A 55176-nucleotide genomic window follows, 5' to 3' on the forward strand; every position below is an offset into this window, starting at 1 on the left:
CTACGGCAAGGGCTTCCATGCGGAGGACGTGCCGCATGATGACCCGAACTTCCTGGTCGCGCTGGTTGCCTTCATGCACCGCCGCTACCGCGCGCGGGCCTCGGGCATCAGCGGGCAGCTTGATGGCCACGGCGTCAAGGTCGGCGAACAGTTCGTGGTCGTCACGCTCGGCGCGGAAGGCGAGCATGTGCACACGCCGGTCTCTGTCACCGATTTCCACGGCAAGACCGGCTCCAGCGCAGTGCAGGTGGGCGACACCATCTACCGGATCTGCAGCCCCGCGCACCTCGGCAGCGTGCGCGTGGAAGGCACGGTCAACGACAAGCCGTTCACCGCCCAGGTCGAGCGCGGCGCTGGCAAGAATCCGCTTGCGCTGCGCGTGTCGCATGACGGTACGCAGATCGAGGCGATGGTGCTGTCGCCGCTCGGTGCGCGGCTGCAGAAGCTCATGCCCTACAAGGCGCCGCCGGACCTGAGCAAGTACCTGATGTCGCCGATGCCGGGCCTGCTGGTCGAAGTGGCCGTGAAGCCGGGCCAGAAGGTGCAGGCGGGCGAGAAGCTCGCGGTGATCGAGGCGATGAAGATGGAGAACGTGCTGTTTGCCTCGCACGATGGCGTGGTCGGTACGATCTCGGCGGACAAGGGCGAGTCGCTCGCGGTGGACCAGGTGATCCTGGAGTTCGCATGAACACGAACACGAGCACGAACCAAGGCGCGAGCAGCCCGCTCGTGGGGGCAACGCTCCTGCGCCCCTTCAAGGTGCTGGGCATCCAGCAGATCGCGATCGGCGGCCCGGACAAGCTGCGCCTGCAGAAGCTCTGGGTCGAGATGCTCGGCCTCGAGGTCACCGGCACCTTCCGCAGCGAACGCGAGAACGTCGATGAAGACATCTGCGCCATCGGCAGCGGCCCGTTCAAGGTCGAGGTCGACCTGATGCAGCCGCTCGACCCCGACAAGAAGCCGGCGGTGCACACCACGCCGCTCAATCACATCGGCCTTTGGATCGACGACCTGCCCGTGGCCGTCGGATGGCTGAGCGCCAAGGGCGTGCGCTTCGCCCCCGGGGGCATCCGCAAGGGGGCCGCCGGCTTCGACATCTGCTTCCTCCACCCGAAGGCGAACGACGAATTCCCGATCGCCGGGGAGGGCGTCCTGATCGAACTCGTCCAGGCGCCGCCCGAGGTGGTCGCGGCCTTCGGCGCGTTGCAATCAGCACCGGCAGCCTGAACCGTTTTCCAGAAACACCACGGAACCGGCTTTGCCGGGCCGTCGGTATTGCCCCCGCGCCGATTTCAGGCATTCGTCACTTTCCGGATCGGTGGCTTCACATCCGAGCGCTGCGGCGGCAGCATCGGTTGATGCTCGCGCGCCGGATTCAGGATGATCGAGGTCGCGGTCTCGGTCAGCAGGCAGAACTTCGTGACCACCGCATCGAGGTGCGCAACGTCGATCACCGCGATCTCCAGCACCCAGCTGTCGTCGCCCGTCACGTTGTAGGCATTGATGCATTCGGGGGTCTGCTGCACCAGCTTGACGACGCGCGCGTACTCCGCGCGCCCGACGCGGATGATGGCGCGAATGCCATAGCCGAGCTTCGATAGATCCACCGTCGTGCGATAGCCGCTGATCACGCCGCAGGCTTCGAGCTTGCGCACGCGTTCGGTGACCGCCGGCTGGCTCAGGTGGACGCGGCGGCCGAGTTCGGCCATGGTGAGGCGCGCATCGGCCTGCAGTTCGGCGAGGATGCGGGTGTCGTAGGCGTCCATTGCGGGGTTCAAGGTCACGTCCATGAATCTCCTTTGAATTCACGGCATTCTGAATGAAGGACCGTGAGTCGCACATGGTTTTGCGCACCCGGCCTTCATAGCATTGGAGGCCTATGCTGCCTGCAAGGAATTGAACCGGATGCCTGCCTTGGATTCACTCACGCCCGCCGACGAGCGGGCGCCCATTGCCGCGCGCCCCGGCCTGCCGCCGCTGCTGGTGCTTTGCCTTGCCGCCACGTGGCTGGTCTGGGGCTCGACCTACCTGGCCATCAAGTACGCGTTGCTGAGCTTTGCGCCCTTCCTGCAAATGGGCACGCGATTCCTGGTCGCGGGCGCCTTGCTGGCCGCCTGGATGCGTTGGCGTGGCGCCGCATGGCCGACGCGCAAGCAGTGGCGCAACGCGCTGGTCATCGGCGGCCTGATGCTGGGCGGCGGCATGGGCGGCACGGCCTTCGCCGAGGTATCGGTGGGCTCCGGGCTGGTCGTGGCCTTCATTGCCGTCGTGCCGCTGATGATCGCGCTGCTGAACCTGTTCTGGGGCGTGGTGCCGCGCAAGCTCGAAGCGGTCGGGATCGCTTTGGGTCTGGCCGGCGTCTTGCTGCTCACGCAGGGCAGCGGATTCCAGGCCTCTCCTGCCGGCCTGGCGGCCATCGCCACGGCCTGCATCTGCTGGTCCGTCGGCAGCGTATTGAGCCAGCGAACCCTGCCGTTGGCCGACGGCGCGATGGGCTTCGCCAGCGAGATGATCTGCGGCGGCGCCGTGCTGATGCTGCTGTCTGCATTGCACGGCGAATCCTTCGATTGGCCGCCGCAACCGCTGGCCGTGGCGGCCTGGGCCTACCTCGTGGTGTTCGGCTCGCTGGTCGCGTTCAATGCGTACATGGTCCTGCTGGCCCGCGCACCCGCTGCGCTCGCGTCGAGTTACACCTTCGTCAACCCTGTCATCGCGATGCTGCTCGGTGTGCTGATCGCAGGCGAGACGGTCACGCCGTTCGAATGGGGCGCCGTCACGGTTGTGCTGTCGGGCGTGCTCCTGCTGCTGTGGAAGCCGCGCGCCTGAAGGCCCCCGCGTTCAGACGCCAGGCCGGCGCCAGAACGCGAGCATCGCGGCCAGCGCCCACATCCCCGCCGCGCAGCCGCGGTTGAGCCGCTGCAGGCTGCGCCTGGACAGCCAGCGCATGGCCTGCGTTCCGGCGCCTGCATAGGCCAGCATCACGCAGGTGTCGAGCGACACGAAGATCGCGCCGAGCACCATGTACTGGTGGACCTGCGGCTGCGCGGTATCGATGAACTGCGGCAGGAAGGCCGCGAAGAACAACACGGACTTGGGGTTCGACAAGGCCACCGCAAGGCTGCGCAGCAGGGCGCGTCCGCCTTGCGGCGACTGGCCTTGTTCGGCCAGCGCGGCATGCACGTCTGGCGGCGGTGTGCGCCAGAGCTTCACGCCCAGCCACACGAGATAGATCACCCCCGCCACCCGCAGCGCGTTGAACAGCAACTCCGACGCCGCCATCAACGAACCCAGGCCCAGCGCCACGGCGGTGATCACCGTCGCGCTGCCCATCGAAGCACCCGCGATGCCCCAGCCTGCGCGCCGCATGCCACCCGAGATGCCGTTCGACAGCGCCAGCAGCATGGTCGGCCCCGGCGTGATCGCCAGCAGCAAGGAGGTGAAGAAGAAGAGCAGCAGGGTGTCGAGGGTCATGGTCTTTTCGCGGCGGTCGCACGCGCGCGCGCCAGGGCCGCTTCGACGATGGCGCGCTTGCGGTCCACGGCGGGCTCGGGCGCCTCGTCTGGTTCAGTCAATTCTTGCTGTCCACGCGCTGGTCGATGAGCGGCATGGAGGGCATAGCGCTTCAGCGCGTCCTCGGCCTGGCGTTGCGACCAGGCCTGCCAGCCGCTGCGCCCCGGCGTCACGTCCTCGAGCGAGATGCAGTCGACCGGGCATGCCGGAATGCACAATTCGCAGCCAGTGCAATGCGGCTCGATCACGGTGTGCATGCGCTTGTGGATGCCCAGGATGGCATCGGTGGGGCAGGCATCCAGGCACAAGGTGCAACCGATGCACCAGGCCTCATCGATCACGGCCATGCGCCGCGGCCCTTCGACGCCGAACTCCGCACCGAGCGGGCGAACCGGCTGGCCCGTGATCGCGGCCAGTCGCTCGATGCCTTCGGCGCCGCCCGGCGGGCATTGGTGGATGCCGGCTTCGCCGCTGGCGACGGCCTCGGCATAACCGGCGCAATCGGGGTAGCCGCAGCGGGTGCACTGCGTCTGCGGCAGTGCGGCGTGGATGCGCACTGCCAGCGGCGTCATGTCAACCGGCAGCCGAAAGGAATCAGCGCGCGGCGCGGCGCGTCTTCGCTGGCGCCGCAGCGCTCTTGCGCACAGCCTTCGTCGCCGCTTGCGCCACGCGCTTCTGCGGCGCGCGAATGGTGTCTTCGGCGGTGATGGGCGTGGTCGAGCCGGCGCGCTTCTGCGGCTGGTCATGCGCCGCGATGAACGCCGCGGCCTTCGGATACACCATGTCGCGCCAGCGGCGACCACTGAAGATGCCGTAGTGGCCCGCGCCCTTGGCTTCGTAGTGCTCTTGTTGGGCCGACGGGATGCCGGTGCAGAGCGCATGCGCCGCCTTGGTCTGGCCCGAGCCGGAGATGTCGTCCAGTTCGCCTTCGACGGTCAGGAGCGCGGTGGTGCGGATGTCCTGCGGCCGCACACGTTCCACCTGTCCTTGCGGGTTCTTCACGTCCCAGGTGCCGTTGACCAGGCCGAACTCCTGGAACACCGTGCGGATGGTTTCGAGGTAGTAGTCCGCGTCCATGTCCAGCACGGCGTTGTACTCGTCGTAGAAATTGCGATGCGCCTCGGCGCTGGCGTCGTCGCCCTTGATCAGGTCCTTGAAGTAGTCATAGTGGCTGCTGGCGTGGCGGTCGGGGTTCATCGCCACGAAGCCGGTGTGCTGCAGGAAGCCGGGATACACGCGCCGGCCTTCGCCCGGGAAGCCCTGCGGCACACGGTAGATCACGTTGTTCTCGAACCATTCGAAGCTCTTGTTGGTCGCGAGGTTGTTGACGGCGGTCGGTGACTTGCGCGCGTCGATGGGGCCGCCCATCATCGTCATCGTGAGCGGGGTCTGTTCGCCGCGGCTGGCCATCAGCGAGACCGCAGCGAGGACCGGCACCGTCGGCTGGCACACGCTCACCACGTGGCAGTTGCCGTACTCGCCTTGGAGCAGGCGGATGAACTCCTGCACATAGTTGACGTAGTCGTCGAGGTGGAATTCACCCTCGGACATCGGCACGATGCGCGCGTTCTTCCAATCGGTGATGTAGACCTTGTGGCCCTGCAGCAGGGTGCGCACGGTGTCGCGCAGAAGGGTCGAGTAGTGACCCGACAGCGGCGCCACCACCAGCACCACAGGCTGCGCCTTCAGCGTCTGGAGGGTTTGCGGGTCGTCGGTGAAGCGCTTGAAGCGGCGCAGCTGGCAGAAGGGCTTGTCGAGTTCGATGACCTCCTGAATCACGACGTCGTCGCCTTCGACCTTCACGCCCTTGATGTTGAACTCGGGCTTTTCGTAATCCTTGCCGAGGCGATAGAGCAGGTCATAGCCCGCCGCCATGCGTTGCGCCATCGGCAACTGGCCCCAGATGGCGCCGGGGGCATAAAGCTTGGAGGCGGCTTGCGCGAAGTCCGAGAAGGGCTCCATCAAGGAGCGCTGCGCTTCGTAGAACTGATAAAGCATCGGGGGCACCCTGTTATGTAAATGTTGCAGTGCAATGTATCAGCGTGCGCCGCGATGCGTGTAGGGTGAATCCTACAAAAAGTGATTGTTTAGATCACCTCGGCGACACATCTACACACATATTCGATGTTCTTGCTGTTCAGCGCAGCAACGCACATGCGGCCAGTGTCCGTGCCGTAGACGCCGAATTCATTGCGCAGACGCACCATCTGGTCCTTGCTGAGCCCAGAGTAGCTGAACATGCCGATCTGCGTCGTGATGAAGCTCATGTCCTGTTGCACGCCGGCGGCCTTGAGGCCGTCGACGAACTTCTGGCGCATGGCCTTGATGCGGACGCGCATTTCCGCCAGTTCGGCTTCCCAGACCGCGCGGCGGGCCGGGTCGTTGAGCACGGCCGCAACCACGGCGCCGCCGTGGATCGGCGGATTGCTGTAGTTCGTGCGGATCGCGATCTTGAGTTGCGACAGCACGCGGGCGGCTTCTTCCTTGCTCTCGCACAGGACCGACAGGGCGCCGACGCGCTCGCCGTACAGGCTGAAGCTCTTGGAGAACGAGGTCGAGACGAAGAAGGTCAGGCCGGCCTCGACGAACTTGCCGATCACCGCGCCGTCTTCGGCGATGCCGTTGCCGAAGCCCTGGTAGGCCATGTCGAGGAAGGGCGTGAGATTGCGCTCCTTCACGGCGGCGATGACCTGGTCCCACTGCGCCGCGGTGATGTCATAGCCGGTCGGGTTGTGGCAGCAGGCGTGCAGCACGACGATGGTGCCCGGGGCCGCGGCGTTGAGCGCAGCCAGCATGCCGTAGAAGTCGATGCCGCGCGTGGCTGCGTCGTAGTAGGGGTAGCTTTCCACCGGGAAGCCGGCGTTGGTGAACAGCGCGCGGTGGTTTTCCCAGCTGGGATCGCTGATCAGCACGGTGGCGTCCGGGCTCAGCTTCTTCAGGAAGTCCGCGCCCACCTTGAGGCCGCCGGTGCCGCCGATGGCCTGGATGGTGGCCACGCGACCGGACTTCACCGGCTCGCTGTCGGCGCCGAACACCAGGCCCTTGACCGCGTTGTCATAGGCCACGATGCCATCGATGGGAAGGTAGCCGCGCGCTGTCTGCGCCTTCATCATGTCGGCTTCCGCGTCTTTCACGCAGTTCAGCAGGGGAAGCTTGCCGTTGTCGTCGTAATAGACGCCGACGCCCAGGTTGACCTTGTTGGGATTGCTGTCGGCGGCAAATTGTTCGTTGAGGCCCAGGATCGGGTCGCGCGGCGCCATTTCGACGGCGGTGAACAGAGACATGGAGAAAAGTCCTTCGGATGAAATTCGATGCAGCCGGGGTGTCGCCCGGCTTGCGCAGGTGCTCGGGGCCAGTACACCGGCACGGATCCCGGCGTACTCGGTTAGCCTAACGAGTTCGCTTGAATTTTACCGACCGGGCCGCATTTCTCCCGAACCCCATGCCTGAAATCACCGAAGTCATCCCTGAACGGCAACACGCCGAGCCTGTCGGCCCTGTGAAAGAGGGCGAGTTCGTCAAGTTTCCCGGGTCCCCCTTCGAGCTGTTCCAGCCTTACCCACCGGCCGGCGACCAGCCCACGGCCATCGAAGGCCTCGTCACCGGCGTGGAGGACGGCGAGGTGTTCCAGACGCTGCTCGGCGTCACGGGTTCGGGCAAGACTTTCACGATGGCCAACGTGATCGCCCGGTTGGGTCGCCCGGCGATCGTGTTCGCGCCCAACAAGACGCTGGCCGCCCAGCTTTACAGCGAGTTCCGCGAGTTCTTCCCGCACAACGCGATCGAGTATTTCGTCAGCTACTACGACTACTACCAGCCCGAGGCCTACGTGCCGCAGCGCGACCTGTTCATCGAGAAGGACTCGTCCATCAACGAGCACATCGAGCAGATGCGACTGTCGGCCACCAAGAGCGTGCTGGAGCGTCGCGACACGGTGATCGTGGCCACGGTGAGCGCCATCTACGGCATCGGCACGCCAGAGGACTACACGCAGATGCGATTCATCATGCGCGTGGGGGACAAGATCGGCCAGCGCGACGTGATCGGCCGACTGATTCGCATGCAGTACACGCGCAATGAGCAGGATTTTTCGCGCGGCACCTTCCGCGTGCGTGGCGACACCATCGACGTGTTCCCGGCCGAGCACAGCGAGCTTGCGATCCGCATCGAACTCTTCGATGACGAGATCGAGACCCTCCAACTGTTCGACCCGCTCACCGGGCGCATCCGCCAGAAGATCCCGCGCTTCACCGTCTACCCGTCGAGCCACTACGTGACGCCACGCGACAAGGTGATGACCGCCGTCGAGACGATCAAGATCGAACTCGCCGGCCGGCTCAAGGAACTGGTCGGCGCAGGCAAGCTGGTCGAGGCGCAGCGTCTGGAACAGCGCACCAGATTCGACCTCGAAATGCTCGCCGAGATCGGCCACTGCAAGGGCATCGAGAACTACTCGCGCCATCTCTCGGGTGCGGCACCCGGCGACCCGCCCGCCACGCTGACCGATTACCTGCCGAAGGACGCACTGATGTTCCTCGACGAGAGTCACCAGATGATCGGCCAGCTCGGCGGCATGTACAACGGCGACCGCGCGCGCAAGACCACGCTGGTCGAATACGGCTTCCGCCTGCCGTCGGCGCTGGACAACCGGCCGCTCAAGTTCGACGAGTTCGAAACGCGCATGCGGCAGGCCATCTTTGTTTCGGCCACGCCTGCGCAGTACGAGAAGGACCATGCCGGCAACGTGGTCGAGCAGTTGGTGCGACCGACCGGCCTGATCGATCCCGAGGTCGAAGTGCGCCCGGCCACGCACCAGGTCGACGACGTGCTCGGCGAGATCCGGCTGCGCGTCGAGAAGAACGAACGCGTTCTGATCACCACGCTGACCAAGCGCATGGCCGAGCAGCTTACCGACTACCTGAGCGACAACGGCGTGAAGGTGCGCTACCTGCACAGCGACATCGACACGGTGGAGCGCGTGGAAATCCTGCGCGACCTGCGCCTGGGCTCGTTCGACGTGCTGGTCGGCATCAACCTGCTGCGGGAAGGGCTGGACATCCCCGAGGTGTCGCTGGTGGCCATCCTCGATGCCGACAAGGAAGGCTTCCTGCGCGCGGAGCGCTCGCTGATCCAGACCATCGGCCGGGCCGCGCGCAACCTGAACGGCAAGGCGATCCTCTATGCCGACAAGATGACCGACTCGATGAGGAAGGCCATCGACGAGACCGAGCGCCGTCGCGCCCGGCAGGTCGCCCACAACGAGGCGAACGGCATCACGCCGCGCAGCATCGTCAAGCAGGTGCGCGACCTGATCGATGGCGTCTACAGCGAGAAGACCGGCAAGGAAATGGCCAAGCAGGAACTGGAGCGCGCCAGGGTCGAGGACATGAGCGAGAAGGACGTTTCCCGCGAAATCAAGCGGCTCGAGAAGCTCATGCTCGAGCACGCACGCAACCTCGAATTCGAGAAGGCGGCCCGTGTGCGCGACCAGTTGGCGCTGCTGCGCGAGCAGGCTTTCGGCGCGCGCGGCGGCGACAACATCGCCGTGCTGACGCCCGGCGAATCGCGCGCCTGAATCTTCCCCGCGGCCGATCGGGGTTTACCCGAGCAAGCCGGAGGGCTTTCTGGTATACTTGACCGAAATAGTCAACAACAACCGAACTCCCGATGAAGGGTCGGCTCCAACCGGATGGCAACACCAATGGTTAAGAGCCGGGAAGGGCGGAGACGACGCTACCGAGCCTACCCGGCACGGTGTCATTTCAACGGTAAGCACACAAGGAGCTTGCGATGCGCCTCACCACCAAAGGCCGTTTTGCGGTCACTGCGATGATCGACCTGGCACTCCGCCAGAACACGGGTCCGGTCACGCTGGCCGCGATCAGCCAACGGCAGCAGATTTCGCTGTCCTACCTGGAACAGCTGTTCGGCAAGCTGCGTCGCCACGAACTGGTCGAATCGACCCGCGGCCCCGGCGGCGGCTACTCGCTCGGCCGCAAGGCCTCTGAAATCACCGTGGCCGACATCATCGTGTCGGTCGACGAACCGATCGACGCCACCCAGTGCGGGGGCAAGGAAAACTGCCTCGGCGAAGCCGGTCGCTGCATGACGCACGAACTCTGGGCCTCGCTGAACCAGCGCATGGTCGAGTTCCTGGACTCGGTCACGCTACAGAAGCTCGTCGACGACCAACTCGCCAAGGGCGTGCAGGTCGAGAACAAGCCGGTCGTGAAGCGTGCGATTTCGCCGCAACCGGTGGTCAAGCCGATCCGTGTCAACGCACCCAACTCGGTGTTCGCGCTCGGCAACGTCTTCGCCAAATCCTGACCGGGCCGGCGCCTGCGGGCGCTGTCTCTGACGACATCATCAACCCCATCCTTCGCCAGCCCGAGCCAGCCATGGACGTCACTCCTCATTTCCCGATCTACCTTGATTACGGCGCCACCACGCCGGTGGACCCGCGCGTCGTCGACGCGATGATCCCCTGGCTGCGCGAGCACTTCGGCAATCCGGCGTCCCGCAGCCATGCGTGGGGCTGGGAGGCGGAAGAGGCCGTCGAGAAGGCCCGCGCCGAAGTGGCCGACCTGATCGGCGCCGATCCGCGCGAGATCGTCTGGACATCCGGCGCGACCGAGTCGAACAACCTCGCGCTCAAGGGTGCCGCGCACTTCTACAAGGGCAAGGGCAAGCACCTGATCACGGTGAAGACCGAGCACAAGGCCGTGCTCGACACCATGCGCGAACTGGAGCGCCAGGGCTTCGAGGTCACCTATCTCGACGTCGAGGACAACGGCCTGCTCGACCTGGACAAGTTCAAGGCGGCGATCCGCCCCGACACCATCCTCGCCAGCGTCATGTTCGTGAACAACGAGATCGGCGTGGTGCAGGACATGGTTGCGCTGGGCAACACCTGCCGCGAGAAGGGCGTGATCTTCCACGTCGACGCGGCGCAAGCCACCGGCAAGGTCCACATCGACATGGCCAAGCTGCCGATCGACCTGATGAGTCTGGCCTCGCACAAGACCTATGGCCCCAAGGGCATCGGCGCGCTGTACGTGCGCCGCAAGCCCCGCATCCGCCTCGAAGCGCAGATGCACGGCGGCGGCCATGAACGCGGCATGCGTTCCGGCACGCTGCCCACGCACCAGATCGTCGGCATGGGTGAGGCCTTCCGCATCGCCAAGCTGGAAATGGCGGACGACATCGCCAAGGCTGCCGCGCTGCAGAAGCGCTTGCTCGACGGCCTCAAGGACGTGGAGCAAGTGTTCATCAATGGCGACATGGAACATCGCGTGCCGCACAACCTGAACATGAGCTTCAACTATGTCGAAGGCGAGTCGCTGATCATGGGCATCAAGGGCCTGGCAGTGTCGTCGGGCTCGGCTTGCACCTCGGCCAGCCTGGAGCCCAGCTATGTGCTGCGCGCCCTCGGCCGCAGCGACGAACTGGCCCACAGCAGCCTGCGCATGACCATCGGCCGCTTCACGACCGAGGAAGAGATCGACTATGCGATCTCCACCATCAAGCACAACGTGGCGAAGCTGCGCGAACTCAGCCCCTTGTGGGAGATGTTCAAGGACGGCATCGACATCAGCACCATTCAATGGGCAGCGCATTGATCGCGATGCACTGAACCCGCAGAATCAAAAGAGGTAACCCCATGGCATATTCATCCAAGGTCATCGACCACTATGAGAATCCCCGCAACGTCGGCTCCTTCGAAAAGGGCGACGACACGGTAGGCACCGGCATGGTCGGCGCGCCGGCTTGCGGCGACGTCATGAAGCTGCAGATCAAGGTCAACCCTGAGACCGGCGTGATCGAGGACGCTCGCTTCAAGACCTACGGTTGCGGTTCGGCCATCGCCTCGTCCTCGCTCGTGACGGAGTGGGTCAAGGGCAAGACGCTCGACGAAGCGGCTGCTCTCAAGAACGCGCAGATCGCCGAGGAACTGGCGTTGCCGCCGGTCAAGATCCATTGCTCGATCCTCGCGGAAGACGCCATCAAGGCCGCTGTCAACGACTACAAGGCGAAACACGGCGCGGCCGTTGCCGCGACGGAAGCGACGCACTGAAATGGCCGTTACGCTCACTGAATCAGCCGCGCGCCATGTCACCCGCTATCTCGGTAAACGGGGCAAGGGCGTGGGTGTGCGGCTGGGCGTCAAGACCACGGGCTGCTCTGGCCTGGCCTACAAGCTCGAGTATGTGGACGAATTGGCGCCCGAGGATGTCGTTTTCGAGGACCGCGGCGTGAAGGTCTTGGTGGACCCCAAGAGCCTGGCCTACATCGACGGCACCCAGCTCGATTTCGTGCGTGAAGGATTGAACGAAGGCTTCAAGTTCCTGAACCCGAACGAGCGCGACCGTTGCGGCTGCGGAGAGAGTTTCAGGATCTGATTCACGGCTCCCGGAGCCACGAGCCGCCAACATGTCATGTGCTGGCGGCTTTTTATTGCCATGCAACTCAACGATACCGATTTCCAACTGTTCGACGTGCCCGCCACGTTCGCGCAGGACCGTGCCTGGCTGGACGCGCGCTGGAAGGAGCTCCAGCGCGAGGCGCACCCCGACCGTTTCGCAGCCCAGGGCGCGGCCGCGCAACGCGTGGCCATGCAGTGGTCGGTGCGCATCAACGAGGCCTACCAGCGGCTCAAGGACCCGATCAAGCGTGCGAGCTACCTGTGCGCGCTGAACGGCTCGCCGATCGATGCCGAGAACAACACCGCCATGCCCGCCGACTTCCTGATGCAGCAGATGGAATGGCGCGAGGAACTTGACGAGGTCCATGATGAAGCTGGCGCCGACAAGCTGCGCGACGAGGTGGACGCGAACCGCGCGCGGGCGCTGTCCTCGCTCGATAGGCTCATCGACGAAAAGGCCGACTACCCGGGCGCGGCCAGGCAGGTCAGAGCCCTCATGTTCATCGAGCGCTTCGCCGAAGACATCGATGCCCGGTCGGCACAGTGGGGACAATAGACGCATGTACCGCCCCCACGCTCACTACTTCATGCATTTGCTGCCTCGCAGGCGGGAGGCCTGATGGCACTGCTCCAGATTTCAGAACCGGGCCAGGCGCCTGACCCGCATCAACGACGCATCGCGGTCGGGATCGACCTGGGCACGACGCACTCGCTCGTTGCCGCGATCCGCAACGGCGTGGCCGAGTGCCTTCCTGATACCGAGGGGCGCGTGCTGCTGCCTTCGGCGGTGCGCTACCTCGATCGCGAGCGTCGCCAGATTGGCTACGACGCACTGGCCGCTCGCACCGACGACCCCGGCAACACGATCACCTCCGCCAAGCGCCTGATGGGCCGCGGCATGGCGGACATCGCCAACCGCCATGCCATGTCGTACACCCTGGTGGACGAAGGCGGCATGGTCAAGCTCGACACCATCGCCGGCGTGAAGTCGCCGGTCGAAATCAGCGCCGAGATCCTCGCCACCTTGCGCTATCGCGCCGAGGACAGCTTCGACGACGAGCTCTACGGCGCCGTCATCACCGTGCCGGCCTATTTCGACGAGGGCCAGCGGCAGGCCACCAAGGATGCGGCCGAACTGGCCGGCCTCAACGTGCTGCGCCTCATCAGCGAGCCGACCGCCGCCGCGATCGCCTATGGCCTGGACAACGCCAGCGAAGGCGCCTACGCGGTGTACGACCTCGGCGGCGGCACCTTCGACATATCGATCCTGCGGCTCACCCAAGGCGTGTTCGAAGTGATTGCCACCGGCGGCGACTCCGCACTCGGTGGCGACGACTACGACCACGCGCTGGCCGATCACGTGCTGGCCCAGGCCGGCCTGACGGTCGAAAGCGGCGCCGACAAGGCAGCCTTGCTGATCGCGGCACGTGCGGCCAAGGAGGCGTTGACTGCCGGCGAGTCGGTCAACTTTCATGCGGGCTTGTCGGTCGGGACCATCAACCAGCGCCTGACGCGCGATCAGTTCGACGCGGCAACCCGGCCGCTCACGGACCGCACCGTTGCGGCCGTGCGCAAGACCTTGCGCGACGCGAAGCTCAAGCCGGACGACCTCCAGGGCGTCGTGCTGGTCGGCGGCGCCACCCGCATGCCGCAGGTCCGCCGCGCCATGGCCACGTTCTTCGGTCGCGAGCCGCTCACGAACCTCAATCCGGATGAAGTCGTGGCGCTCGGCGCGGCGATCCAGGCGAACCAGCTGGCGGGCAACGGCGGCTCCGGCGACCTGCTGCTGCTCGACGTCATCCCGCTGTCCCTCGGCATCGAGACCATGGGCGGCCTGGTCGAGCGCATCGTGCCGCGCAACCAGACCATCCCGACCGCGATGGCGCAGGACTTCACCACCTACCAGGACGGCCAGACCGCGCTGGCCCTGCACGTCGTGCAAGGCGAACGCGACCTGGTCGCCGACTGCCGCAGCCTCGCACGCTTCGAACTGCGCGGCATCCCGCCGATGGCCGCTGGCGCCGCGCGCATCCGCGTGACCTTCACCGTCGATGCCGATGGCCTGCTCAGCGTTGGCGCGAAGGAGCAGGGCAGCGGCGTGGAAGCGCATGTCACGGTCAAGCCCTCGTACGGCCTGTCGGACGACCAGATCGCCACGATGCTGCAGGAGAGTTTCTCGACCGCCGCCGCCGACATGCAGGCGCGTGCCCTCGTCGAGGCCCGCGTCGATGCGGATCGCATGTTGCTGGCCACGCAAAGCGCGCTCGATGCCGACGGCGACCTGCTCGATGCCGATGAACGCGCCGCCATCGAAGCGCTGATGAACGCGCTGCGCGACGCACGCGGTGCCGATGAGGCCGCAGTCGTCGAAGCCGCCACCAAGGCGCTCGCGGACGGCACCGAAGCCTTCGCCGCACAGCGCATGAACCAGGGCATCGCACGCGCCCTGTCGGGCCGCAAGCTCGAGTCTCTCTAGAAAAAACGAATGCCCACGATCAAGATCCTTCCCCACGCCGAGTACTGTCCGCAAGGCGCCGAAATCAGCGCACCCGCCGGCACCTCGATCTGCGAGGCTTTGCTCGACCACAAGATCAACATCGAGCATGCCTGCGACATGAGCTGCGCCTGCACCACCTGCCACGTGATCGTGCGCCAGGGCCTCAACTCCCTGAACGAAGCCGATGAAGCCGAGGAAGACCTGCTCGACCGCGCCTGGGGGCTTGAACCCCAATCGCGCCTGAGTTGCCAGGCCATCCTCGCGCAGCAGGACGTGACCGTCGAGATCCCGAAGTATTCGATCAACCACGCCAAGGAAAATCACTGATGAGCGCAGCCGAGCAAGCGCGCAGCCCCTGGGAGCGCGGCCAGGACACACGGCGCCAAGTCGGGAGAGGCCTGTGAGTCGCCAGATCGTCCTAGACACCGAAACGACGGGCCTGTCCGCGGAAAACGGCGACCGCGTGATCGAACTGGGCTGCGTGGAGTTGTACGCGCGCAAGCTCACCGGCAATGACCTCCATCTCTACTTCAATCCCGAGCGCGACAGCCATGAGGACGCCCTCAAGGTGCACGGCCTGACGACGGACTTCCTGCGCGACAAGCCCAAGTTCGGCATTCTTGCGAACGATGTCGTCGAATACCTGCGCGGCGCGGAGTTGATCATTCACAACGCGGCTTTCGACGTCGGCTTCCTCAACAAGGAACTCGAACTCGCCGGCCTGCCGCCGTTGCACACCTTCGTCGGCGAAGTCACCGACACGCTGGCCATGGCCAAGCAGCTGTATCCCGGCAAGCGCAACTCGCTCGACGCGCTGTGCGACCGCTACGGTGTCGACCGCTCCAACCGCACCTTCCACGGTGCGAAGCTCGACGCGCAGTTGCTCGCCGACGTCTACATCAACCTCACGCGCGGCCAGGACGCGCTGCTGATCGACGTGGGTCAGGACGAACCCGAGATCGGCACGGTCGTCGCCATCGACCTGCGCCAGTTCACTCTGCCGGTGTTGATGGCGGGCGAACAGGAACTCGCTGCACACGAGGCCGCGTTGCTTCAACTCGACAAGGCCAGCAACGGCCGCACGCTGTTTCGCCAGAACGCTGAAAATTCTGTGGCATAATCTGAGGCTTCGCATGAACGTGCGAAGCAATACTGACGGTGCCAACAACCCAAGCGGTTGCACAGGTTCCGATCAGGGCGGTTAGCTCAGGGGTAGAGCACAGCATTCACACTGCTGGGGTCGGAGGTTCGAAACCTCCACCGCCCACCATTCGAGAAACAGCGTTTAGCAGATCGATTCGGCGTCTGCCCTGTGTAATCCGCTGTGCAAAATCATGCGAAAGCCTTGTCCAACGCAACGCGCTGCTGTTCAACCTGCATGTGAGCGTAGCGCTGCGTCGTGGTCACTGCCGCGTGCCCGAGGATCGTGCTGACGGGTGTAGAGGCCGCCCCTGCTGGCGATCGGGATCGAGACGCAGGAATGGCGCAGGTCGTGCAAATTCACGTGCTTCATTCAGTCTCGGCGTTCGCGCCGCGCCTCTTCTATCGACCGGCCAGTGATCAGCGTGTGAAGGAAGTTGCCGACGAACGCGATCACTACCAGCGCGATCGCTTTCCAGAGAAGGAAGCCGGTGAAGTCCATCGGCGAATATAGGCATAGGTCCGAAGCGGTCCGCACGCGCCATCACCGCCGGGCGCGTGCCCGTCGCACTCGGTGCCTCGACCGCCGGAGGGGATGGGGCCCTCGTTCAACTACAGCCAGGCAGCGGCGCGCTCGAACTCGGAGGGCGTGCTGCTGGTCCGGAACGACCCCGCGGTCGCGGCGAGCTACCTCGCCGCATTGGAAGAGCCGCTGGGCGCAGGGCGTGGCATCGGCGCGGTAGTCAGGCTCCGGTCAATGCCGCGAGGAGTGCAAGAAGCGCGGGCACTTTGCTCTTTGCCGCTTCGAGCGCGGCCTTGTCGAAGCCCTTCGGATAGACGTCGCGCAGCATGCGCTCATCGTGTGCTTCCATGCCGAAGGCCTTCTTGAATTCGCCCTTGTGCTGCGCCGTCGTTCGCTCTCCCGAGTTGCCTGAGATGTGCAGCAGCACGGCTTCCAGGCAAGGCGTCGCCTCGATCACGATGATGCCGGCCGCCTTTGCCTGTGCCCGGACCGCGGCGGTCCAGGCGGTGTCGGTGTCCAGAAGCGCGATGACGCGGTTGTGGGTGGCGAGCTTGCTGATCGACGCTGTGTAGGCAACGACCCGGGCGGCTCCTTTGCCGGTGGCCGCTTTGATGGTGGCAGTTGTGCCGCAGGCGCGCGGGAGATACAGCGCCTTGACGTGTCGCATGAAGATGTACTCGGCCTGCCCTTCGCCGACCGCGAGCACGGCGTTCGAGGCCCAGCGCCTGGGCTTGGCTTGCTTCGACGCTGCCACTACAGCTGGGGCACCGCGCCGAGAGCGCCGGCCATGTACTTGCCGTGCATGTTGTCTGTGGCGCGCAGGCCGCCGATCTCGTCGCCGCGATAAGCACTGCTCACGCAATCGATCTTCTCGACGAAGGTCACCTGCGGTGGCTTGAGGAGCGCCAGGACCTCGGGGCTCTGCACGGTGAAGATGAGTTGCGCGCCGAGCGGGTTCGTCGCCTCGTCGCTGAACAGGCGCAGCAGCGGCTCCAGCATGTGAGGGTGAAGTGTCGCATCGAACTCGTCGATGAAGGCCGGCGCGCCCGTCTCCAGCGCCTCCAGCAGGAAGCGCAGTAGCACAAAGGCCGACCGTGTGCCCGCCGACTCCATCGAGAACGGCAGCAGGAAGACGTTGCCCGCCGAGGCGTGCTCACCATACGGGAAGTAAGACTGCGGCTCCTCGGCCGGGCTGCCGCCCGCGACCTTCGCTGCCGTCGGCAATGGGCTCAGCGCCTGGAGCTGCAGATCGCTCAAGCCAAGGTCCAGACGCAACAGCAGGTCTCTCGCGCTCTGCAAGGTCGAGGGTGCCGCTTGGAACTGGTTCGAGGCCTCGACGAGTGAGGCAAATTCGCCAGTTGCGCGAGTCCTGTTGCGCAACAGGTTGGTGACTGCGCGGCCCTCAAGAAGGCCTGGTGCGACCTCGACGCCGTACTGGCGCGCCCAACTGATGAATGACGAGTTGCCGCGTACCTTCTTCGCCTCGCTGAGGGGAAGGCCTTCGACGCCGGGCTGCGTGATCACGTAGGCGCTGGTCTTCTCATTCCACTCGCGCGTGAACACCGCGCGCCTGTTGCCTTCGAGCGGGCGGCGCTTGAGCGATTCGCTGATCACCCGCGTGGTGGTGCAGACCAGGTTGTAGTCCCACTGCGTGCCTTCTGAGTCCTCCGTCACGAGTTCGAAGCGCGAGGGCTCTTTGGCATGCGACAGGTGGTTGACGAACGGCAGGCGCGTGTCTGGCTTGGCTTCGAAGGAGTCGCGGATGAACCGCGCCAGGAAGGCGCCGACGTTCAGCATGGTGGTCTTGCCGGAACCGTTAGCACCTAGCGCGGCCATCGCTGTGCTGACGCGTTGTCCAGACTTCGTCGTACGGTCCCAGCCGAGGACCGCGTCGCGACGCGTCAGGCGCAGGGACAGGTCCGTCTGCTCGACGAAGCTGCCGAAGTTGGAGAAGGACATCTTGAGCAACATAGTGGCCAGATTCTTGTCTATTTTTTGAGATTTCGGTATGAGTACACACCCAAACCATCAAAAATACCGGGTCAAACGGCACTCTTTGGCTCCTTGCAGTGCCGTCTGGCGCCCCCGAGTGCGCCAAGGCGGCCCACGGCGGCGCGCGCGGGCCATGATGGCGCTGTGTACTGGACTCGAGATGAGGCGGGCCCGGTTGGCCGGACCGTGATTGCGCGAGAAGGGGGTACCGCGACCAAGTTGGGGGTACAGACGGGGGTACAAATTCAAAGACTCTGCTTGAGAATCAAGCATCCATGCGAGTTGCAGGAGATCTTTCCCCACCGCTTTTGCTTTGGGTGTCCGGAAGGCCTTGCCCCAAGCCCGGCTTCATCTACCGAAGCACCAGCACCGGCAACGTCGAATGCGTCAGCACGTGCTGCGTCTCGCTCCCCAGAAGCAGCCGCTTGATCCCCTTTCGCCCGTGCGAGGCAATGACGATCAGGTCGCACTTGTGCTTCTTCGCCGCGGCAATGACCGATTCGGCCACGAGGTCCGAGCTCATCGCCGCAGTCTTGATGCGGACGCCCGCCGCCTTGGCCAGGCTGCTGACCTGGTCGAGCTGGCCCTGGGCTTTCGCTGCCCATGCGCCCTCGACGCGTGCGATGTCGTCCGGCGTGAAGGCCATCGCGCCTTCGAAATAATTCTTCGGATAGCGGGGCACGACGGTGATGGCGACCAGGTCGGCATCGTTCTGCGCCGCTAGCGAGATGGCGCTGCTCACCGCCTTCTTCGAAAGTGTCGAACCGTCGGTGGCGACGAGGATGCGCTTGAACATGTTCGGATGCTCCAAGTGTTGATGGCTGCCAGCGTAGGCCGTCCGCATCGCGCAGGCTTGATGCAGGTCAAGCTTGAGTCACGTGGATGATCCTAGCCTTGCAGGATGCAAGCTGCTGCGCTCCCGCTCGAACAGGCAGGACCCGATGAATTCCCTGCCGCCCAAGCGGGGGGAGGGCTGGAAGCCGTGTTGGACGACCCTGCCGAATGGTCGGCGTTCAGCCGCCTGCTCGACGGCGATCCGCATGCGGGCCGGTGGGAATCGCACGCCATGGTCGAAGGCATGCATTGCGCCGCGTGCGCGTTCGCCGTCGAGGCGGCGCTCCTCCGGGTGCCCGGCGTCGAGCAGGTCGAGGTGAACGCCGCAAGCCGGCGCGCCCGCCTCACCTGGTCGGCAGCGCAGGTTGCACCGTCCGCCTGGTTCCGGGCCTCCGAGGCAGCGGGTTACCGGCTCGTGCCCGCTGGCGACACCTTCGTGCGCGAACGCCGCCTGCACGAAGAGCGCCTGGCATTGTGGCGATGGCTGGTGGCCGGTCTCTGCATGATGCAGGTGATGATGTACGCGTATCCCGCGTACGTCGCGCTGCCGGGCGACATGTCGGCCGACTCGGCGCAGTTGCTGCGGTGGGCGTCGTGGGTGCTGACGCTGCCGGTGCTGCTCTTCTCGTGCAAGCCCTTCTTCGCTGCCGCGCTGCGCGATGTCGCTGGCTTGCGCATCGGCATGGAGCTGCCTGTCGCGCTTGGCATCGTCATCACCTTTGCCGTGAGCAGCGCGGCCACCTTCGATCCTTCGGGCACCTTGGGTGGCGAGGTGTACTTCGATTCGCTCACGATGTTCGTGTTCTTCCTGCTCACTGGCCGCTGGCTCGAGTCGCGCCTGCGCGGCCGCACCGCGGGCGCGTTGGAGGCGCTGATGAACCGCCAGCCCGACAGCGCGGACAGGCTGACGATGAGCGGCGCCTTCGAGCGCGTGGCGGTCCGGCGCCTGCTGCGCGGCGACGTGGTCCGCGTGCGGCCCGGCGAGAGTTTCCCGGCCGACGGCGTGATCAGCCTCGGCAGCACCACCGCGGATGAGGCCCTGCTCACGGGCGAATCGCGTCCGGTGGTGCGCGACCGGGGCGCGCGCGTGCTGGCCGGCAGCCACAACCTGTCGTCGACGGTGGAGGTGCGGGTCGAGTCGGTGGGGCAGGGCACGCGCTTCGCGCAGATCGTGTCGCTGATGGAAAGCGCTTCGCTGCACAAGCCCCGGCTCGCCTCGATGGCCGACCGCGCGGCACGACCGTTCCTGTTTTTCGTGCTGTGCGCGGCCATGATGGCTGCGGCTTTCTGGTGGCCGGTGGACCATGGCAAGGCGCTGATGGTCGCGGTCGCCGTGTTGATCGTCACCTGCCCCTGTGCGCTCTCGCTGGCCACGCCGGCGGCCACGCTGGCCAGCGCGGGCATGCTGGCCCGGCACGGCGTGCTGGTGCGCAACCTCCAGGGGCTGGAGGAATTGGCGGCCGTCGATACGGTGATCTTCGACAAGACGGGCACGTTGACCCTGGACACGCCATGCCACTTGGACATCCGATGCCGGCCGGGGATGCAGGCCGGTGAAGCGCTCGATCGTGCAGCGGCCATCGCCGCGCAGTCGCTCCATCCGGCGTCACAGGCCCTCGTCGACGCATGGAATGCCGCGTCGCGTCCTGCCTCTTCATGGAAGCTCGTGCAGGCCATCGAGCATGTCGGCATGGGCGTGGAAGCTCGCATGGTCGAACAGGGGAAGGAAGAGGCCGGGACGCGCCGCATGCTGCTGGGCTCGGCTGCCTTTTGCGGCGTGGTCCCGTTGGGTGCCGACGCGCCGCAGGTCCATCTGAGCGATGCGCAAGGATGGGTCGCGAGCTTTGTCCTCGACGAGAACGTGCGTGCCGAGGCGACAGCCGCGATCGATGCGCTCCGGTCGCAAGGCCTGTCGGTGCACCTGCTTTCCGGCGATCGCGCCGCCGCTGCGCGCGCAGTCGCGCAGCAGACCGGTATCCGCAGCGTGCACGGCGATTGCACGCCCGAGGCCAAGCTGGCCTTCATGAAGGCCTTGCAGGACGAGGGCCATGGCGTGGCGATGGTGGGCGATGGGCTCAACGACGGCCCTGTGCTGGCCCGCGCCGATGCGTCCTTCGCCCTCGGCAACGCCGTGCCGCTCGCCAAGGCGCGTGCGGACTTCATCGTGATGAGCGAGGACCTCGGTGCGATTCCCGCCGCCCATGCACAAGCGAAGCGCACGATGCGCGTGGTCCGCCAGAACCTGTGGTGGGCCTCGGGCTACAACGCGCTGTGCGTGCCGCTCGCGGCGACGGGCATGCTGCCTGCGTGGCTGGCAGGCCTGGGCATGGCCGCGAGCTCGCTGGTGGTCGTGCTCAATGCGGCGCGACTTGCAGGCCGCAGCGAAGCGGGGCATTGATGGACATCCTTTTCCTGCTCATTCCGCTCTCCGTCGCGCTGGTGCTGCTGATCCTCGTCGCCCTCTGGTGGGCCGTGGACCGTGGGCAGTTCGAGGACGTCGATGCAGAGGGGCAGCGCATTCTGCGCAACGATTGATCTGTATCAAGCATCCTCGCAGGCCGGCCTCGGACACTGCGCGCATCCAAGGAAAAGAAGGATCCGCGATGCAATCTCCAACCCCTCCCGCAGCGGTCTACAGCGACACCGTGGTGCGGCAGTTCGCGCTCATGTCGGTCGTGTGGGGCGTCGTCGGCATGCTGGTCGGCGTCATCATCGCGTCGCAGCTGGCCTGGCCGGAACTCAACCTCGGCGTCCCGTGGCTGAGCTACGGGCGGCTGCGTCCGCTGCACACCAACGCGGTGATCTTCGCCTTCGGTGGCTGCGCCTTGATGGCGACGAGCTTTCATGTCGTGCAGCGCACTTGCCAGGTCCGGCTCTTCGCGCCGAAGCTGGCGTCCTTCGTGTTCTGGGGCTGGCAGGCGGTGATCGTCGCGGCGGCCATCAGCCTGCCGATGGGCTTCACGCGCGGCAAGGAATACGCCGAGCTCGAATGGCCCATCACCATCCTCATCGCCGTGGTGTGGGTGGCTTATGCCATCGTGTTCTTCGGCACCATCGGCAAGCGCAAGGTGCGGCACATCTACGTGGCCAACTGGTTCTTCGGCGCCTTCATCATCGCGGTGGCGCTGCTGCACATCGTCAACGGCATGTCGATGCCGGCGGGCTGGATGAAGAGCTACTCGCTGTATGCGGGCGTGCAGGACGCGATGGTGCAGTGGTGGTACGGCCATAACGCGGTGGGCTTCTTCCTCACGGCCGGCTTCCTCGGGATGATGTACTACTACATCCCCAAGCAGGCCGAGCGGCCGGTGTACTCGTACCGCCTGTCGATCGTGCACTTCTGGGCGCTGATCTTCACCTACATGTGGGCCGGGCCGCACCACCTGCACTACACCGCCTTGCCCGACTGGACGCAGTCGCTCGGCATGGTGTTCTCGCTGATCCTGCTGGCCCCGAGCTGGGGCGGGATGATCAACGGCGTGATGACGCTCTCGGGCGCCTGGCACAAGCTGCGCACCGACCCGATCCTTCGCTTCCTGATCGTGGCGCTGTCCTTCTACGGCATGGCGACCTTCGAGGGGCCGATGATGTCGATCAAGACGGTCAACGCGCTGAGCCACTACACCGACTGGGGCATCGCCCACGTGCATTCGGGCGCGCTCGGCTGGGTCGGGTTCATCACGATGGGCTCGCTCTACTACCTGATCCCGCGGATGTACGGCCGCACCGAGATGTACAGCGTGCAGGCCATCGAGGTCCACTTCTGGACGGCCACCATCGGCGTGGTGCTCTACATCGCCGCGATGTGGATCGCAGGTGTCATGCAGGGGCTCATGTGGCGCTCCATCAACCCCGATGGCACGCTCACCTACACCTTCGTCGAGAGCGTGAAGGCGACCTTTCCGTTCTACGTCGTGCGCCTCGTCGGCGGCCTGATGTATCTCGGCGGCATGCTGGTCATGGCCTGGAACGTCTGGATGACCGTGGTCACCGGCATCTCGGCCCGCGCGCAGATTCCGCCGCTCGCGATGGCCCACGCCTGAGGAAACAACACCATGTCTTCGAACCCGAAATCCTCCAGCGGCTTCACGCACGAGAAGATCGAGACCAACAACCTGCTGATGATCGTGCTGATCCTGCTGGTCGTCGCGATCGGCGGTGCGGTCGAGATCGTGCCGCTCTTCTTCCAGAAGTCGACGACCGAGCCGATCAAGGGCCTCAAGCCCTACACCGCGTTGCAACTGGCGGGGCGCGACATCTACCAGCGCGAGGGCTGCTACGGCTGCCACTCGCAGATGATCCGGCCCTTCCGCTCCGAGACGCTGCGCTACGGCCACTACTCGGTGGCCGGCGAGTTCGTCTACGACCATCCGTTCCAGTGGGGCAGCAAGCGCACCGGGCCGGACCTCCAGCGCGTCGGCGGCAAGTACAGCGACGAGTGGCACCGCATCCACCTGAACGAGCCGCGCGACCTGGTGCCCGAGTCGAACATGCCAGCCTATTCGTGGCTCGAGAAGAACCCGGTCGACGCGGCCTCGCTGCCGGCGCACATGCGTGCGCTGCGTCGTGTCGGCGTTCCCTACACGGACGAGGAAATCGCCTCGGCCGCCAAGGATGTCGAGGGCAAAACCGAGATGGATGCCACCGTCGCCTACCTGCAATCACTGGGCCTCGCGCTCAAGTAAAGGAGCCTGAGCCGTGGACCTCACAACGCTTCGCATCGGCGCCACCGTCGCCTGCTTCCTCGTCTTCATGGGCATCCTGGCCTGGACCTTCTCGCCCCGCAACACGCGCCGTTTCGAAGAGGCCTCGCAGCTTCCTTTCGAACAGGACTGAAGCGAGCACGCCATGAACGACTTCATCAACGACTTCTGGGCCAACTACGTCGCCGGGGCTGCCGTGGTCAGCATCCTCGCCTGCGCCTTGCTGCTGTGGCTGACGGCGCGCAAGCGCGTGGTGGCCAGCGACGACAACACCACCGGCCACGTCTGGGACGAAGACCTGCGCGAGGCCAACAATCCGCTGCCGCTGTGGTGGGTCGGGCTGTTCGTGATCACCATCCTGTTCGGCTTCGCCTACCTGGCCTTCTTTCCCGGCCTCGGCAGTTTCAACGGCAAGCTCGGATGGAGCGCCGGCGGGCAGTACGAGGCGGAGGTGGCACAGGCTGACAAGGAACTGGTGCCGGTCTACGCCGCCTACACGGCCATGCCGGTGGAACAGATCGCCGGGGATGCGAAGGCCATGGCCATCGGCGAGCGCATCTTCATGAATAACTGCGCGCAATGCCACGGCTCCGACGCGCGCGGCAGCAAGGGGTTTCCGAACCTCACCGACACCGATTGGCTGCACGGCGGCGCGCCCGACAAGATCATCGAGACGATCACCAAGGGCCGCATCGGCGTGATGCCGCCGATGGCCGCGGCGGTCGGTACGCCAGAGGACGTCAAGAACGTCGCGCAGTACGTGCTGAGCCTGTCGGGCAGTTCGACGGATTCGTTGCGCGCCGAGCTGGGCAAGTCGAAGTTCACGGCCTGCGCCGCCTGCCACGGCATCGGCGGCGTCGGCAACCAGGCCCTCGGCGCGCCCGCGCTGAACGACAAGGTGTGGCTGCACGGCTTTGGCCAGGAAGCCATCATCGCGATGATCAACAACGGCAAGCACAACGTGATGCCGCCGCAGGAAGGGCGCCTGACCGAGGCGCAGATCAAGGTGGTGGCGTCGTATGTGTGGGGCTTGTCGAACAAGCCGCAGTCGGCCGCCAAGGCCGCGCCCTGAACCGGGCAATTGGCCATGACCGACGCCGTGCGGCCCCGCAAGACCATCCCCATCGTGCCTGTCGCGGCGGGCGGGGCCGGGGAGTCGGTCGGCCTGTACGAGGCGTCGAAGAAGATCTACCCGCGCACGGTGCGTGGCAAGTTCGCCCGCTGGCGCTGGGCCCTGGTCTTCGCCACCCAGCTCTTCTTCTACGCGATGCCGTGGGTCCAATGGGGCGGGCGCCAGTCGCTGCTGTTCGACCTGGCGACGCGGCGCTTCTACATCTTCAGGCTGGTGCTGTATCCGCAGGACCTGATCTACCTCTCGGGCCTGCTGGTGCTGTCGGCGTTGTCGCTGTTCCTCTTCACGGCGGTGGCCGGTCGACTGTGGTGCGGCTTCGCCTGTCCGCAGACGGTCTACACGGAAATCTTCATGTGGGTCGAGCACAAGATCGAGGGCAACCGCATCGCGCGCATGCGCCTGGACGGCGAACCCTTCTCGCTCGAGAAACTGGTGAAGAAGTGGTTCAAGCACGTCGTCTGGATCGGCATCGCGATGTGGACCGGCTTCACCTTCGTCGGCTACTTCACGCCGATCCGCGAGCTAGGCATGGAATTCCTGCAGACGCGCATGGGCTCGTGGGAAGTGTTCTGGGTCGTCTTCTATGGCTTCGCGACCTATGGCAACGCCGGCTTCATGCGCGAGCAGGTCTGCAAGTACATGTGTCCCTACGCCCGCTTCCAGAGCGCGATGTTCGACCGCGACACGCTGATCGCGAGCTACGACACCGGGCGTGGCGAGCCGCGCGGCGTGCGCGCCAAGGGCCGGGACGGCAAGGCGCTCGGACTGGGCGACTGCATCGATTGCGGGCTGTGCGTGCAGGTGTGCCCGACCGGAATCGACATCCGGCAGGGGCTGCAATACGAGTGCATCGGCTGCGGCCTCTGCGTGGACGCGTGCAACACCGTGATGGACCGCATGGCGCTGCCGCCCGGCCTGATCCGCTACGCGACCGAGAACGGGCTCGCGAAGGGCTGGTCCTCGTCGCAGGTGTGGCGACGCGTCTTCCGGCCGCGGGTGCTGGTCTATGGATGCGTGCTCCTCGCCTTGACGATCGGCCTGCTCGCGAGCCTGGTCCTGCGGGTGCCGCTGAAGGTCGACGTGGTGCGCGACAGGGGATCGCTCGCCCGCATCGCGGAGGGCGGACAGCTCGAGAACGTCTACCGCCTGCAGATCATGAACGCCACCGAGAAACAGCAGGCCTACCGCATCGCGGCCACCGGCCTGGACGGCTTGCACGTGGCCTCGGACGAGCTTGTCGAAGTCGGCGCGGCCCAGTCGCGCTGGGTCGCGGTGCGCCTGCAATTGCCGGCCGACAAGGCTCCGCCCGGCTCGCACACGGTGCACTTCGAAGTGGGCACTGCCGATGGCGGCGCACACGTCTCCGAGAAGGCCGTGTTCCTGGTGCCCCGATGAACAAGCAAGGAGAAAGCATGACAGCGTACGAACAAGCATCGGCGCCGCCGCCCTGGTGGCGCTACCCGCTGGTGTGGCTGGTGATCGGCCTGCCGGCGGCCGTCATCGTGGCCAGCCTGGCCTCCGCGTGGCTCGCCATGCACACCACCGACACGGTGGTCGAGGAGGACTACTACCGCAAGGGCATCGAGATCAACCGCACCCTGGCCGACAAGAGCCCGGTTCCCGCCCAGATGGGCCGCAACCACGCGATGACGCCCGCCGAGGACGTCCCGGTGCGCCCCAAGGCCAAGCCATGAGTGCGCGCAGATGGATCGCGATCCTGTGGCCCGCATTCATCCTGGCGAGCCTGATGGAACTGGTGGTGTTCGCCATCATCGATCCGTCCGACATGCGCTGGGGCAGGGAAGGACTCGGGCTGACGCGGCAGGCCGTCTACACCGCCAGCTTCTTCGCTTTCTGGGCGATGTCGGCTGCCGCGTGCGCGCTCTCGGTGGCACTGACCTTGGAGCCGCCCGAGGACGATCCCCTGGCGCGGCGCTTCAACGCCCGGGCGGATTGACGATGCATTGCAGCGCCTGCGGGTCGAGGATGCGCAGGTTGCGATGCCGCACCTCGACGATGCCGTCCACCACGAATCTCGACAGCGTCCGGCTGATGGTTTCCAGCTTGAGGCCGAGGTAGCTGCCGATTTCCCCGCGCGTCATGCGCAGGACCACCTCCGAGCGCGAGAAGCCACGCGCGTGCAGCCGCTGGACCAGGTTGAGCAGGAACGCGGCGAGCCGTTCTTCCGCCCGCATGCTGCCCAGCAGCAGCATGACGCCGTTCTCGCGCACGATCTCGCGGCTCATGATCTGGTGCACGTGGCGTTGCAGCGCCGGGACTTCGCGCGACAGTGCCTCGACCCGCTCGAACGGAATCACGCAGACCTCCGCGTCCTCGAGTGCGACGGCGTCGCAGTTGTGGTGCTCGTTGACGATGCCATCCAGCCCCATGATCTCGCCGGCCATCTGGAAGCCGGTGACCTGGTCGCGCCCGTCGTCGCTTGCCACGCGGGTCTTGAACACGCCGGTGCGAATGGCGTAGAGCGAGGTGAAGCGCTCGCCGTTGTGGAACAGCGTCTCGCGGCGGCGCAGCTTGCGCCGTGTCTTGACCAGGCCGTCGATGCGCTGGAGTTCGTGGGGTTGCAGGCCGGGGGGCATGCAGAGCTCCCGGAGGTTGCAGTTGGAGCAGGCGACCTGGATGGGCTGTGGAATGGTCATGGGCGCGTCGTTTGGTTGGCGGGATTCTGGCCGGCGCCACCTGCCGTGGGCTTGATGCACATCAAGACGCAGAACGGCCTGGGGAGGCACATTGCGTGGGTTCCATTGCCCGAGCCACGCCGATGTCTTCGAACTCCCCACCCGCACCGCTGCCGGTCCGTCCGACGCTGCCGTCGGTCGCCCTGCTGCGGCGCTTCGGGGTGGCCGGCCCGCGCTACACCTCCTATCCGACCGCCGACCGGTTCGTCGAAGCCTTCGACGCTGCGGACTATGCGCAGGCACTGCGCCAGCGCCGCAGCATGGGCGCCCGCGCGCAGCCGCTGTCGCTCTACGTCCATGTGCCGTTCTGCGAGTCGCTGTGCTACTTCTGTGCCTGCAACAAGATCGTCACGCGCCACCACGAGCGGGCAGGGCAATACCTCGACTACCTCGCGCGAGAGGTCGAGCTGCAGATGGCGCAGGTGGGCCAAGGCGCGTCGGTGAGCCAGCTGCACCTCGGGGGCGGCTCGCCGACCTTCCTGGACGACGCGCAACTGGCCGAACTGATGGGCATCCTCTACGGCGCCTTCACCTTCATACCGGATTGCGAGCGCTCGATCGAAGTCGATCCGCGCACCGTCGACGCCGAACGCCTTGCGAACCTGGCGGTGCTCGGCTTCAACCGCCTGAGCTTCGGCGTGCAGGATTTCGACCACGACGTGCAGAAGGCCATCCACCGTGTCCAACCCGCCATGCAGGTGTTCGAGCTCGTGGCGGCCGCGCGGGCGCTGGGCTTCAAGTCGGTCAACGTCGACCTGATCTACGGATTGCCGCTGCAGACCGTGGAATCCTTCGAGCGCACGCTGGAGCAGGTGTGCGAGCTGCGGCCCGACCGCGTCGCCCTGTATGCCTATGCGCACCTGCCCGACCGGTTCAAGGCCCAGCGCCGCATCCATGTCGAGCAGCTCCCGCCTGCCGAGGAGAAGGTGCAGATGCTGGCGCGATCGATCGCGGTGCTGAGTGCGGCCGGGTACGTCCACATCGGCATGGACCATTTCGCATTGCCGCAGGATGCGCTGGCCGTCGCCAGGCGCCAGGGCCGGCTGCATCGCAATTTCCAGGGCTACAGCACGCAGCCGGATTGCGACCTGCTGGCGCTCGGCGTGTCGGCCATCGGACGCATCGGCGCGACCTACAGCCAGAACGCGAAGTCGCTGGAGGAGTACTTCGACCATCTCGACCAGCGTCGCCTGCCGGTCGTGCGTGGCCTGGCGCTGTCGCGCGACGACCTGCTGAGACGCTCGGTCATCATGGCCCTGATGTGCCAGGGGCACCTCGACTTCGAGGCGCTGGGGCAGGCCCACTTCATCGACTTCCGCGACCACTTCGCGCCCGAGTTCGCCGTGCTCGGCCCGCTGATCGCGCACGGCCTCGTGCACCTGAGCGACCACGCGCTCGAAGTCACGCCGACGGGTTGGTTCTTCGTGCGCGCCATCGCCATGGTGTTCGACCGCTACCTGCAAGCCGATCGCAACAGGACGCGCTATTCGCGGATCGTGTGATGCAGGCCGGCCTCGCCGCCGCCGCGTTGCTGATGGGCCTTGCCGGCGGACCGCATTGCGCGGCCATGTGCGGCGCGCCGACGGCCGGGGTGATCCGGCTGGTGCGGGCGCCGACAACCGGCGCCGCCGGGGCGGCATCCGTGGGGGCGCCGTCCACCACCCTGGCGTTCCATGCGGGTCGCATCGCGAGCTATGCGCTGGGCGGGGCCGCGGTGGCGCTGGCGGCGCAATCGCTCGCGTTCGCGGGCGCGCACGTGACGGCCCTGAAACCGCTGTGGGTGCTGCTGCACGCGGCCACGCTGGCCTGGGGGCTCGCGCTGATCGTGCAAGGTCGCCAGCCGGCCTGGGCGCATCGCTTCGGCAAGGCGCTGGCCTTGCGCGTGCGGCCGCACACGCGGTCGGGCTTCGGCGTGTTCGCGACGGGGGCGCTGTGGATCCTGATGCCTTGCGGCTTGCTCTATTCGGCGCTCGCGCTGGCGAGCCTGGGCAACGGCGCGCTGGACGGGGCCATGGCCATGGTCCTGTTCGCGCTGGGAAGCGGGTTGTCGTTGGCAGCGGCGCCATGGCTGTACGCGGCGGTGGGCCACAGGCTCGGGCCATCGCGCGAAGGCTGGGGCGCCCGCGTTGCAGGCCTGCTGCTGGCCGCCCTGGCCTTGCAGGCGCTGTGGATGGACATGGGGCAGGCCATCGGCGACTGGTGCCGCTGAGAAGGTGTGAATCTTTCTACTGCGGACGCCAATCCCGGGTCTGCGGTCCTCACCGTACGGGTGTACGGTTCCGGTCCTCAACCCGACCTTGGCGCCCTCGCTACGAAATCTCACACCTTCCGAAGCACTCAAATGCCAGCGAAATGAAAGGCGTGCCTGCATCCGGCAACTGCATCGCGGATCTTCGTGGTTACACAGCGGACACAAGGCATTCACCCACTGTTACCCAGGCCGCTCCCGCCGTCGCCTGCCAGTTACACCCGCTTTCTAAGCTTTGTTCATCCAACCGCAAGGAGCCAGCGATGAACGAAGCGCCCACCATCACGCCGAACCACACCTCCGGCGTCAGCCGCATTGCAGCGATGCTCCAGCTGCTCCAGGACAGCGTGCCGATCCAGCGGCGGGTCGTTCGCAGTGGCGACGTGGTCTACCAGGTGGGCCAGCAATTCAATTGCCTCTATGTCGTCAGCTCCGGTTTCTTCAAGATGGTCAACCTGTCGGGCGATGGCCGCGAGCAGGTGGTCAGCCTGCATTTCAAGGGCGACTGGATGGGCCTGGACGGCATCGCCGAGAACCAGTACGGCTGCGACGCCATCGCCATGGACACGGGCGAGGTGTGGGCCATCCGCTATGACGCGCTGATCCAGGCCGCCGTGCGCACACCTGCGCTCTTGACCGCGATGCATGGCGCCATGAGCCGCGAGCTGGTGCGCGACCACGACTCGATGCTGTCCCTGTGCTCGCAGCCGGCCGATGCGCGGGTCGCGGGCTTCCTGCGCTACTGGGCCGATGCGCTCGACCAGCGCGGCCTGCGTACCGACCAGTTCACCCTGCGCATGACGCGTGCCGAGATCGGCAACTACCTCGGCATGACGCTGGAGACCGTGAGTCGGGCGCTGTCGCGGCTGGCGCGCGGCGACGTGATCCGCTTCGTCGAGAAGGGTCGGCGCGACATCCACATTCCGCGCGTCGAGGCGCTGACGAGTTTCATCCGGGACGTCAGCACGCCCGCCGTAGGCGCCGAAGCCCTTCACTGAGCGCTGTTCAGCAGCCTGGCCATCGCGCGTTCCAGTTCAGCGCGGGTGTAGGGCTTGCGCAGCAGGTCCCACTTGTAGGGCTCGCCCAGCAGGTCGCTGGAATAGCCCGACATCAGCAGCACCGGCAACCCTGGCCGCTGCGCGCGTGCCACTTCGGCCAGTTCGGTGCCGCGCATGCCGTGGCCGAGCACGATGTCGGTCAGCAGCAGGTCGAACGGTGTGTTCTCGTCGAGCGCCCGCAATGCTTCCTCGGCATCCGCGCAGACGACCACCTCGCAGGCCATGGCGGCCAGGAACGCCTCGACCACCTTGCGCACCTCCGCATCGTCCTCGACCAGCAGGACGTGGAGGCCCGAGGGGACGCGGCGGGGCGGGGCGGCGTCGCTGTTCGGATCCAAGCTCGTGCGCTTCTCGACGCGGGGCAGGTACAGCGTCACCGTCGTGCCGGCACCGGGGACACTGCGCAGCGTGATCCCGCCGTGTGACTGCCGGGCGAAACCGTAGACCGTCGACAGGCCCAGGCCAGTGCCGCGGCCGGCTTCCTTGGTGGTGAAGAAGGGCTCGAAGGCGCGTTCCATGATGGACTCCGGCATGCCCGTGCCCGTGTCGGTGATGGCGATGGCAACGTAGCCTTCGGCCGCGGGGCTGGGGTCCGCGCGGAGTTCGGCGGGCAGCGTTGCCGCGGGCGCGCATGCGAAGGCGATCGTCCCGCCGTGCGGCATGGCGTCCCGGGCGTTGATGGCCACGTTCAGCAATGCGGACTCGAGTTGCACCGGGTCGGCCATGCACAGGACCTGCTGCGCGTCGAGCGTGATGGCAATGCGCTGGTCGAGCGTGCGCGTGAGCATGCCGGTCAGCGACGTCAGCAGGGCCAGCGTGTCGACGACGGTCGGCTGCAACACCTGCCGTCTGGAGAAGGCCAGCAGCTTGCTCGTCAGCTCGGCGCCCCGCCGCGTGGCCCGGTGTGCTGCCGCGACCAGTTGCCGGACCATGTCGTCGTCGGCGCAGGCGGGCAGCTCTTCCAGCACCTGCAGGTTGCCGGAGATCACGGTCAAGAGGTTGTTGAAGTCGTGCGCCACGCCGCCGGTGAGTTGGCCCACCGTCTCCAGCCGCTGCGCGTGATTGAGCGCCTCCTCGCTGGCGGTGCGCTGCATCACGGTGGCCAGCATGCTCGACAGCGACTCCAGGAAGCGCACCTCGTCATCGCCGAAGCGCTGTGGCGTGCGCGAGCGCACCGCCAGCGTGCCGATGGTGCGGCCCCGGTCGCCCAGCGCCACCGAGAGCTCGCACACCATGCCGGCCTTGATGTAGTGCGCCGGGATGGTGAAGCGATGCTCGCTCGCATAGTCCCGCATCAGCACGGATTCGCCGGTCGCCACCACATGGCCCGAAGGCGATCCGGGGGTGTTCGGAATGCGTCGCCCGGCGGACTCTTCCGGCAGCAGGCCGACGCCCGCCGCGATGCGGAACTCCAGTCCGCTGGCCTCGAGCAGCAGCACCTTGGCCATCTCGACCTGCAGCGCTTCGGATGCAATGACCGGCACCAGTTCCAGCAGCTGCTGCGAGCCGCGCGCCTCCACCGCCAGGCGGCCGAAGCGGGCCAGGTGCTCCGCATAGCGCGCCCGTTGCAAGGCCTGCCTGACGCGCGGGTAGTCGCCCACGCTGCGGATGGCCGCCACCACATAGGGCAGGCCATGGTCCTGGAGCGGGCTCAGGCCGATCTCGACCATCACCTCGCTGCCATCGCGGCGCCGCGCGACCAGGTCCATCTGCGTGCCCATCGCACGGGCGCGCGGCTGCTCGGCATAGGCGCCGCGCCATGCGGCATGGCGGGGCCGTATCGCATCAGGCACCAGTTGCTCGATCGACAGACCGGTGAGCTGGTCCATCGAATAGCCGAGCAGGTCGAGCGCCGCGGGGTTGGCCAGCCGGATCGTGCCTTGCCGGTCGACCAGCAGCAGCGCGTCAGGATAGGCGCCGAAGAGCGTCCGGAACAAGGCGCCGTCGTCCATTTCCGGCAACGACGGCAACGGCGTCATCATCCGGCCTCGACCCTGGGCACCAGGATGTAGCCGGCGCCGCGCACCGACTTGATGATCTGCGGGTTGTCGGGGTCGGCCTCGACCTTGCGGCGCAGGCGTCCGATCTGCACGTCGATGGTCCGGTCGAAAGGGCCGCCATCGCGGCCACGCGTGTGCACCAGCAGGAAGTCGCGCGACAGCACGCGGCCGGGATGCGTGACCAACGTGGTCAGCAGGTCGAACTCGCCGGCGGTGAGCGCCACCTCGGCGCCGCTCGGGTCGAGCAAGCGGCGGGCAGCGGTGTCGAGCTGCCACTGTGCAAAGCGCAGCGACGTGGACGCTGCCGGTTCCGCGGGCGCGGGCGCAGGCGGCGCACTGGCGGGCGTGAGCCGCCGCAACACCGCCTTGATGCGTGCCAGCAACTCGCGCAGGTCGAAAGGCTTGGTGACGTAGTCGTCCGCGCCGACTTCCAGCCCGACCACCTTGTCCACGGCATCGCCACGGCCGGTCACGATCACCAGCCCGCAGCGCCAGTGTTCGCGCAACGCGCGCGCAATGGAGAAGCCGTCTTCGCCGGGCAGGCCCAGGTCGAGCAGCACCAGCGCCGGCGCGTCGCGCGCCATCAGTTCCATGAGTGCCTTGCCGGAATGCACCTGGCTGACGCGAAAGCCATGGTTGCCGAGGTAGGTTGCCAACAGTTGGGTGATGTCGACTTCGTCGTCGAGGACGGCCAGGTGGGTGGGAATATTCACGCGCGGATAGTAGTGCGGGCGCGCTGCTTGCGCCATATCGGCATACGCGACGGCCGGTATCCCGCTCGATGACGGCGCTTTCGGCCTCGCGGCGTGCCGATCATCAGGCGTGCTGGTTCAGCGCGTCCCGCAGGTTGCGGTATCCGGTGCCCTGCATGGTGCCGAACAACGGGTCCGGCTGGGGCGGCACGGTCCTGGCCACGGACTTCCAGTCGTGCTCGTCCAGCAGGCGCGCCGCACGCGGCAGGATGTCGCGCTCCTCGGTCGCCAGGTGATGTCGGTAGTAGGCAAGGTAGAGCGCCGCTGCCGCCTCGACCTTGTCGCGCGCGATCACCGCGTCGCCGATGATGCCGTTCAGCAGGCCGACCAGCTCCTCGCCGGCAATGGCAATGGCCCGGTGCTCCTGCTTCAGGCGGTTGACGGGCAGGCGCAGTTCGGGCGCGCGCAGGACCAGCAGCTCGAACGCCGCGTCCTCCAGGGGATGGTGGACGCGGTCGCCGTATTCGCGAAGGTACGAGACGATGTCGAGCATCAGGTTGTAGTCGGGCTCGCCGTCGTCGTGGAACTCGGCGACCTGCTGCTTCAGCAGGTCCAGGAGGCGCGAGAAATGGACGTGATCGGCATGCCACCGGGTGATCAGGCTTTTCATGAGGGGTCCCTTGTCGTGGCGATCAGGCCAATGGCTCATCACTGACTCCGCAGATGAAGGAAGGAATTCAATGTAGGGCGCGACGCCGGACCACGCCTTGCCCTGGATCAAGGAATGGACGCGGGCCGGTGGCACAGTCGCAGGTATGAACCGGCCAGAGTCCACCCCTGAACTTGCGGACGCCTCGCTGGTCCTGGCATTGCGCGAGCGATTGCAGGCCGAGTCGGGGCTGGCGGTGGCACTGGTCGAGACGCACATCTCCTGGGTGCTGCTGGCATCGTCGATGGCGTACAAGCTCAAGAAGCCGGTTCGGCTGGCCTTCGTCGACTTCAGCACACTGGCGGCGCGAAAGCACTTCTGCGAGGAAGAGCTTCGGCTCAATCGGCGACTGGCACCCGGCCTGTATCGCGACGTCAGGCCTGTGACTGGCACGTCGCAGGCACCGCGCATCGGCTCAACTGACGACGATGGCGAACCGATCGACTATGTGGTCCGCATGCGGCGCTTCCCGGACGGGATGCTGCTGGGCGAACTGCTGTCGGCGGGGCAACTGGAACCTGTCGAGCTCGATGGCCTTGCACAGCGGCTCGCGTCCTTTCACCGTGCCGCGCCGGTTGCGGCGGCGGACTCGGGCTTCGGTGCGCCGAAGCGCATCGAGCGGTCGGTCATGGCGGCACTGGCCGGCCTGGAAGCCGCATGCGGCACGGCGCGTCTCGCAGCGTTGCGGCGCTGGGTCGAGGACCGGGCGGTGGGCCTGCGCATGGCCTGGCTGCTGCGCCAGCGGACGGGTGCCGTGCGCGAATGCCATGGCGACCTGCACCTTGCCAACGTGGTACGGCTCGACGGCGGCCTGCAACCCTTCGACTGCATCGAGTTCGATCCAGCGCTGCGCTGGATCGACGTGATGAGCGACGTCGCCTTCCTCTCGATGGACCTGAAGGCACACGGTCACACCGACCTGGCATTCCGCTTCCTCGACAGCTACCTGCAACACGCGGGCGACCACGAAGGCGTGCCCGTGCTGCGCTTCTACGAGGTCTACAGGGCGCTCGTCCGGGCGCACGTCGCCAGCCTGCGCGCTGCGCCGGGCGAGGGCCGACCCGGCGTCGAGGACTACCTGTGCTGCGCCGAGGACATCGTGCGCCGCGCCGAACGCACGCCGCGGCTGCTGATCACGCACGGCTTGTCGGGCTCCGGCAAGTCGACCGTCGCCGGCCAGTTGCTGGAACTGGCGGGAGCGGTGCGCGTGCGTTCCGACGTCGAGCGCAAGCGCCTGTTCGGACTGGACGCGCTCGCGCGCTCGGCCGACCACGCCATCGACATCTACACGCCCGAAGCCACGCGCCGCACCTTTGCCCGCCTGGCCGACGCGGCGCGCCTGGCATTGCAGGCGGGCTATCCGGTGATCGTGGACGCGGCCTTCCTGCGCCGTGCCGAACGGGCCGCGTTCCACGCGCTGGCCGCCTCCCTTCGGTTGCCGTTCGCGATCCTCGACCTGCGCGCCAGCCCGGCCCAGTTGCGCCACCGTGTCGCATTGCGCCGGGCCGAAGGCACCGACGCGTCCGAGGCAGGCCCGGAGGTATTGGAGCGGCAGTTTGCGTTCCAGGAGCCGCTGGACGCGCAGGAGCGCGCGATGGCCATCTGCGTGGAAACCGAAATGCGCCCGGATGCGGCCTCGCTGTGCGCGCTCTGGATGCACGCCGTCTGAAGCACGCGCGGGCGCCGCGCTGAACGCCGCTGTTCAGCCTCGCGCGATGGTGTCCAGCAGGATGGCCTGCAGCATGCAGCGGTGGTTCTCCTCCCGCCGGGTGTCGTCGAGCGGGCTCGCGTGCATTCGCAGGGTCCATCCCTTGGGCCGCGTGGCATCGACCACGAAGGTGGCATCGTTCGAGGCCGATGAAACAGCGCCGCCCGGCAGCACGTCGAAACCGATGCTGCGCGCCGCGGACACGAAGGTACGGCCGCGTGCGGTGTCGGCGTCGCCCAGGATGCGGATCGACAGGAGCGCCGACGACGACAACGAATGCTCGTGGAGCGTCATCAGGTCGGCCAAGGCGCGCAAGGGATGGTGGTCGAGGTCCAGCCCGTCGTAGACCGGCACGCCGGCCCCCTTTTCGATCTCGCGCATCGCAGCGGCGGGCAATGAGCCGCAATCGATGGCGTCGTACAACTGGCCCAGCGCGCGTGCAAGGGCGTCGACATCCTGCGGCCGCGATTCCGGCGACCGGCCGTAGCCGATGACCGCCACGCGCAGGCCGAGATCCAGCGCGGCGCGATGCAGTGCCGACGGCTCCTCTCGGATGGGTCCGCAGGTCAGCAGGGCCAGGTTCCTGTCACGCAGGGGCTTGCGATGGCCCCCGCTGCGCCCGTCGGGCCGCAGGCGTCGGGCAGTTGCAAAGAATTCGAGGATGTTCGTCGCCGCCAGCGGCCGCAGCAGTGACAGGCGGGTGGGAACGAGCGGGTTGGCGTGGTGCACGAGCCTGAAGGTACAGGCTCGTGCACGCCGGACCTTGATGCCTGTCAAAGCCCTGATGCGCCGTCGGCAGCTATTGCGGCCGCATCATGCACTTTGACGCGGCGCAAGGCCGGGCAGGGCAGCGGGCACTATGGTGGTCATCGCACTCACGACATCCAAGGACTCACCATGCCGACCCCCAGGACCATCCTCGTCCACCTCGACAGTTCCGATCGCGCGGCGGAGCGCGTCAAGGTCGCACGCCAGCTGGCCGAGGCCTTCGACGCCGAAGTCACGGCCTTGCCGTGCACGACGACCGCGTTGATGCGCTATCCCTATGCGCTGGAGGGTTCGGCCGATGCCATGGCCATCATGCAGTCGCTGGACGAGGAATGCCGCAACAAGGCGCATGCCACCTTCACGACGGCCGGTGCCGGCTCGCCGCGCCTGCGCTGGGTCGAACCGATGGACGACGCGCCCTGGGGCTTCGCCCGGCACGCGCTCTACGCCGACTTGCTCGTGCTGGGCCAGCGCAATGCCGACGACCCAGCCGCGGGAGAGTTGCCACCGGATTTCCTGTCCAGCGTGCTCGTCGAATGCGGCAGGCCCGCGCTGGTCCTGCCCTATGCGGGGCTGGTCGAGCCCATCGGCCGGACCGTGCTCATCGGCTGGAAGGAATCACGCGAGGCCGCCCGCGCCGTGTCGGCCGCGATGCCATGGCTGACGCGTGCGGAGTCCGTGCACGCGGTCTGCTATGGCGAGGGCGCGGAAGCAGCCTTGCGCAGCCTCCAGGCATACCTCAAGGCGCATGGTGTGAATGCCACGGCGCATGCAGGTGGCCACGCGGATGGCGATGCCGGCGAGCACCTGCTGTCGATGGCCGCCGACACAGGCGCGGACCTGCTCGTGATGGGCTGCTTCGGCCACAGCCGCGCGCGCGAATGGGTGCTGGGCGGGGCGACACGATCGATCCTGCAATCGATGACGGTGCCGGTGTTGATGTCGCACTGACGAGGCAGCGCCGATGAAACCCGGGCGGGTGCAGGCGAGGTCCGAGGACGGCGGGCATCCTCCTCCGCGAATGTCCCCCGGCCTCCTCCTTTATTTCGCTGCGGAGGACGCCCACCGCCCTCGGCCCAAGTGAAGCCGCGTCGTGCCGGCCGATCAACCCTGGCGCGTCTGGATCACGTCGATGGTGTGCTCCACGCAGCGAAATAAAGGAGGAGCCGGCGGCCGCAGGCTGACGGCGGGGGACATTCGCGGAGTGGAGTACGCCGTCGGCGTGATCCCGCCCCCGGTCCGCAAAACGGTCTGGCATTGCCACTCGTGGCGCCGCAGTTGCATCTCGTGGTGGGCTCAACGTAACGGCCACTTCCACCCGCTGATCTCCGGCATGTCCTGCCCATGGCGCCGGATGTACGCACTGTGCTCCAGCAGCCGGTCGCGCAGCCGCTGCTGCACATGCCCCGCGCCATCGCGGATGCGTGGCACGCGGTCGATCGCGTCGGCGGCGAGATGGAAGCGGTCGAGGTGGTTCAGCACCGTCATGTCGAAGGGCGTGGTGGTGGTGCCTTCCTCGCGGTAGCCGTGCACGTGGAAATTGGCGTGGTTGGCACGCTGGTAGATCAGGCGGTGGATCAGCGTGGGATAGCCGTGGAAGGCGAAGATCACCGGCGCGCTCGTGGTGAACATCGAGTCGAAGGTCGCGTCGCTCACGCCATGCGGATGGGCGCCGGGCGACTGCAAGGCCATCAGGTCGACCACGTTGACCACGCGCACCTTGAGGCCGGGCACCTCGTGGCGCAACAAGTCGACCGCGGCGAGCGTCTCGAGCGTGGGCACGTCGCCCGCGCAGGCCATCACCACGTCCGGCGCGACGCCCTCGTCGTTGCTGGCCCAGGTCCACACGCCCAGGCCGGCGCTGCAATGGCGTTCGGCCGCCGCGATGTCGAGCCATTGGGCCGCGGGCGCCTTGCCGGCCACGATCACGTTCACGTAGTCGCGGCTGCGCAGGCAGTGGTCGACCACCGACAGCAGCGAGTTCGCATCGGGCGGCAGGTAGACGCGTACCACGTCGGCGCTCTTGTTCACCACATGGTCCATGAAGCCCGGGTCCTGGTGGCTGAAGCCGTTGTGGTCCTGCTGCCAGACGTGGCTGGTGAGCAGGTAGTTCATCGATGCGATGGGGCGCCGCCAGGGAATGCAGCGCGTGGTCTTCAGCCACTTCGCGTGCTGGTTGAACATCGAGTCGACGATGTGGATGAAGGCCTCGTAGCAGGAGAAGAAACCGTGCCGCCCGGTCAGCAGGTAGCCTTCGAGCCAACCCTGGCACAGGTGCTCGCTGAGCACTTCCATGACGCGGCCGGCGGGCGAGACGTGGTCGTCGCCGGGCTCGACGAGCGCGGTCGAGGTGCGGTCGGTGACATCGAACACCGCGCCGAGCCGGTTGGACGCGGTCTCGTCCGGGCCCACGATGCGGAAGTTGCATTGCGCGTCGTTCAGGCGCATCACGTCGCGAAGGAACTGGCCGGTCACGCGGGTCGCCTCGGCGCGCACGGCACCCGGCGCCTCCACCGCGACCGCGTAGGCGCGGAAGTCGGGCAGGGCGAGGTCCTTCAGCAGCAGCCCGCCGTTGGCATGTGGATTGGCGCTCATGCGCCGCGTGCCGGCGGGGGCGAGCGCGGCGATCTCCGGGTGCAGCATGCCGGCCTCGTCGAACAGCTCCTCGGGCCGGTAGCTGCGCATCCAGTCCTCGAGCAGTTGGACGTGGCTCGGGTTGTCGGCGAACCCCGTGAGCGGCACCTGGTGCGCCCGGAACGTGCCCTCGACCTGCAGGCCATCCACGACCTTCGGCCCGGTCCAGCCCTTCGGCGAACGCAGCACGATCATCGGCCAGGGCCTGCGCGCGGTGAAGCCGTCCTCGCGCGCCTCGGCCTGGATGGCGCCGATCGCATGCAGCGACGCGTCCAGCGCCTCGGCCATCGCGGCGTGCATGGCGAAGGGGTCGTGGCCCGACACGAAGTGCGGCTCGTAGCCATGGCCGCGCATGAGCTGCGTCAGCTCCTCGTCGCCGATGCGCGCGAGCACCGTGGGGCCCGCGATCTTGTAGCCGTTGAGGTGCAGGATCGGCAGCACCGCGCCGTCGCGCCCGGGGTTGAGGAACTTGTTGGAGTGCCAGCTGGCCGCCAGTGCGCCGGTCTCGGCCTCGCCGTCGCCGATCACGCAGCAGGCGATGAGATCGGGGTTGTCGAAGACGGCGCCGTACGCATGCAGCAGTGCGTATCCGAGTTCGCCGCCTTCATGGATCGAGCCGGGCGTCTCCGGCGCCACGTGGCTCGGGATGCCGCCCGGAAAGGAAAACTGCTTGAACAGACGCTGCATGCCCTGCGCATCGCGCGAGACGGCCGGGTACACCTCGCTGTAGGTGCCTTCGAGGTACACGTTGGCCACCACGCCCGGGCCGCCGTGTCCCGGGCCCGCGATGTAGATTGCGTCCAGGTCGCGCGCCTTGATGGCGCGGTTCATGTGCGCATAGATGAAGTTCAGGCCGGGCGTCGTGCCCCAGTGGCCGAGCAGGCGGGGCTTGATGTGCTCCAGGCGCAGGGGCTCGCGCAACAGGGGGTTGTCCAGCAGGTAGATCTGCCCCACGGACAGGTAGTTGGCGGCGCGCCACCAGGCGTCGAGCAGCTTGAAGTCGTTGTTCGGTGTTTCGTTCATCAGGCACTTCCAGGCGTTGGATGGTCGGATTCAGTCGGCGCACATGAGCACCCGGACATGGGCAGCGACGCTGCGGGCGAGTGGGTCCAGCGCATAGCCGCCCTCGAGGCATGAGATGACCCGGCCGTGGCAGTGCCGGTTCGCGACGTTGACGATCTGCCGCGTCACCCAGGCGTAGTCGGCTTCGACCAATCCCAGGTTGCCCATGTCGTCGTCGCGGTGACCGTCGAAGCCCGCGGAGACATAGATGAGTTGCGGCGCGAAGGCGTCGAGCGCCGGCAGCCATTGCTGCGTCACGGCGTCCCGGAAGGCTGCGCCGCCCGAACGGGACGGCAGGCCCACGTTCGCCATACCCGGGCCGGAGTCGTCTTCGCCGGTGAACGGGTAGACGCCTTTCTCGAAGATGGAACACATCAGCACGCGCGCGTCGTTGCGGAAGATGTCCACGCTGCCGTTGCCGTGGTGCACGTCGAAGTCGACGAGCACGACGCGTTCCAGGCCGTGGACCTCCAGCGCATGCCGGATGCCCACCGCCACGTTGTCGAAGAAGCAGAAGCCCATGGCCGCATTGCGCTCCGCATGGTGCCCGGGCGGGCGCACGCAGCAGAAGGCCGAAGCGGTCTCGCCCGACAGCACCAGGTCCGTGGCCAGCACCGCGGCCCCCGCGGCGCGCAATGCGGCATCGACGGTGTAGGGGTTCATGCGGGTGTCCGGATCGATGCTGCACAGGCCTTCCTTGGGCGCCGACGCGATCAGCGCCTGGACATGCGCCATGGAATGCGCGCGGGCGAGTTGTTCCACTGTGGCGCGCGGCGCATCGAATGGCTGCATGCAGTCGAGCAGCCCCAGGCCCAGCAAGCGGTCGCGGATGGCCGAGAGCCGTTCCGGACATTCGGGGTGGTCCGGACCCATGTCGTGCAGGGCGCAGTCCGGGTGCGTGATGTAGGCGGTGAGCAATGGGCAGTCTCGGTTTGTTCTTTGCGACACACGGGAGTCTGGCGGTGCGCCATCGCGTGGGCTTGATCCGCGTCAAGCCCGCGCGATGTGGATCGCAACAACATCGGTGCATCCCCACCCACCATGCAACCCGCGAAGCCATGACCTACAAGACGATCATCGTGCACCTCGACCGCACCGGCGCGTGCCGCGCGCGCACGGACCTCGCGGGAGAGTGGGCGCGGACACATGGCAGCCACCTCGTCGGCCTCATCTCGACCGGGCTCATCGACGGCGTCATCCCGGCGGAAGAAATCCTGTCCGGTGCGACGGACTACATCGCGGAGAGCGCGCAATACCTGCGGCGTCGCGCGGAAGCCATCAGCTACGAATTCCGGGAACGTGTGTCGGCGGGCGGGCCGATGTCGTACGAGGTCCGGCTGATCGATGCCACCACCGTCGACGCGGTCGTGCAGCACGGGCGCATGAGCGACCTGGTCGTGCTCGGGCAGCGCGACGACGACGAGGTCAAGGACATCACCACGCGCGATCTGCCGCAACGGGTCGTGATGGAAGTGGGCCGGCCGGTGCTGCTGGTGCCGTACGCAGGCCGCTTCGAAGGGGTTGCGAAGAACGTCGTCGTGGCATGGGACGGCTCGAGGGAGTCCGCCGCGGCGTTGGGAGCCGCCGTGCCTGCCTTGCGGCATGCCTCGAAGGTCACGCTGCTGTCGTGTCGCGCCGTCCACGACAACGACGCCGACGAGCGCCTGCGGGTGCCCGACATCCTCCAGTACCTGCTGCGGCACGGCATCCAGGCAACGGCCGAGAGCGAGGTCACCGGGATCGACGTCGGGGACGCGTTGCTGTCGCGCATCTCCGACCTCGGCGCCGACCTGCTGGTGATGGGCGGCTACGGGCATTCGCGCTTTCGCGAGCTGATGCTGGGCGGTGCCACCCGGCACATCCTGGCGCAGATGACGGTGCCGGTGCTGATGACGCACTGATGCCATGCGCAACCTGGCCATCCAGGGGCGCGGCACGGGGGTGAACTACCGTTCCGCTTCGCGGCTGGCGTTCGCGGACAGGCGTGCGATCAAGCGCCGTGAGCGGGGCAGGTCGCGCAGCAGCGGCGGCACCGACAAGCCGAGCAGCAGGGCCGCGAGCGGCACCACGAACACGAAGCCCACATGCTTGAAACCGAGCGCACCGGTGATGCCGCCCAGCACGAACATCGCCACCAGGCCGCCGGCGATGCGGATGCGTTCGCGGTTGCGCCGGACCTGCACCGGCGATGGCCGCTTGCCGCTGCGACGCCAGTAGAACCACTTGCCCAGTTCCATCCCGAGGTCCGTGATGTTGCCCGTCATGTGCGTGGTGCGCACGCTGCCGCCGGACGTCTTGGAGCCGACGGCGTTCTGCAAGCCCATGATGAAGGACAGCAGCAACACCGTCATCGGGACGGCGAAGGGCGTCGACCAGGTGAGCGTGATCGCGCCGGCCAGCCCGAATGGAAACATGAGCCCCGCCTCCAGCAGCAAGGGCAGGGCGTAGACGCTGTGCAGGCGATGCCGGCGGCTCCAGTTCACCAGCGCCGCGCAGGTGCCGGCGCCGACGATGAAGGCAAGGATGGCGCCGGATGCGTTGAGCACCAGCTTCATGTTGCCCAGCACGAGGCCGTCCGCTATCTGCGAAGCGAAACCGGTCATGTGCGAGGTGTACATGCCCAGCACCAGGAAGCCGCCCGCGTTGACGGCACCGGCGTTGAAGGCAAGCAGCAACCCAAGGCCGACGTTGGTCGAGGGCGCGCGGTGGCGGTTGGTGAGCAGCAGGAGACGGCGCATCGGCGTTTGGCTTGGGTCCTGCCGTCGAGTCTCAGTGCCCGCTGGCGCCGGAGGCACCAATGCCTGTTTCCGAACGCACCTGCTGCTGGAGGAAGCCGCGCTTGTCGATCTGGGAGCGGGCACTGTTGTCCAGCGCCGAGAACAGCCAGATGCCGACGAAGCCGATGGTCATCGAGAACAGGCAGGGCGAGGTGTAGGGGAAGGGCGCCGATCCGGCCGGGTAGCCCAGCGTCGCCTCCCAGACGGAAGGCGACACGATGGTCAGCCCGACCGAGGAGATCAGCCCCAGGAAGCCGCCGATCACCGCGCCGCGCGTGGTGCAGCCCTTCCACAGCACCGACATGAACAGCACCGGGAAGTTGGCCGATGCGGCAATCGCGAAGGCCAGCGACACCATGAAGGCGATGTTCTGCTTCTCGAACACGATCCCGAGCACGACCGCCACGATCCCGAGCGCGATGGTGGTGATCTTCGACACGCGCAGTTCGGAGGCGCTGTCGGCGTCGCCCTTCTTGATGACCGTCGCGTAGATGTCGTGCGACACCGCGGATGCGCCCGACAGCGTGAGCCCTGCCACCACCGCCAGGATGGTCGCGAAGGCCACCGCCGAGATGAAGCCGAGGAACACGTTGCCGCCCACCGCGTTCGCGAGGTGGATGGCCGCCATGTTGCCGCCGCCGATCAGCGCACCCTTGGCATCGATGAACTGCGGGTTGGTCAGCACGAAGGTGATGGCGCCAAAGCCGATGATGAAGGTCAGCAGGTAGAAATAGCCGATCCAGCTGGTGGCCCACATCACGGACTTGCGCGCCTCCTTGGCACTCGGGACCGTGAAGAAGCGCATCAGGATGTGCGGCAGGCCGGCCGTGCCGAACATCAGCGCCATGCCGAAGGAGATTGCCGAGATCGGGTCCTTCACGAAGTTGCCGGGGCCCATGATGGAGCGGCCGATGCTGGCCGCGACCTCTGCCGTCTTGCCGTCCTGCATCGCCAGGTCGGTCTTGATCTTCACCGCGCCGGCGAACATCGCTTCCGGGCTGAAGCCGAAGTGCCAGAGCACCGAAAGCGCCATGAAGCTCGCGCCGCCCAGCAGCAGGCAGGCCTTGATGATCTGCACCCAGGTCGTGGCCGTCATGCCGCCGAACAGCACGTAGACCATCATCAGCGAGCCGACGACGACCACCGCGATCCAGTATTCCAGGCCGAACAGCAGCTTGATGAGCTGGCCCGCACCGACCATCTGCGCGATCAGGTAGAACGCGACCACCACCAGCGTGCCGGAGGCCGCGAACACGCGCACCGGCGTCTGCTGGAAGCGGAATGCCGCCACGTCGGCAAAGGTGAACTTGCCGAGATTGCGCAGCCGCTCGGCCATCAGGAAGGTGATGACGGGCCAGCCCACCAGGAATCCGATGGAGTAGATCAGCCCGTCGTAGCCGGCTGCCATCACCGCCGCGGAAATGCCGAGGAAGGAAGCCGCCGACATGTAGTCGCCCGCGATGGCCAGCCCGTTCTGGAAGCCGGTGATGCCGCCGCCTGCCGTGTAGAAGTCGGCTGCGCTCTTGGTCCGGGCGGCGGCCCACTTCGTGATGAACAAGGTGCCGACCACGAACACCGCGAACATGCTGATCGCGGTCCAGTTGGTGGGCTGCTTCTGCAGCTGCCCCATGTCGGCCCCGGCCGCGAGCGCCGCAGCCGATGCGCCGAGCAGCGTGGCGAGCGCCACGACCCGGCGTGCGAATTGGATGTTCGTGTTCATTCCAGCGCCGCCTTCGCGACCGCATCGCTGAGGGTGTCGAATTCGGCATTGGCGCGCCGCACGTAGACGGCCGTGATCGCGATCGTGAAGACGATGACGCCGAAGCCGATCGGAATGCCCAGCGTGGTGACGCCGTCGCCGATGGGCCGCGCAAGGAAGGGCTTGTCGAAGGCCACCAGCAGCACAAAGCCGTAGTAGACGACCAGCATCAGCAGCGTCAGCGTCCATCCGAACCGGTTTCGGCGGCCCTTCAACTGCTGGTATTGGGATTGGCTGGCGATGCGCAGGGCCAGTTCTTCTTCCATGAGTGTCTCCTTCGAAGTGAATGGGATCGATGCGATTGGAAGCGCGGGCAAGCAGCGCACCCTTGCGCCAGCGCAAGGTTTGCGCGGGCGCTTTCGCTGACCATGCGGGCATCCGCAATCACCTCTATCCCTCTCACCAGGAGACACGCATGAATGCTTCCGACAGACCCGAACACCTTGCCCGCTACGCACCGCCGCACCGCTTGCTGCACACGGCCCACGTGCCCGGGCACGCGGCGTACAACGCGCTCGTCGCCGAGTCCGAGGAGGACTACGCGGGCTACTGGGCCCGGCTGGCGCACGCCTTCGTCCAGTGGAAGACGCCCTTCACCCGCTCGCTGAACAGCGACAACGCGCCCTTCTACAAATGGTTCGAGAACGGAACGCTGAACGTCTCGTGGAATTGCCTCGACCGCCAGGTCAACGAAGGCAAGGGCGACAAGACGGCGATCATCTTCGAGGCCGACGACGGCAAGGTCACGCACACCAGCTATTCGCAACTGCTGGCCATGACCTGCCGGATGGCCAATGCCATGAAGGCGCTGGGCGTGAAGAAGGGCGACCGCGTCGTGATCTACATGTCGATGTCGGTCGAGGGCGTGGTCGCGATGCAGGCCTGTGCGCGCATCGGCGCCATCCATTCGGTGGTGTTCGGCGGCTTCTCGGCCCACTCGCTGCGCGACCGCATCGCCGATACCGGCGCCGTGCTGGTCGTCACCGCCGACGAGCAGGTGCGCGGCGGCAAGACCCTGCCGCTCAAGGCGCTGGTCGACGAAGCCCTGGCGCTGGGCGGATGCGAAGCGGTGCGCAACGTGGTCGTGTACCGCCGCACGGGCGGCAACATCGCATGGACCCCGCGCGACCGCTGGATGCACGAAGTCACCAGCGAACAACCCGACACCTGCAAGCCCGAATGGGTGGGCGCCGAGCACCCGCTGTTCCTGCTCTACACCTCCGGCTCCACCGGCAAGCCCAAGGGTGTGCAGCACAGCAGCGGCGGATACCTGGTGCAGGCGGCGGTGACGATGAAGTGGACCTTCGACATCCGGGACGAAGACGTGTTCTGGTGCACGGCCGACATCGGCTGGATCACCGGCCACACCTACATCGCCTACGGCCCGCTGGCCATCGGCGCGACCCAGGTCGTGTTCGAGGGCGTGCCCACGTATCCTGACGCCGGCCGCTTCTGGAAGATGATCGAGCGCCACGGGGTGAACGTCTTCTACACCGCGCCCACGGCCATCCGTTCGCTGATCAAGGCGGCCGAGGCGCATGCCGAGGTGCATCCGGACCGCTACGACCTGCGCAGCCTGCGCATCCTCGGCTCGGTGGGCGAGCCCATCAATCCGGCCGCGTGGGAGTGGTACCACCAGTACGTGGGCGGCGGGCGCTGCCCCATCGTCGACACCTGGTGGCAGACCGAGACCGGCGCGCAGATGATCACGCCGCTGCCCGGCGTGACCACGCTGGTGCCGGGCTCCTGCAGCTTGCCCTTTCCCGGCATCACCGCGGCCATCGTCGATGAACTCGGCGAGGACGTGCCGAACGGCCAGAGCGGGTTGCTGGTCATCAAGAAGCCGTGGCCGTCCATGATCCGCACCATCTGGGGCGACGATGCGCGCTACGTGTCGAGCTACTACCCGCAGGAACTGCGCGGCTACTACCTGGCAGGCGACGGCGCTGCACGCGACAAGGACACCGGCTACTTCACCATCGGCGGCCGCATCGACGACGTGCTGAACGTCAGCGGGCACCGCATGGGCACGATGGAGATCGAATCGGCGCTGGTGGCCTGCACGGAACTGGTGGCCGAGGCGGCAGTGGTCGGCCGGCCCGACGACACCAGCGGCGAGGCGATCTGCGCCTTCGTCGTGCTCAAGGGCGCGAGGCCCACGGGCGAAGAGGCTGCGAAGCTGGCCGTGCGTTTGCGCAATTGGGTCGGCAAGGAAATCGGCCCGATCGCCAAGCCCAAGGACATCCGCTTTGCCGACAACCTGCCCAAGACGCGCAGCGGCAAGATCATGCGCCGCCTGCTGCGCTCCGTCGCGAAGGGCGAGGCCATCACGCAGGACACCTCGACGCTGGAGAACCCGGCGATCCTCACGCAGTTGCACGAGGCGCACTGAGCGCGGCGGCCGGCCATGCTGGATTCCTGGAGGTTTCCATGAAGCTTACCCTGCCTGGCGCCATCCAGGTCCTTGCTTTCGTCGTGCTCACGTTGCTGGCCACGGCATTGCTCGTGGCCGCTGGCGTGAACGAAAGAGATGCGAGTTCGGCCCGCAATGCGATCGAACCGCCGCACGCTGCTTCGCGCGGCTGAGTTGCTGGAGTTCCTGCGAAGCGCGTTCCTGCGTCAGACCCACCGTGTCAGGAGGCGCGTCGCTGCGCCATCAGCGCCCAACGTGCGTGTCGGCCCTGGCGCGGGCAACGGCGGTCATCCGACAAGCGCCTGAAGCCGTTCGAGAAAGACGACCTGCGCATCGTTGAGATGCAGGCGCGCCGCTTCGAGCGTGAACCAGCCCGCGCGATCGACTTCCGCGAAAGCCTGCCGTCGGCCTGAGCGGGGCGGCCATTCCATCTCGAAGGTGTTGGAGACGAGGGCCGCGGGGTCGGCGTCGCCCTCGAAGGCCCAGGCCATGACCAGCTTGCCGTTGCGCTGGCGGACTTCCCCGAGGGCGGTCCATTGCGTGCCCGGCGCAAAGCCGGTCTCCTCGGCGAACTCGCGCCTTGCCGCGTCGAGCGGGTCCTCGGAAGGATCATTCATCTCGCCCTTCGGGATGGACCAGGCGCCAAGGTTCCGGCGTGCCCATAGTGGTCCGCCCGGATGCACCAGCAGCACCTCGAGCACACCGGCGCGGCGGCGATACATCAGCAAGCCCGCGCTGCGTCGACCGGATCGTCGTGGCGAAGTGCCCATGCGCAGGATTGTCCGTCTCGCGGGACGCTCAGCGCGAGGGGCGGCGGACGCCGTTGTTGCCACGGTCCTATTCGATCGCCAGCGCGGCCGAGGGGATGCTCACGCGCGCGGTCACTTGCGCAGGTTCGGCGGCCACGGCTTCTTCGTGCGAGCGCACCAGCAGCACCGGCACCGGCGCGGTGCGCAGGATGCTTTCCGCCCCGCTGCCGAGGAACATGCGGCCGATCCCGCGCCGGCCATGCGTGCCGAGCACGATCAGGTCGGCTGGCCAGTTGACTGCTTCCGCCGCCACCAGGTCCGCGACCTTGCCGTTGAAGCTGTCGTGCAATGCGACCTCGGCGTCGATGCCGGCGGCCAGTGCCTTCGCCTTGGCATCCTTGAGGAGCTGGGTGCCGCCGTCGCGAAGCGTGTTCAACCAATCGCCGGCGTATCCGGCGTAGGCGTCCATCGACAGCGCAAACGAGAGTTCGTCGATGACGTGGAACAGGCGCAGGCGGCCCTTCGTCAGTTGGGCCATGCGGATGGCTTCCTCGAGTCCGCGCGTGGACGTCTCGCTGCCGTCGATGGGGACAAGAATCATCTGGTACATCGCAAACTCCTTGAGTGATGGGATGTGGCCAGTATGGAAATGCTGGGAGGCCGTGGGCTTGATGTGGCGCAAGGGCCATCGTTCGCCGGCTGTCCCGCATGCGCGAAGCTTGATCTGGCGCAAGGGTGCGCGGCGCCCATTGCGCGACCCTTCGACCCACCACAAAGGAGGCATCGAATGGCCCAGCAAGTCACCACCCACGCAACCACCCGCATCATCCGGGAAGAGCATGCCGCGCTGTCGGCCATGCTGCGCTCGATCCTGCTGCTGCTCGCACAGCATCGGCGAAGCGGCACCTTGCCGGACTTCGCGGCGCTGCGCGCCATGTTGTTCTACGTCGACGAGTTTCCGGAAAAGCGTCATCACCGCAAGGAGTCCGAACTCCTGTTTCCGAAGCTGCGTTCCAGGACGCCGATCTCGCGCGAGTTGCTGGACCGGCTCGACGACGACCACGACCGCGGCGAACGGAAGATTCGTAACGTCGAGCACGCCTTGCTGGCCTTCGAGATGATGGGCGAGTCGCGCCGCGCGGCTTTCGAGACTGCCGTGGAGCGCTATGTCGACTTCTACCTGGCGCACATGGCGCTGGAAGAGCGCGAGATCCTTCCGCTGGCTGAACGGGTGCTGTCGGAGGAAGACTGGGCCGAACTCGACCGCGCCTTCAGCGCCAACCACGATCCGCTGACCGGCTGCAAGCCGGACGCCGAATATGCCGCGTTGTTCACGCGGATCGTCAACGCCGTGCCGGCGCCCATCGGGCTGGGTGAGGCGCGGTCAGCGCAGTAGACGTTTGTGGGCGTCGGGTGCGCTTGCACGACGTCTGCGCGCGCCTGCTCGCTCGCAGGCGCGAATGGGTTCAAACTAGGCCCATTGAAGGAGACTCGTCATGGTCGCATTTCCTGACCTGGCCGCACCCACCACGCCGGATCCGCCCGACCTCCCGGTCGAGCCCGATGAAGGGCCCGTCGCACCGACACCCGATCCATCGGAACCCGACGCGCCGCAAAAGGTGTAGCGGCGCCGGAACGCATCGCGCGAGTTCTTGTTTAAGCTCGGCCGATGGATGAATTCGATTGCGCTGTCATCGGCGCCGGGGTTGTCGGCTTGGCCGTGGCGCGCGAACTGGCGCTGGCGGGTCGCGAGGTCATCGTGCTGGAGGGCGAAGGTGCCATCGGCACCGGCACCAGTTCGCGCAACAGCGAGGTGATCCACGCCGGCATCTACTACCCCAAAGGCTCCCTCAAGGCACGGCTGTGCGTCGAGGGAAAGTGGCTGTTGTACGACTACCTCGGCACGCGAGGCCTGCCGTTCAGGCGCTGCGGCAAGCTCATCGTCGCGACGTCGCCGGCGCAGGTGGGTGAGCTGGAAGCCATACGCGCGAAGGCCGCCGCCAATGGTGTCGACGACCTCGTCTGGCTCGATCCCGATGCAGTGCTTGCGATGGAGCCAAAGCTCCATTGCATGGCGGCTCTCCATTCCCCGAGCACCGGCATCGTCGACAGTCACGCGTTGATGCTGAGCTTGCAGGGCGAACTCGAAAACGCAGGCGGCGTCGTGGCGCTCAAGTCGCCCGTGGCCGGTGCCGACTGTCGCGATGGCGCGATCGTCCTCAAGGCCGCCGACGGCACGCTGCTGCGCTGCCGCAGCGTGATCAACGCGGCGGGTCTAGTCGCCCCGGCGCTGGCGCGGCGCTTCGACGGCCTGGATCCAGCCCTCGTGCCGACCCCGTATTTCGCCAAGGGCAACTACTTCACCCTCGCCGGCCGCGCGCCCTTCAGCCGGCTCATCTATCCCGTCCCCGAGGCGGCCGGCCTCGGCGTGCACCTGACGCTGGACCTTGGCGGTCAGGCCAAGTTCGGGCCCGACGTGCAATGGGTCGATTCGCCTGACGACCTCGTCGTCGACCCGGCGCGCGGGGACGCCTTCTATGCGGAAGTCCGGCGGTACTGGCCGGAGCTGCCCGACGGCGCCTTGCTCCCGGGCTATGCCGGCATGCGGCCCAAGATTTCGGGGCCGGGCCAGCCCGCTGCCGATTTCATGATCCAGGGACCCGCGGAGCATGGCGTGGCCGGCCTGGTCAACCTGTTCGGCATCGAGTCGCCCGGCCTGACCAGCAGCCTGGCGATCGCCCGACACGTGGCCAATCTGCTGTCGAAAGTATGAGTTTCAGTGCACCAAAGCGCGGGCGCGCATGTACCATGGCCGGCACGCCACTTGCAGGCGTGAAGTAGCCGGCGCGGTGTCGGCGCACCTACTGGAGGGAAGATTTACCAATGACTGCATCCACCCAAAATCTGGAAGCAGCTGCCAACGCGGTGGCTGAAGACCTTGCCAACGACGTGCGCGGCGTACTGGCCAGCAAGGAGCTCGATTCGGTCCCCCACATCAAGGCACTGCGCCAGCGCGTCGATGCCAAGCTGGCGATTGCCCGTGAGCTGGCCCAGGAGAAGACCAAGCTTGCCGCCAAGAAGGCGCGCGAAGCAGCCGGCTCGGCCAACGCCTATGCGCATGACGAACCCTGGCAAATTGCCGGCGCCGCCCTGGCGGTAGGCATCCTGGTGGGCCTGCTGCTTGGCCGCCGCGATTGACGCCTCAGCGCTTGACACACCACACCATCGGCCCGTGCGCCTGATCCGCAGACCTGGAGTCTGCCCATGAAGCTGTTGTCGCTGTTCGGGCTCAATGCCCGGATACGTCGGCTGCGCATTGCGGCCGGCGAAGGCGCGCTCGCGGCAGAAGACCGCGTTCAATTGGTGCGCATGACATGGGAAGCGGAGAAGCAGCGCTACAAGCTGATGCTGGTACTCGTGATCGCCGTGCTCGGACTCACCACGGTCGCGGTGGCCTTGCTGTCGGTCGCGGTCGTCGTGCACTTCTGGGACACGCCGAATCGCATCGCCGCAGCCTGGTCGGTCGCCGCGTTGTGGATCGTGCTCTGGGTGATCGCGGTGGTGAAACTGGTGAAGGCAATGACCGACGCGAAGACCGTGGTCGCCGACACGCGCCGCGAGTTCGAGCGCGACTGGCAGTGGGCGCGACACCGCTTCGGCCTCGACAGCCACGACGACGAGGAGCAGCCGGAGCGATCGGCCACGCTTGAAGAGTTGATGGCGCGCATCGAGCACCAGCGCCTGCGCATCATGACGCTCGAAGCGCCGGACCCGGAACCGGCACCGGGCACGCCGCCGCCGGACGAATCCGCCGGTGCCGCTGCGCTGCGCATCGCGCGCGAACATCCTGTGGCAGTGGGCGTGGCTGCGGCGGCGGTCGTTGCCGTGCTCGGCCCGCGCCGGTTGATTCGGTGGACCGGGGTGATCGCGCCTGTGATCTGGCGCATGCGCTGAGGCGCCGCTTTGTCAGCCGCGCTTGAGCGCGCTGGCAGCCTCACGCACGATTCCGGGACCGCGATAGATCAGGCCGGTGTAGATCTGCACCACGTCCGCGCCAGCGGCCACCTTGGCCCTGGCGTCTGCCGCACTCATGACGCCGCCGACACCGATGATCGGAAATGCCTTGCCCAGTGCCGCGCGCAATTGCGCGATGACGCGATTGCTGGCCTCGCGCACCGGCGCACCGGAGAGGCCGCCGGCTTCGTTCGCGTGCGGCAGTCCGGCCACGGCCTCGCGGGAGAGCGTCGTGTTGGTGGCGATGACGCCATCCATGCCATGGCGCTTCAGGGTTGTGGCGATCACCGCGACCTGCGACTCGTCGAGGTCCGGGGCGATCTTCACGAACAAGGGCACCTGCCGCCCCTGTTGCGCCGCGAGCGACTTGCGCCGCTCGGCGAGCGTGCCGAGCAGTGCATCGAGCGCCTCGTCGCTTTGCAGCGTGCGCAGGTTCGCGGTGTTGGGACTGGAGATGTTGATGGTGACGTAGTCGGCGTGCGGGTAGACGCCTTCGAGGCACTGGACGTAGTCGTCCGTCGCGCGCTCGATCGGCGTGGCGGCGTTCTTGCCGATGTTGAGGCCCAGCAGCATTGGTGGCTTGCTGCCGGTGCTCTTGCGAAAGCGCGCACGCTGCACGTTGGCGATGAAGGCATCGAGCCCGTCGTTGTTGAAGCCCAGGCGATTGATCAGCGCATCGCGCTGCGGCAGGCGGAACATGCGCGGCTTGGGGTTGCCCGGCTGCGCCTTGGGCGTGACCGTGCCGACCTCGACAAAGCCGAACCCCATCGCCGCGAAGCCGTCGATGCAGCGCGCGTTCTTGTCGAGCCCCGCGGCCAGGCCGACCTTGTTGGGAAAACGCAGGCCCGCCAGCGTGACCGGGTCTTCCACCCGCGAGCCGCCGTAGACGCAGGCCAGCGGCGTGTTCTGCGTGCGCTCCAGGCCGGCGATGGTGAGTTCATGCGCCTGCTCGGGATCGAGTCCGAACAGGAAGGGGCGCGCAAAGGCGTAGGGGAGCAACAGGGACATCGGATAATTCTCGGCTTCAGACACTCAGGATTTTCCCCTATGAATGCATCCGCGCCTGCGCCTTTGACCCAGGACGAACTCAAGACCCTGGTGGGCCATGCCGCGCTCCAGTATGTGGTGCCCGGCGAAATCGTTGGTGTGGGCACCGGCTCCACGGTCAACAAGTTCATCGAGGCGCTTGCGACCATCAAGGACCAGATCCGCGGCGCGGTCTCCAGCTCGGTGGCGTCGACCGAGCGATTGCGCGCCCTGGGCATAGAGGTGTTCGACAGCAATGAAGTCGACGAACTTTCGGTCTACATCGACGGCGCGGACGAGATCGACGGCCACGGCTTCATGATCAAGGGCGGCGGCGCGGCGCTCACGCGCGAGAAGATCGTCGCGGCCCAGTCGCGCCGCTTCATCTGCATCGCGGACGAGTCGAAGCGGGTCGAGGTGCTGGGCGCCTTTCCGCTGCCAGTGGAAGTCATCCCGATGGCTGCGCGGCGGGTGATGCGCCAGTTCGAGAAGCTGGGCGGCATCGCACAGGTGCGCGAGCGTGACGGCTTGCCGCTGGTGACCGACAACGGCCAGCACATCGTCGACGTCACCGGCCTGAAGATCCGCGACCCGCTGGCGTTCGAGAGTGAAGTCAGCCAGTGGCCGGGCGTCGTCACGGTGGGCGTGTTCGCGCACCAGAAGGCCAACGTGTGCCTGCTGGGTACGCCCTCAGGCGTGCAGACGCTCAGCTTCGATTGATGCAGCGCAGAAGTCGATGTGGCCTTGCCATTTCGACTTGATCCCCGCGCAGGGCCTGGCCGGGCAAGGCGCGGCTCGCAGGGCTCATTTAACAGGCGCTGTGGGGGGTGGGCTCAGAACTTGATTCCGGCCGGGTTGTCGGGCGTCGGTCCCGAGACGGCCGCCGGTGCCGGCGCGACCGGGACAGACGCGGCGGCAGGCGGGCGTGCGGCCGGCGCCGGTGCTTCCTTGACCGCGACCAGTGGTTGCGCAGGCGGCCTCGCGTAGCCGGCACTCAACTGGTTGCTCTTGGGGTAGCCCGCCGCATCGAGGTACTGCGACCACTCGACGTCCGAATAGCCCTTGAGTTGCTGCGTCCCGATGCTCACCACCGGCAGCGTGTTCTGGCCGCTCAGGCGCTGCAGCGCCGCCACGTCTTCGTTGGTCTTCACGGTGCGCTCGCTGAAAGGCACGCCGCGGGTCGTCAGCATCGAGCGGGCCGCGCTGCACGGCTGGCAGTCGTCGCCGGTGTAGAGCGTGACGGGATAGCGCTGGACCACCTGGCGGAGCTCGTAGGGCAGGCTGCCGCTGCCGACGGGTTCAGGCAATTCGTTCACCGTGCCGCCGCGTGGCGCCGCGGGTTGCGCGGCCCTGGACGGCGGCTGGTCGGAGTAGCTGACGACGCCGTTCTTGTCGACATTGCGATAGACCTGGGCCATCGCGCTGCCGGCCATCAGCAGCAACAGGAGCGGGAGCTGGCGGCCACCGAGATGTGAGGAAGAAAAGCTCATCGGGAACTCCGGGTCATCGACATCGAATGGGGCCGAGTATCCGTCAGGCCTCAGGCTGCGTGCGATTCGGCCATGCCCTGATGTCGCAACAGCGCATCAAGTTGCGGCTCGCGGCCGCGGAAGGCCTTGAATGACTCCATCGCGCTGCGGCTGCCACCCGCTTCGAGGATGGCCTGGCGGTACTTGCGGCCGGTCTCGATGCTGGGCTCGCCATTGGCGCCGGCCGTTTCCTCGAAGGCGGCGTAGGCGTCGGCGCTCAGCACCTCGGCCCACTTGTAGCTGTAGTAGCCGGCGGCGTAGCCGCCCGAGAAGATGTGGCTGAAGGTGTTGGGCGTGCGGCTGAAATCCGGCGAGGGCATGACGGCCACTTCTGCACGCACCTGGCCCAGCAGCGCCATCACGTCGCCGGGCTTGGCTGTGGCGGCGTCGTAGCTCGTGTGGAGCAGCATGTCGAACAGCGAGAACTCGATCTGGCGCAGTGTCTGCAGGCCGCTCTGGTAGTTCTTGGCGGCGGTCATCTTGTCGAACAGGGCGCGCGGCAGCGGCTCGCCGGTGTCGACGTGAGAGGTCATGTGCTTGAGCACGTCCCACTCCCAGCAGAAGTTCTCCATGAACTGGCT

The 55176-nt window shown here is 66.8% G+C and carries 59 protein-coding genes, 1 tRNA gene and 1 pseudogene (1 of these 61 only partly in view); 37 read left to right on the forward strand and 24 right to left on the reverse strand.

Annotated elements, in window-relative coordinates; translation table 11 throughout:
* Together HB681_RS06070 and HB681_RS06075 are read left to right on the forward strand one after the other, a co-directional pair.
* Positions 1-688, forward strand: a 688-nt coding sequence (locus HB681_RS06070) for a biotin/lipoyl-containing protein (protein ID WP_213953899.1), incomplete at its 5' end; no start/stop codon positions are given.
* On the forward strand, positions 685-1227 hold the full coding sequence (locus HB681_RS06075) for a VOC family protein (RefSeq protein WP_256734837.1): 543 nt from the start codon (positions 685-687) through the stop codon (positions 1225-1227). The genes HB681_RS06070 and HB681_RS06075, both read left to right, overlap by 4 nt.
* A 65-nt stretch (positions 1228-1292) precedes the next feature.
* Here HB681_RS06075 and HB681_RS06080 read toward each other — a convergent pair whose 3' ends face one another.
* Positions 1293-1790 carry an Lrp/AsnC family transcriptional regulator gene (locus HB681_RS06080; protein WP_213953900.1) on the reverse strand — a complete coding sequence of 166 codons (498 nt, stop codon included), beginning with the start codon at positions 1788-1790 and terminating at the stop codon, positions 1293-1295.
* Between the two features lie 115 nt (positions 1791-1905).
* Here HB681_RS06080 and yedA point away from each other — a divergent pair, with 115 nt between their 5' ends.
* Positions 1906-2826 carry a drug/metabolite exporter YedA gene (gene yedA / locus HB681_RS06085; protein WP_213953901.1) on the forward strand — a complete coding sequence of 307 codons (921 nt, stop codon included), beginning with the start codon at positions 1906-1908 and terminating at the stop codon, positions 2824-2826.
* A gap of 12 nt (positions 2827-2838) precedes the next feature.
* On the opposite strand, the gene HB681_RS06090 is transcribed toward yedA, so the two are convergent.
* The 4 genes from HB681_RS06090 to HB681_RS06105 all read right to left on the reverse strand — a co-directional run bounded on the left by HB681_RS06090 (position 2839) and on the right by HB681_RS06105 (position 6794).
* A complete protein-coding gene (locus HB681_RS06090) occupies positions 2839-3471 on the reverse strand; it encodes a LysE family translocator (protein WP_213953902.1) in 633 nt (210 codons plus the stop codon).
* Positions 3468-4157, reverse strand: a complete 690-nt coding sequence (locus HB681_RS06095; protein ID WP_256734853.1) for an RnfABCDGE type electron transport complex subunit B — start codon at positions 4155-4157, stop codon at positions 3468-3470. Before HB681_RS06095 ends, HB681_RS06090 begins: the two co-directional genes overlap by 4 nt.
* A complete protein-coding gene (phaZ, locus tag HB681_RS06100) occupies positions 4105-5508 on the reverse strand; it encodes a polyhydroxyalkanoate depolymerase (RefSeq protein WP_213953904.1) in 1404 nt (467 codons plus the stop codon). Before phaZ ends, HB681_RS06095 begins: the two co-directional genes overlap by 53 nt.
* 89 nt (positions 5509-5597) lie before the next feature.
* Positions 5598-6794, reverse strand: a complete 1197-nt coding sequence (locus HB681_RS06105) for an amino acid aminotransferase (protein ID WP_213953905.1) — start codon at positions 6792-6794, stop codon at positions 5598-5600.
* A 158-nt stretch (positions 6795-6952) separates the two neighbouring features.
* On the opposite strand from HB681_RS06105, the gene uvrB reads away from it, so the two are divergent.
* From uvrB to HB681_RS06155, 10 genes are all read left to right on the forward strand, one after another.
* Positions 6953-9085 carry an excinuclease ABC subunit UvrB gene (gene uvrB, locus HB681_RS06110; protein WP_213953906.1) on the forward strand — a complete coding sequence of 711 codons (2133 nt, stop codon included), beginning with the start codon at positions 6953-6955 and terminating at the stop codon, positions 9083-9085.
* Positions 9086-9300: 215 nt separating this feature from the next.
* Complete coding sequence (iscR, locus tag HB681_RS06115) at positions 9301-9837, forward strand: Fe-S cluster assembly transcriptional regulator IscR (protein ID WP_213953907.1); 537 nt, start codon at positions 9301-9303, stop codon at positions 9835-9837.
* Between the two features lie 71 nt (positions 9838-9908).
* Entirely contained in the window at positions 9909-11129 is a 1221-nt protein-coding gene (locus HB681_RS06120; RefSeq protein WP_213953908.1) for an IscS subfamily cysteine desulfurase, read from the forward strand.
* A 41-nt stretch (positions 11130-11170) separates the two neighbouring features.
* Positions 11171-11584 carry a Fe-S cluster assembly scaffold IscU gene (gene iscU, locus HB681_RS06125; RefSeq protein ID WP_213953909.1) on the forward strand — a complete coding sequence of 138 codons (414 nt, stop codon included), beginning with the start codon at positions 11171-11173 and terminating at the stop codon, positions 11582-11584.
* 1 nt (position 11585) lies between these two features.
* Positions 11586-11909 (forward strand): iron-sulfur cluster assembly protein IscA, encoded by a 324-nt coding sequence (iscA, locus tag HB681_RS06130; RefSeq protein ID WP_213953910.1) that lies wholly within the window; start codon positions 11586-11588, stop codon positions 11907-11909.
* Between the two features lie 60 nt (positions 11910-11969).
* Positions 11970-12488: a Fe-S protein assembly co-chaperone HscB gene (gene hscB, locus HB681_RS06135; RefSeq protein ID WP_213953911.1), complete on the forward strand. Its 519-nt coding sequence runs from the start codon at positions 11970-11972 to the stop codon at positions 12486-12488.
* A 63-nt stretch (positions 12489-12551) separates the two neighbouring features.
* The gene (hscA, locus tag HB681_RS06140; RefSeq protein ID WP_213953912.1) at positions 12552-14408 is read left to right on the forward strand and encodes a Fe-S protein assembly chaperone HscA; all 1857 of its coding nucleotides are present in this window, start codon (positions 12552-12554) and stop codon (positions 14406-14408) included.
* 9 nt (positions 14409-14417) lie between these two features.
* On the forward strand, positions 14418-14756 hold the full coding sequence (fdx, locus tag HB681_RS06145; RefSeq protein ID WP_213953913.1) for an ISC system 2Fe-2S type ferredoxin: 339 nt from the start codon (positions 14418-14420) through the stop codon (positions 14754-14756).
* Positions 14757-14829: 73 nt separating this feature from the next.
* The gene (gene dnaQ, locus HB681_RS06150; protein WP_213953914.1) at positions 14830-15549 is read left to right on the forward strand and encodes a DNA polymerase III subunit epsilon; all 720 of its coding nucleotides are present in this window, start codon (positions 14830-14832) and stop codon (positions 15547-15549) included.
* A 75-nt stretch (positions 15550-15624) separates the two neighbouring features.
* Positions 15625-15699: transfer RNA gene (locus HB681_RS06155), tRNA-Val, on the forward strand.
* 243 nt (positions 15700-15942) lie between these two features.
* Here the strand turns inward: HB681_RS06155 and HB681_RS37930 are convergent.
* Entirely contained in the window at positions 15943-16071 is a 129-nt protein-coding gene (locus HB681_RS37930) for a hypothetical protein (protein ID WP_256354640.1), read from the reverse strand.
* A 102-nt stretch (positions 16072-16173) separates the two neighbouring features.
* Between HB681_RS37930 and HB681_RS37935 the strand changes: the two are divergent.
* Positions 16174-16312 (forward strand): annotated as a pseudogene (locus tag HB681_RS37935) (phospholipase D family protein); the annotation flags it as partial.
* On the opposite strand, the gene HB681_RS06160 reads toward HB681_RS37935, so the two are convergent.
* The 3 genes from HB681_RS06160 to HB681_RS06170 form a co-directional block, all read right to left on the reverse strand.
* Positions 16313-16798, reverse strand: a complete 486-nt coding sequence (locus HB681_RS06160) for a hypothetical protein (RefSeq protein WP_213953915.1) — start codon at positions 16796-16798, stop codon at positions 16313-16315. It abuts the pseudogene before it with no gap.
* A 47-nt stretch (positions 16799-16845) separates the two neighbouring features.
* A complete protein-coding gene (locus tag HB681_RS06165; protein ID WP_213953916.1) occupies positions 16846-18063 on the reverse strand; it encodes an ATP-binding protein in 1218 nt (405 codons plus the stop codon).
* Positions 18064-18436: 373 nt separating this feature from the next.
* The gene (locus HB681_RS06170; RefSeq protein WP_213953917.1) at positions 18437-18880 is read right to left on the reverse strand and encodes a universal stress protein; all 444 of its coding nucleotides are present in this window, start codon (positions 18878-18880) and stop codon (positions 18437-18439) included.
* 105 nt (positions 18881-18985) lie between these two features.
* Between HB681_RS06170 and HB681_RS06175 the strand changes: the two genes are divergently transcribed.
* The 9 genes from HB681_RS06175 (at position 18986) to HB681_RS06215 (ending at position 26710) form a co-directional block, all read left to right on the forward strand.
* On the forward strand, positions 18986-21316 hold the full coding sequence (locus tag HB681_RS06175) for a cation-translocating P-type ATPase (protein WP_213953918.1): 2331 nt from the start codon (positions 18986-18988) through the stop codon (positions 21314-21316).
* Entirely contained in the window at positions 21316-21453 is a 138-nt protein-coding gene (gene ccoS, locus HB681_RS06180; protein WP_213953919.1) for a cbb3-type cytochrome oxidase assembly protein CcoS, read from the forward strand. Before HB681_RS06175 ends, ccoS begins: the two co-directional genes overlap by 1 nt.
* A gap of 68 nt (positions 21454-21521) precedes the next feature.
* Complete coding sequence (gene ccoN / locus HB681_RS06185) at positions 21522-22961, forward strand: cytochrome-c oxidase, cbb3-type subunit I (RefSeq protein ID WP_213953920.1); 1440 nt, start codon at positions 21522-21524, stop codon at positions 22959-22961.
* A gap of 12 nt (positions 22962-22973) precedes the next feature.
* Positions 22974-23603 (forward strand): cytochrome-c oxidase, cbb3-type subunit II, encoded by a 630-nt coding sequence (ccoO, locus tag HB681_RS06190; RefSeq protein WP_213953921.1) that lies wholly within the window; start codon positions 22974-22976, stop codon positions 23601-23603.
* Positions 23604-23616: 13 nt separating this feature from the next.
* Positions 23617-23754, forward strand: a complete 138-nt coding sequence (locus tag HB681_RS06195) for a cbb3-type cytochrome c oxidase subunit 3 (RefSeq protein WP_213953922.1) — start codon at positions 23617-23619, stop codon at positions 23752-23754.
* A gap of 12 nt (positions 23755-23766) precedes the next feature.
* The gene (ccoP, locus tag HB681_RS06200; RefSeq protein WP_213953923.1) at positions 23767-24693 is read left to right on the forward strand and encodes a cytochrome-c oxidase, cbb3-type subunit III; all 927 of its coding nucleotides are present in this window, start codon (positions 23767-23769) and stop codon (positions 24691-24693) included.
* Between the two features lie 15 nt (positions 24694-24708).
* The gene (ccoG, locus tag HB681_RS06205; RefSeq protein ID WP_213953924.1) at positions 24709-26148 is read left to right on the forward strand and encodes a cytochrome c oxidase accessory protein CcoG; all 1440 of its coding nucleotides are present in this window, start codon (positions 24709-24711) and stop codon (positions 26146-26148) included.
* A 17-nt stretch (positions 26149-26165) separates the two neighbouring features.
* Entirely contained in the window at positions 26166-26447 is a 282-nt protein-coding gene (locus HB681_RS06210; protein ID WP_256354639.1) for a FixH family protein, read from the forward strand.
* Entirely contained in the window at positions 26444-26710 is a 267-nt protein-coding gene (locus HB681_RS06215; protein WP_213953926.1) for a hypothetical protein, read from the forward strand. Before HB681_RS06210 ends, HB681_RS06215 begins: the two co-directional genes overlap by 4 nt.
* Here the strand turns inward: HB681_RS06215 and fnr are convergent.
* Positions 26691-27410, reverse strand: coding sequence for a fumarate/nitrate reduction transcriptional regulator Fnr (gene fnr, locus HB681_RS06220; RefSeq protein ID WP_213953927.1), 720 nt, complete (start codon positions 27408-27410; stop codon positions 26691-26693). The two genes, HB681_RS06215 and fnr, sit on opposite strands and share 20 nt — an antisense overlap.
* A 122-nt stretch (positions 27411-27532) precedes the next feature.
* Here fnr and hemN point away from each other — a divergent pair, with 122 nt between their 5' ends.
* The 3 genes from hemN to HB681_RS06235 all read left to right on the forward strand — a co-directional run bounded on the left by hemN (position 27533) and on the right by HB681_RS06235 (position 30695).
* On the forward strand, positions 27533-28951 hold the full coding sequence (gene hemN, locus HB681_RS06225; RefSeq protein WP_213953928.1) for an oxygen-independent coproporphyrinogen III oxidase: 1419 nt from the start codon (positions 27533-27535) through the stop codon (positions 28949-28951).
* Positions 28951-29658, forward strand: coding sequence for a sulfite exporter TauE/SafE family protein (locus HB681_RS06230; RefSeq protein ID WP_213953929.1), 708 nt, complete (start codon positions 28951-28953; stop codon positions 29656-29658). The genes hemN and HB681_RS06230 overlap by 1 nt, the downstream gene beginning before the upstream one ends.
* A 302-nt stretch (positions 29659-29960) precedes the next feature.
* Positions 29961-30695, forward strand: a complete 735-nt coding sequence (locus HB681_RS06235; protein WP_213953930.1) for a helix-turn-helix domain-containing protein — start codon at positions 29961-29963, stop codon at positions 30693-30695.
* On the opposite strand, the gene HB681_RS06240 is transcribed toward HB681_RS06235, so the two are convergent.
* From HB681_RS06240 to HB681_RS06250, 3 genes are all read right to left on the reverse strand, one after another.
* Entirely contained in the window at positions 30689-32737 is a 2049-nt protein-coding gene (locus HB681_RS06240; RefSeq protein WP_213953931.1) for an ATP-binding protein, read from the reverse strand. The two genes, HB681_RS06235 and HB681_RS06240, sit on opposite strands and share 7 nt — an antisense overlap.
* Complete coding sequence (locus HB681_RS06245; protein WP_213953932.1) at positions 32734-33468, reverse strand: response regulator; 735 nt, start codon at positions 33466-33468, stop codon at positions 32734-32736. The genes HB681_RS06240 and HB681_RS06245 overlap by 4 nt, the downstream gene beginning before the upstream one ends.
* A gap of 103 nt (positions 33469-33571) precedes the next feature.
* On the reverse strand, positions 33572-34117 hold the full coding sequence (locus tag HB681_RS06250; protein WP_213953933.1) for a hemerythrin domain-containing protein: 546 nt from the start codon (positions 34115-34117) through the stop codon (positions 33572-33574).
* A 145-nt stretch (positions 34118-34262) separates the two neighbouring features.
* Between HB681_RS06250 and HB681_RS06255 the strand changes: the two genes are divergently transcribed.
* Positions 34263-35825 carry a bifunctional aminoglycoside phosphotransferase/ATP-binding protein gene (locus HB681_RS06255; RefSeq protein ID WP_213953934.1) on the forward strand — a complete coding sequence of 521 codons (1563 nt, stop codon included), beginning with the start codon at positions 34263-34265 and terminating at the stop codon, positions 35823-35825.
* A 33-nt stretch (positions 35826-35858) separates the two neighbouring features.
* Here HB681_RS06255 and HB681_RS06260 read toward each other — a convergent pair whose 3' ends face one another.
* On the reverse strand, positions 35859-36593 hold the full coding sequence (locus HB681_RS06260; RefSeq protein ID WP_213953935.1) for a hypothetical protein: 735 nt from the start codon (positions 36591-36593) through the stop codon (positions 35859-35861).
* A 168-nt stretch (positions 36594-36761) separates the two neighbouring features.
* On the opposite strand from HB681_RS06260, the gene HB681_RS06265 reads away from it, so the two are divergent.
* Complete coding sequence (locus HB681_RS06265) at positions 36762-37583, forward strand: universal stress protein (RefSeq protein WP_213953936.1); 822 nt, start codon at positions 36762-36764, stop codon at positions 37581-37583.
* A gap of 345 nt (positions 37584-37928) precedes the next feature.
* Here the strand turns inward: HB681_RS06265 and HB681_RS06270 are convergent, their stop codons facing one another.
* Both HB681_RS06270 and HB681_RS06275 read right to left on the reverse strand, forming a co-directional pair.
* Positions 37929-40289 carry a phosphoketolase family protein gene (locus tag HB681_RS06270; protein ID WP_213953937.1) on the reverse strand — a complete coding sequence of 787 codons (2361 nt, stop codon included), beginning with the start codon at positions 40287-40289 and terminating at the stop codon, positions 37929-37931.
* Between the two features lie 30 nt (positions 40290-40319).
* On the reverse strand, positions 40320-41246 hold the full coding sequence (locus HB681_RS06275) for a histone deacetylase family protein (RefSeq protein WP_213953938.1): 927 nt from the start codon (positions 41244-41246) through the stop codon (positions 40320-40322).
* Between the two features lie 140 nt (positions 41247-41386).
* Here HB681_RS06275 and HB681_RS06280 point away from each other — a divergent pair, with 140 nt between their 5' ends.
* Entirely contained in the window at positions 41387-42229 is an 843-nt protein-coding gene (locus HB681_RS06280) for a universal stress protein (protein ID WP_213953939.1), read from the forward strand.
* Between the two features lie 45 nt (positions 42230-42274).
* Here the strand turns inward: HB681_RS06280 and HB681_RS06285 are convergent, their stop codons facing one another.
* The 3 genes from HB681_RS06285 to HB681_RS06295 are packed head-to-tail and all read right to left on the reverse strand — an operon-like array spanning position 42275 to position 45130.
* The gene (locus tag HB681_RS06285) at positions 42275-43066 is read right to left on the reverse strand and encodes a YoaK family protein (protein WP_213953940.1); all 792 of its coding nucleotides are present in this window, start codon (positions 43064-43066) and stop codon (positions 42275-42277) included.
* Between the two features lie 31 nt (positions 43067-43097).
* Complete coding sequence (locus HB681_RS06290) at positions 43098-44825, reverse strand: cation acetate symporter (RefSeq protein WP_213953941.1); 1728 nt, start codon at positions 44823-44825, stop codon at positions 43098-43100.
* Positions 44822-45130 carry a DUF485 domain-containing protein gene (locus HB681_RS06295; RefSeq protein ID WP_213953942.1) on the reverse strand — a complete coding sequence of 103 codons (309 nt, stop codon included), beginning with the start codon at positions 45128-45130 and terminating at the stop codon, positions 44822-44824. Before HB681_RS06295 ends, HB681_RS06290 begins: the two co-directional genes overlap by 4 nt.
* Before the next feature lie 149 nt (positions 45131-45279).
* On the opposite strand from HB681_RS06295, the gene acs reads away from it, so the two are divergent.
* A complete protein-coding gene (acs, locus tag HB681_RS06300) occupies positions 45280-47256 on the forward strand; it encodes an acetate--CoA ligase (RefSeq protein WP_213953943.1) in 1977 nt (658 codons plus the stop codon).
* 38 nt (positions 47257-47294) lie between these two features.
* Positions 47295-47450, forward strand: coding sequence for a hypothetical protein (locus tag HB681_RS06305; protein WP_213953944.1), 156 nt, complete (start codon positions 47295-47297; stop codon positions 47448-47450).
* Between the two features lie 114 nt (positions 47451-47564).
* Here the strand turns inward: HB681_RS06305 and HB681_RS06310 are convergent, their stop codons facing one another.
* Entirely contained in the window at positions 47565-48047 is a 483-nt protein-coding gene (locus tag HB681_RS06310) for an NUDIX domain-containing protein (RefSeq protein ID WP_213953945.1), read from the reverse strand.
* A 67-nt stretch (positions 48048-48114) separates the two neighbouring features.
* A complete protein-coding gene (locus HB681_RS06315) occupies positions 48115-48636 on the reverse strand; it encodes a universal stress protein (RefSeq protein WP_213953946.1) in 522 nt (173 codons plus the stop codon).
* A gap of 177 nt (positions 48637-48813) precedes the next feature.
* Here HB681_RS06315 and HB681_RS06320 point away from each other — a divergent pair, with 177 nt between their 5' ends.
* From HB681_RS06320 to HB681_RS06340, 5 genes are all read left to right on the forward strand, one after another.
* A complete protein-coding gene (locus HB681_RS06320) occupies positions 48814-49422 on the forward strand; it encodes a hemerythrin domain-containing protein (RefSeq protein WP_213953947.1) in 609 nt (202 codons plus the stop codon).
* 100 nt (positions 49423-49522) lie between these two features.
* The gene (locus HB681_RS06325) at positions 49523-49651 is read left to right on the forward strand and encodes a stereocilin (RefSeq protein ID WP_213953948.1); all 129 of its coding nucleotides are present in this window, start codon (positions 49523-49525) and stop codon (positions 49649-49651) included.
* A 44-nt stretch (positions 49652-49695) separates the two neighbouring features.
* On the forward strand, positions 49696-50799 hold the full coding sequence (locus HB681_RS06330) for an NAD(P)/FAD-dependent oxidoreductase (protein WP_213953949.1): 1104 nt from the start codon (positions 49696-49698) through the stop codon (positions 50797-50799).
* Between the two features lie 110 nt (positions 50800-50909).
* Positions 50910-51224, forward strand: coding sequence for a DUF883 family protein (locus HB681_RS06335; protein ID WP_213953950.1), 315 nt, complete (start codon positions 50910-50912; stop codon positions 51222-51224).
* A 66-nt stretch (positions 51225-51290) separates the two neighbouring features.
* The gene (locus tag HB681_RS06340) at positions 51291-51980 is read left to right on the forward strand and encodes a phage holin family protein (protein ID WP_213953951.1); all 690 of its coding nucleotides are present in this window, start codon (positions 51291-51293) and stop codon (positions 51978-51980) included.
* Between the two features lie 12 nt (positions 51981-51992).
* On the opposite strand, the gene HB681_RS06345 is transcribed toward HB681_RS06340, so the two are convergent.
* Complete coding sequence (locus tag HB681_RS06345) at positions 51993-53048, reverse strand: quinone-dependent dihydroorotate dehydrogenase (protein WP_213953952.1); 1056 nt, start codon at positions 53046-53048, stop codon at positions 51993-51995.
* Positions 53049-53087: 39 nt separating this feature from the next.
* On the opposite strand from HB681_RS06345, the gene rpiA reads away from it, so the two are divergent.
* Positions 53088-53786 carry a ribose-5-phosphate isomerase RpiA gene (gene rpiA / locus HB681_RS06350; protein WP_213953953.1) on the forward strand — a complete coding sequence of 233 codons (699 nt, stop codon included), beginning with the start codon at positions 53088-53090 and terminating at the stop codon, positions 53784-53786.
* Positions 53787-53899: 113 nt separating this feature from the next.
* Here rpiA and HB681_RS06355 read toward each other — a convergent pair whose 3' ends face one another.
* Positions 53900-54556 carry a glutaredoxin family protein gene (locus HB681_RS06355; protein ID WP_213953954.1) on the reverse strand — a complete coding sequence of 219 codons (657 nt, stop codon included), beginning with the start codon at positions 54554-54556 and terminating at the stop codon, positions 53900-53902.
* Positions 54557-54606: 50 nt separating this feature from the next.
* Positions 54607-55176 carry the final stretch of a M3 family metallopeptidase gene (locus HB681_RS06360; RefSeq protein ID WP_213953955.1) on the reverse strand. 1491 nt of this gene lie beyond the right edge of the window, so only the last 570 of its 2061 coding nucleotides appear in the window; its start codon lies beyond the right edge, outside the window; the stop codon is at positions 54607-54609.

This window comes from Variovorax sp. dw_954 (genome assembly GCF_018449755.1).
GTDB lineage: Bacteria > Pseudomonadota > Gammaproteobacteria > Burkholderiales > Burkholderiaceae_C > Variovorax.

Bases quoted from the DNA above. Each gene is read 5' to 3' on its own strand.
- iscR (WP_213953907.1), top strand. From the start codon at position 9,301: ATGCGCCTCACCACCAAAGGCCGTTTTGCGGTCACTGCGATGATCGAC.
- hemN (WP_213953928.1), top strand. From the start codon at position 27,533: ATGTCTTCGAACTCCCCACCCGCACCGCTGCCGGTCCGTCCGACGCTG.
- ccoO (WP_213953921.1), top strand. From the start codon at position 22,974: ATGTCTTCGAACCCGAAATCCTCCAGCGGCTTCACGCACGAGAAGATC.
- HB681_RS06230 (WP_213953929.1), top strand. From the start codon at position 28,951: ATGCAGGCCGGCCTCGCCGCCGCCGCGTTGCTGATGGGCCTTGCCGGC.
- HB681_RS06355 (WP_213953954.1), bottom strand. From the start codon at position 54,556: ATGAGCTTTTCTTCCTCACATCTCGGTGGCCGCCAGCTCCCGCTCCTG.
- iscA (WP_213953910.1), top strand. From the start codon at position 11,586: ATGGCCGTTACGCTCACTGAATCAGCCGCGCGCCATGTCACCCGCTAT.
- HB681_RS06075 (WP_256734837.1), top strand. From the start codon at position 685: ATGAACACGAACACGAGCACGAACCAAGGCGCGAGCAGCCCGCTCGTG.
- HB681_RS06105 (WP_213953905.1), bottom strand. From the start codon at position 6,794: ATGTCTCTGTTCACCGCCGTCGAAATGGCGCCGCGCGACCCGATCCTG.
- HB681_RS06080 (WP_213953900.1), bottom strand. From the start codon at position 1,790: ATGGACGTGACCTTGAACCCCGCAATGGACGCCTACGACACCCGCATC.
- acs (WP_213953943.1), top strand. From the start codon at position 45,280: ATGAATGCTTCCGACAGACCCGAACACCTTGCCCGCTACGCACCGCCG.
- HB681_RS06330 (WP_213953949.1), top strand. From the start codon at position 49,696: ATGGATGAATTCGATTGCGCTGTCATCGGCGCCGGGGTTGTCGGCTTG.
- HB681_RS06285 (WP_213953940.1), bottom strand. From the start codon at position 43,066: ATGCGCCGTCTCCTGCTGCTCACCAACCGCCACCGCGCGCCCTCGACC.
- uvrB (WP_213953906.1), top strand. From the start codon at position 6,953: ATGCCTGAAATCACCGAAGTCATCCCTGAACGGCAACACGCCGAGCCT.
- HB681_RS06290 (WP_213953941.1), bottom strand. From the start codon at position 44,825: ATGAACACGAACATCCAATTCGCACGCCGGGTCGTGGCGCTCGCCACG.
- HB681_RS06120 (WP_213953908.1), top strand. From the start codon at position 9,909: ATGGACGTCACTCCTCATTTCCCGATCTACCTTGATTACGGCGCCACC.
- ccoS (WP_213953919.1), top strand. From the start codon at position 21,316: ATGGACATCCTTTTCCTGCTCATTCCGCTCTCCGTCGCGCTGGTGCTG.
- yedA (WP_213953901.1), top strand. From the start codon at position 1,906: ATGCCTGCCTTGGATTCACTCACGCCCGCCGACGAGCGGGCGCCCATT.
- rpiA (WP_213953953.1), top strand. From the start codon at position 53,088: ATGAATGCATCCGCGCCTGCGCCTTTGACCCAGGACGAACTCAAGACC.
- HB681_RS06325 (WP_213953948.1), top strand. From the start codon at position 49,523: ATGGTCGCATTTCCTGACCTGGCCGCACCCACCACGCCGGATCCGCCC.
- ccoP (WP_213953923.1), top strand. From the start codon at position 23,767: ATGAACGACTTCATCAACGACTTCTGGGCCAACTACGTCGCCGGGGCT.
- HB681_RS06305 (WP_213953944.1), top strand. From the start codon at position 47,295: ATGAAGCTTACCCTGCCTGGCGCCATCCAGGTCCTTGCTTTCGTCGTG.
- HB681_RS06210 (WP_256354639.1), top strand. From the start codon at position 26,166: ATGACAGCGTACGAACAAGCATCGGCGCCGCCGCCCTGGTGGCGCTAC.
- ccoG (WP_213953924.1), top strand. From the start codon at position 24,709: ATGACCGACGCCGTGCGGCCCCGCAAGACCATCCCCATCGTGCCTGTC.
- HB681_RS06170 (WP_213953917.1), bottom strand. From the start codon at position 18,880: ATGTTCAAGCGCATCCTCGTCGCCACCGACGGTTCGACACTTTCGAAG.
- HB681_RS06255 (WP_213953934.1), top strand. From the start codon at position 34,263: ATGAACCGGCCAGAGTCCACCCCTGAACTTGCGGACGCCTCGCTGGTC.
- HB681_RS06345 (WP_213953952.1), bottom strand. From the start codon at position 53,048: ATGTCCCTGTTGCTCCCCTACGCCTTTGCGCGCCCCTTCCTGTTCGGA.
- HB681_RS06175 (WP_213953918.1), top strand. From the start codon at position 18,986: ATGCAAGCTGCTGCGCTCCCGCTCGAACAGGCAGGACCCGATGAATTC.
- fnr (WP_213953927.1), bottom strand. From the start codon at position 27,410: ATGACCATTCCACAGCCCATCCAGGTCGCCTGCTCCAACTGCAACCTC.
- fdx (WP_213953913.1), top strand. From the start codon at position 14,418: ATGCCCACGATCAAGATCCTTCCCCACGCCGAGTACTGTCCGCAAGGC.
- HB681_RS06165 (WP_213953916.1), bottom strand. From the start codon at position 18,063: ATGTTGCTCAAGATGTCCTTCTCCAACTTCGGCAGCTTCGTCGAGCAG.
- HB681_RS06310 (WP_213953945.1), bottom strand. From the start codon at position 48,047: ATGGGCACTTCGCCACGACGATCCGGTCGACGCAGCGCGGGCTTGCTG.
- ccoN (WP_213953920.1), top strand. From the start codon at position 21,522: ATGCAATCTCCAACCCCTCCCGCAGCGGTCTACAGCGACACCGTGGTG.
- hscB (WP_213953911.1), top strand. From the start codon at position 11,970: ATGCAACTCAACGATACCGATTTCCAACTGTTCGACGTGCCCGCCACG.
- HB681_RS06250 (WP_213953933.1), bottom strand. From the start codon at position 34,117: ATGAAAAGCCTGATCACCCGGTGGCATGCCGATCACGTCCATTTCTCG.
- phaZ (WP_213953904.1), bottom strand. From the start codon at position 5,508: ATGCTTTATCAGTTCTACGAAGCGCAGCGCTCCTTGATGGAGCCCTTC.
- HB681_RS06215 (WP_213953926.1), top strand. From the start codon at position 26,444: ATGAGTGCGCGCAGATGGATCGCGATCCTGTGGCCCGCATTCATCCTG.
- HB681_RS06335 (WP_213953950.1), top strand. From the start codon at position 50,910: ATGACTGCATCCACCCAAAATCTGGAAGCAGCTGCCAACGCGGTGGCT.
- HB681_RS06315 (WP_213953946.1), bottom strand. From the start codon at position 48,636: ATGTACCAGATGATTCTTGTCCCCATCGACGGCAGCGAGACGTCCACG.
- HB681_RS06320 (WP_213953947.1), top strand. From the start codon at position 48,814: ATGGCCCAGCAAGTCACCACCCACGCAACCACCCGCATCATCCGGGAA.
- HB681_RS06270 (WP_213953937.1), bottom strand. From the start codon at position 40,289: ATGAACGAAACACCGAACAACGACTTCAAGCTGCTCGACGCCTGGTGG.
- HB681_RS06265 (WP_213953936.1), top strand. From the start codon at position 36,762: ATGCCGACCCCCAGGACCATCCTCGTCCACCTCGACAGTTCCGATCGC.
- HB681_RS06240 (WP_213953931.1), bottom strand. From the start codon at position 32,737: ATGATGACGCCGTTGCCGTCGTTGCCGGAAATGGACGACGGCGCCTTG.
- HB681_RS06295 (WP_213953942.1), bottom strand. From the start codon at position 45,130: ATGGAAGAAGAACTGGCCCTGCGCATCGCCAGCCAATCCCAATACCAG.
- HB681_RS06090 (WP_213953902.1), bottom strand. From the start codon at position 3,471: ATGACCCTCGACACCCTGCTGCTCTTCTTCTTCACCTCCTTGCTGCTG.
- HB681_RS06235 (WP_213953930.1), top strand. From the start codon at position 29,961: ATGAACGAAGCGCCCACCATCACGCCGAACCACACCTCCGGCGTCAGC.
- HB681_RS06280 (WP_213953939.1), top strand. From the start codon at position 41,387: ATGACCTACAAGACGATCATCGTGCACCTCGACCGCACCGGCGCGTGC.
- iscU (WP_213953909.1), top strand. From the start codon at position 11,171: ATGGCATATTCATCCAAGGTCATCGACCACTATGAGAATCCCCGCAAC.
- HB681_RS06340 (WP_213953951.1), top strand. From the start codon at position 51,291: ATGAAGCTGTTGTCGCTGTTCGGGCTCAATGCCCGGATACGTCGGCTG.
- hscA (WP_213953912.1), top strand. From the start codon at position 12,552: ATGGCACTGCTCCAGATTTCAGAACCGGGCCAGGCGCCTGACCCGCAT.
- HB681_RS37930 (WP_256354640.1), bottom strand. From the start codon at position 16,071: ATGGACTTCACCGGCTTCCTTCTCTGGAAAGCGATCGCGCTGGTAGTG.